The organism is Methylophaga sp. UBA2012 (genome assembly GCF_002335235.1).
GTDB lineage: Bacteria > Pseudomonadota > Gammaproteobacteria > Nitrosococcales > Methylophagaceae > Methylophaga > Methylophaga thalassica.
This window is the reverse complement of the sequence record NZ_DDCG01000005.1, coordinates 115740-173410: the sequence shown is the minus strand read 5'-3', so window position 1 is coordinate 173410 and position 57671 is coordinate 115740. Positions and strand designations below refer to the sequence as shown.

Below are 57671 nucleotides of genomic sequence, written 5' to 3'. Positions count from 1 at the left end.
TGGTCCCTGGTTACAAGTCAGTGCAGCAGCTAGTGCACTCTCTGCCTCTGTTTTAGTGCTGTGGTTAGAGAAACGTTATCCGCATATTGTCGAAGCCTTAATCGGCTTATTATTTATATTGGCCGCCAGCGGTGGGATTTTACTAGTCAGCCATGCCCCTCATAGTGATGAATTACTACATGATTTATTAGTGGGGCAGATTTTATGGGTGACACCTTCTCACCTGTTATGGGTAGGTTTACTCTACGCCGCATTGTTATTCATCTGGTTCACCATGCAATCACAGCGTAGCTGGCTTTTTTATATTGTGTTTTCACTCACTGTGACCGCTTCGGTGCAGTTAGTCGGTGTGTATTTAGTCTTTGCCAGTTTAATCTTGCCTGCTTTAGCCAGCCGTGGATTTGAGAAAACCCGTCATAAGCTTTTGCTTGGTTATGGTATAGGCTTTCTGGGTTACTTCTTTGGCCTGATGTTAGCGTTATTACTTGATGTTCCAATGGGCGCAATGACTGTTTGGACATTATTTGTGTTAGTTGTAATAAGCCGTTTTATGCTGCAATGGCTAAAGCAACGATAAATTTGGTAGATTATGTGAATACATATACCGGGAAAGATGCATGAGCGAATCAACACAGGCCAGCCAACAAACGGCCAAACTCGTTTATTTATTATTTATCGCAAATATTATTATTCAGTTTTTAGGTTTTGTTGCAGTAGTCATAGCTTATATTCATAAAGACGATGCAGTAGCTTGGTTACAGTCGCACTACCAGTTTCAGATCCGAACATTCTGGATGGGTCTTCTGTATTTATTTATCGGCGTGTTATTTGCGTTCTTTTTAGTTGGCTATTTGGTGTTAGTGTTTTGGGTTATCTGGGTAGTCGTGCGCTGTGTCAAAGGTATGAAATATTTGGATCAACAGCAGCCACATCCGAATCCAACAAGCTGGCTCTTTGGCTAAAAAAGAAAAGACCGGATAACCCGGTCTTTTATATTTTATTGGCGATAAAATGCCATCGGCCCATTTGCTTCCTGGGTGGGCATTACTTCAATCGTGGTCACATTCACATGTTCAGGGGTATTCACCAGCCACCAGACCGTATTGGCAATATCTTCGGCATCTAGTGCTCTCGTGCCTTCATAGACTTTATCTGCCCGCGCGCCATCGTCTTTAAAACGTACCTTAGAAAATTCGGTTTCGGCATTGCCAGGTTCCACATTAGTGACACGGACATTCGAGCCTAATAAATCAGCCCGTGTCGCCAGTGAGAACTGCCTGACAAATGCTTTGGTACCACAGTAGACATTACCCCCAGGATAAGGCCAGTTACCGGCAACAGAGCCGATATTAATCACATATCCTGACTTTCTCTCTGTCATCATCGGTAGTATAGTCCGAGTACAGTAAAGCAAGCCTTTGATATTGGTATCCACCATTTTTTCCCAATCATCTAAATTGGTTTCCTGAGCGGGTTCCAGCCCTAATGCCAATCCAGCATTATTCAGTAACACATCAATTTTTTTGAAAGGTTCGGCTAAACCATGAATAGCAGTTTCAACCGCTTTTCTGTCTGTCACGTCAAAACAGCAGGTAGCCACTTTATCTTTACCACCCAACTCTTGCTGTAAATCATCTAGTCGTTGCTGGCGTCGTCCCGTCAGAATTAATTGCCAGCCATTGTTTGCAAATACTCTGGCACAAGCTTCCCCAAACCCTGAGGTAGCTCCCGTAATTATGATGGTTTTATTCGTCATGCACTCGACTCCTTATTTAGATTATTCAGGCACCTTCAGAAAACACAATGGTACGGCGACCATTGATAATAATTCGATGCTCAATGTGGGCTTTGACTGCTCTCGCCAGCACAATACGTTCAATATCTTTTCCCATCATCACCAGATCTTGCGGACTGTTATCGTGCTGAACATGTTGCACATCCTGAGCGACAATCGGTCCCTCATCTAACTCAGCTGTCGCATAGTGGGCTGTGGCACCAATAATTTTAACGCCACGCTCATAAGCCTGATGATAAGGTTTAGCGCCTTGGAAGGCAGGTAAGAATCCGTGATGAATATTAATAATCCGACCAGAAAATTCGGTCACAAATTCCTCTGACAAGATTTGCATGTAACGCGCCATCACGATCAGATCAATATCAAACTCGGCCAGCAGGCGCTTTATCTCCGCTTCTTGTGCCTGCTTGGTTTCTGCCGTGATGGGTAAGTGATAGAACGGCTTATCGAACTGACAGGCCATATCCTCTAAATCACGATGGTTACCTATGATAAGAGGAATATCGCATTTCAGTTCACCCTCTAACTCTCTGAGTAGTAAGTCGTATGGGCAGTGTGAAGCTCTTGTCACCAGTAAAGCTACTCGATAAGGCTGCTCACTGTAGCGAACAGACCAGTTTAAGTCGATAGTGGCGGCAAACTGGCTAAACTCAGCTTCAAGCTGTTGATGATTGAAGCTACCATCATCTTCAAGCTTAATTCGCATGAAATACTGGCCAACTTCAGTGTCAGTATATTGCTGGCAGTGCAGAATATTAAACTGTCTTTCAGCAAAAAAGCTAGTGATTCCTGCGACTAGACCTTTTTGGTCTTTACACTGAATCAGGAAAACAATGGCGCTCATGAGGGTTTCCTAAGAAATAAAATAAAAAAGCTAAATCCTAGCACTGTAATTCGGCTTTATGAATATTCATCGTACTTATCATTACGACCTTTGACTTTATCTCGTGGATATTTAGCCGCATTCTTCTGCATTTTATTTTTGATGGCCTGATTTAAATCAATGTTTAAGTCATGACAAAGATAAGCAAGATAAACTGCGACATCAGCTATTTCATCTTCCAGCTCTTCACGTTTATCGGACGCGAGCCGTTGCTGCACTTGCTCAGCACTCTTCCATTGAAACCATTCCAGCAACTCTGAAGCTTCTATAGATAGAGAAATCGCCACATCTTTAGCATTGTGAAACTGTTCCCAGTCCCTCTCCCGGCGAAATTCAATAAGTTCTTTCAAGAGTTCTGTCTCAATCATCTTGTAAAAACTCCTCTACAACCTGCTTAAATTGTTGTGGACGTTCAGCCTGAACCCAGTGCCCTGCCTTTTCAATGCAATTAAATTCCGCATGCGTAAACTGTGCTGAAATTTGTTGTCGATCCTGCTCAGTAACATAGTCAGATAACTCACCATAAACAAATAAGCTCGGCATAGTTAACACCTCGCTATCAAAGATAGACGCCATTAATTCTTTAAAGTTGGCTTTAAGCGCTGTCAGGTTAATTCGCCATTTAAAGCGCTCATGCTCAGAAACTAAGTTCATCAATAAAAACTGACGAACAGCCTTATCAGGAATAGACTGAGCTAAAGCAGCATCGACCTCATTTCGGCTAGTAAACTCAGATAAATTCAGAGCCATCATCGCATCCATCAGCGGTGTGTGTGCACTGAAGTATTGGCGAGGAGCAATATCCACGATCACCAATTTTGAAACCATGACCGGATACATTGCAGCAAATTTCATCGCTACTTTGCCGCCAAGTGAATGGCCTAAGATATTCACCTGTTCCAATCGCAAGTATTCACATAACTCATGAATATCTTCAGCCATGACAGTAAAGTTCTGCTCATCACTATGTGGGGAACGGCCATGATTGCGTAAATCAACACTAATAACACGATAAAAACGTGAAAAATACTTCGCCATACTGCGCCAATTATCCGCTGAGCCAAATAAGCCGTGGATAATAATTAAAGGTATCCCTTCACCACTTTCTTGATAATGCAATTTCATTGATAGCTTGTTGAAACGTTATAATTGAACAATTTAAATAATCTGGAGCCCGATGTGGAAGACGAAACAATCCTAGTGATGCTGGTGAAACAATATGCCGATAAATTTGGTATTACGTTCAGCTCAAAATATCTTGATGATCCTGATAAAAAGCAATTACTGATCACACTGATTCAAGAAGCCAACGCAGGCAAACGCGGCCCAGTCACTGACGACGATCTACAATAAAAAAAGCCACCGAAAGGTGGCTTTTTTCTTTAATCATCGAGCTTTTCAAACACCAAACAGGCATTGGTTCCACCAAAGCCGAAACTGTTCGACATGACTGTTGTGAGTCCAGCGTTATCCACACGTTCCCGCAGAATAGGCATGCCTTCCGCTTCAGGATCTAAGGTTTCAATATTAGCCGAGGCGGCAAGAAAATCATTTTCCAGCATCAACAGACTATAAATCGCTTCTTGAACACCAGCAGCGCCCAAAGAATGACCTGATAATGATTTTGTTGATCCTACGGCAGGAATATCATCACCAAAAGTCTTTTTGATAGCACCTAATTCAGCCAAATCACCTACCGGTGTGCTGGTGCCATGAGCATTAATATATTGAACTTTGCCACGAATCGTTGACATGGCGAGTTGCATACAACGCATCGCACCTTCACCAGATGGCGCCACCATATCGTAACCATCGGATGTTGCACCATAGCCGGTTAATTCAGCATAGATTTTAGCGCCACGGGCTTTTGCATGTTCATACTCTTCAAGTACTAACACACCGCCGCCGCCTGCGATCACAAAACCATCACGGTCAGCATCATAAGCACGAGATGCTTTTTCCGGCGTATCGTTATATTTGGTTGATAGAGCACCCATCGCATCAAATAATGAGCTCATTGACCAGTGCTCTTCTTCACCCCCACCCGCAAACACAATATCTTGCTTGCCGAGTTGAATTTGTTCCATGGCAGTACCAATACAATGCGCACTAGTTGCACAAGCGGATGACATGGAATAGTTCACGCCTTTGATTTTAAACGGTGTGGCAAGGCAGGCTGAAGTAGTACTACCCATAACTTGAGTAACGCGATAAGGCCCAATACGTTTTAAGCCTTTCTCACGCAAGATATCAGCCGCTTCAACCTGATTCGAAGAAGAAGCGCCACCGGATCCCATAATAAGACCCGTTCGGATATTAGAAACCTGCTCTTCGGTTAAACCTGCGTCAGCAATCGCTTGCTCCATAGCAATATAGGCATAGGCAGCAGCATCGCCCATAAAACGTAATGTTTTGCGATCGATATATTCTTTGAAATCAATATCAATGGTGCCTGCAACATGGCTGCGAAACCCCATATCCGCATAGTCTTGTTTAAAGCGAATACCTGAGCGGCCATGACGAAGAGACTCTGTCACTGTTTGGGCATCAAGACCTAAGCAAGACGTGATACCTAACCCTGTAACGACAACACGTTTCATTATGACATCCTAAAAATCATCGGTTGATGTAAACAGACCAACGCGTAAATCTTTTGCAGTATAGATATCGCGCCCATCCACAGATACCGTGCCATCCGCAATAGCCAAAACCAGCTTGCGTGCAATAACACGTTTTAAATCAATACGGTAAGTAACTTTCTTCGCTGTTGGTAGTACTTGTCCGGTAAATTTGACTTCACCTGAGCCTAATGCTCGGCCACGGCCTGGATTACCATCCCAAGCTAGGAAAAATCCGACGAGTTGCCACATCGCATCCAAGCCTAAACAACCAGGCATAACGGGATCACCCGGGAAGTGGCAATCAAAAAACCAAAGATCCGGATGTATATCCAATTCTGCAATGATTTCGCCTTTACCGTAAGCACCACCTGTATTTGCAATATGAGTAATGCGATCCATCATCAGCATATTGGGAACAGGGAGTTGTGCATTGCCAGGACCAAACATTTCGCCGTGTCCACACTGCAATAATTCTTCGTATGTAAATGATGATTGCTTACTCATGAATTCTCTTAATTATCCCGCCAATTGGGCTCCGTATAATACCACGATCGTTTCTAAACCAGAAAAAAACGTCATTCCCATATATATAAAAAAGCCACGGGCTTTCCCGTGGCTGTGAAACTGTTGAAATAGTGATTTACTGTTTTATAGCAATAGTCTCTGCAGCCTCAGGTGCTTTAATATTTAAGCCTTGAAGCAATAGTCCCATACTATTCAAAATACGATACTGCGCATACAGCTCGTCATACTCAGTGTTTACCAGAGCCGTCTGTGCTCTGAAAACTTCATTCTCAGAATCCAATAAGTCTAATAAGGTGCGCTGTCCAAGACTGAATTGTTGTCTGTAGGCATCACGTGACTTTTGACTTGAGTCAACATGTTGTTCGCGATATGACATCTGGCTTTTGACCGTTTCCCATGCATTCCAGGAAAGCCTCGTTCCTTCTTCCACTTCACGATAAGTATTATTTCGAATCTCGGCTGCTTGATTAATTAAATAGGCAGTCTCTTCACGCCGGGCTGAATCACGTCCGCCATTCAATAGGTTATATCGTAAACGCAACATGGCTGTGATGTCTTTATCCGTTCCCACCTGACCATCAATATTATGATCAGCACGCGTACCTACTTCCAAATGTAGATCGGGATAAAATGGCGCTTTTGCGGTGGCGTGCTGTGCTCGGGCTGATTCCAGGTCAAAGTTCGCTAATCTTAAAGTTGGATGATTATCAACGGCTTTTGCTATTGCTGCATCCAAGGTATCAGGAATCAGATTCTCGGGGATTTCAGGCTCTTCTAATGATTCAGGTGGCTCGCCAACAACGCGGATAAAAGTCGTTTCTGCATCACGCAATTTACTTTCTTCTTCCATCAGGTTAGCTTCAGCTAAAGCAAGCCTACCCAGACTTTGGTCCATATCTGCACCACGACCAACACCACGCTCACTGCGAAGAACAATTTGATCATGTGTCCGTTGGTGCGCTTCAAGGTTGGTTTGAGCTAATTCAACAATTTTCTGCTGTCTCAGCACATTAAGATAAGCGTCAACAGCTTCCAATCCGGTATTTTCTGCAGCACTGTACACCGCTGAGGCACGCGAATTTGTTCTAAATTCTTGTCGTAGAACTTCGTTTTTAGTTTCCATGCCATCAAACAACATTTGACGCAACTGTAAGCTCGCCTCATCCCTGTTCAGTCTGACTTCGCCACGTCCCGCTGAACGTGTATTCGGGTTATCAGTCATTTCCCAGCCCGTACCCAAAGCTAAATCCAGAGTTGGATAATATCCGGCCTTTGCCTGATCAATTTCTTTAGAAACAGCTTGTCGTTCACTCACAGCAGCAAGGATATCGGGATTTGACTCAATAGTATGCATTACTGCACTTTCCAACGTTTGAGCAGAAACACTAGATGCCATTACCCATAAAGGTAAGCTTAAAACTAAACTTTTCTTCATCACTTCAAATCCCAATTCCCCCCCAGCCTGAACGTTTCACATTCAATGACTGAATATAAGCCTCATTCCATTGTGCTTAAAAATGGCACGATGTATTAAAACATAACATACTGTTGTTTGATATAACTAACGTAAATCCCTGAAAAATATAGCAAGTGACAGTCTATCCGGAATATTCATTTTCTGGAATATCGCTGTTAGATGTGCTTTTACAGTTCTTTCCGTAATATTCATTGTCCTGGCAATCATTTTATTTGTCGCACCATGACTTACCAACTCAGCGACTTCCAACTCCTTACGCGACAAACTGTCCAATTTTGCTTGCTGCTCATTTGAAAGTTGAGGTGCGTGATTTAATTCATCAATTAACCCAGCAATAACGTGCCGTTCTACCCAAACTTCCCCCCGCTGAATCAAATCAAGTGCAATCAGTAACTTATCATCAACAAGTTCTTCTTGAAAATATCCGCGTGCGCCCTGTTTAAGAATCGAAATCTGTTCAATAACAGAAAGTTTAGGTCCGATAATAAGCACACGAGCACGGGTGACAGCATTGTCCATAATGCTGAATAAAGAGCTTGCATTACCATTCAGACAAGATAGATGACACAGAATGAGATTTGGGTTTTTTCCATTAAGCGTAGATTGCGCGTCTTCGATACAGGAAAACTCACACAGATCATATCTGTCCGCCAAAAGGTGCTTGATATGCACAAGTTGTTGGGCATCCGTCCCGATGCAATAAAGCATTGACTTGTTTGCCATATCCGGCATATTTGGTATGGTTTGATTAATCAACGTTCTCTCATCGCCTCATTTTTAGCTTTGAGTATCGGTTTGAATAAATAATCCAGCACCGTTTTTTTGCCAGTCATAATATCAACCGTTACAGTCATACCTGGGATAATCTCTAATGGACCTTTACTACTATCAATATAGTTTTTATCTGTTCTTAAGTAGATAAGATAAAAACTCTCTCCCTCATCATTTGTAATTGTATCAGCACTTATTCTTTCTAATGTAGCAGGAAGTCCACCATAAATGGAAAAATCGTAAGCTGTTAGTTTCACCATGGCTTGTTGTCCAGGGCTCAAAAACGCAATATCAGACGGCCGAATATTGGCCTCAATTAACAGATTATCTTCAACAGGAACAATTTCAACTAAATCCATCCCAGGTTGAATAACGCCACCTACCGTATTTATTTTTAGCTGTTTTATTTTACCTTTAACGGGCGAGCGTACTAATGTACGCCTCACTCTATCTTCTTGAGAAGTGGTTGTCTCTTTAGTAATGGCTAACTCTGACTGTACCTCGCTCAGTTGTGAGGCAGCATCAGATTTAAAGCGCAACGTTGTATCTTTAATTTTTTGTTTCGCTTCATTGAGTGTCGAGCGAATTCGGGGAATGGCTAATCGCGTAGTTTCCATTTCTCCACGTAAATCATTGGTTGCACGTTTAAGTCTTAATAATTCGACTTCGGATATCACCCCCACTGAAACTAAGGGTTCAGACATTTCCAGCTCTTGACGACTTAAATCATAACTTGTGCTCAGTTTATTCAGTTTAGCCTGATTCTCCAGTAACTCTTGTTCACGCTGTTTTACTTGCTGCTCAAGCACATTGATACTGCTCTGTAACTCTAGCTGCCTGGATTGATATAGGGAACGTTCACTGGCTGCCAATGAAGGCTGTTGCTTAATGATTTCCTCAGGTAATTCCAATGGTTTACCCTCAACCTCAGCTGTTAAACGTGCTTTGCGTGCCAGCAATTCCCAATATTTCAGTTGTGTCTCACGGAAAGAAGATGAAAAACGTGTGTCATCAATTCGAAGCAGCACATCACCTTTGTCAACTAAGTCACCTTCATTAACCAAAACCTCAGAGAGAATCCCTCCCTCCAGGTTTTGAATAACTTGGACTTTACTCGAGGGAATCACCTTACCCTGCCCACGTGTCACTTCATCCAACTCGGTCACACTGGCCCACCAAAAGGCACAAATAAAAAATAAGGTAATTAGCAGTAACAATGAATGACCAAGTCGAGGCGAGCTTTCCAGCGAAGCGGCGCTGACTTCTGACATAAACTCAAGGTCATCTGAATTCGTTTTGTTAAACCATGCCATATTTAGCCCTTGTTCACTTTTATATGGCCATTTTTAAGTGCTGTCAGAATTTGTTCTCTTGGTCCATCAGCCACAATGTGACCCTGGTCCATCACAATCACTCTATCCACCAAGCTTAATAAAGAGGCTTTATGGGTAACCAGCAATAAAGTTTTATCCTTAATATTTTCAGCCAGTTTTGCTTTGAAGCGTTCTTCAGTACTGTTATCCATGGCATTGGTGGGTTCATCCAGCATGATGACGGGAGAATCTAACAATAACGCTCTGGCAACGGCCACACTTTGACGTTGTCCGCCCGACAAACCTTCACCACGCTCACCTACTGGCATATCAAAGCCTGAAGGATGGCGATTAACAAATTCGGTGACGCCTGCTATGTCGGCCGCTTTGAGTACTTCATGATCTTCAGCGAATGGTGCCACCATGGTGATGTTTTCACGAATACTGCCATAAAACAGCACAACGTCCTGAGGTGCATAACCAACATTCTTTCTTAAATCGACAGGATCAACCTGTCGAATATCGGTCCCATCAAGCAAAATAGAACCTTCATCTGGCTCATATAAGCCAAGCATGAGTTTTTCTAGGGTACTTTTGCCAGAGCCAATACGGCCGATAAAAGCCACTTTTTCACCAGCATTAATTTTAAAAGACACATCAGTTAAGGCATCTATAGGCTGCTCTGGATATCGGAAACTGACTTTTTTAAACTCAATTCCGCCTTTAAATTCAGGACGATGCAGAAACTCTCGTCCTGAGGGTCTCTCAACAGGTAGGGCCATAAGGCTGTTCAATGAGCTTAATGCCGCTTTGGACTGGTGGTAACGTGTTAGAAGGCCGGCCAAGGCAGCCATGGGCGCTAATGCTCGTCCGGTCAGAATAGTACTGGCAATTAAGGCCCCCATCGTAATTTCATTTTCAGTAATCAGGTAGACCCCAAAAACAACAACGGTAATGGATGCCATTTGCTGAAGAAAAGAGGAAAAATTAATCGCAGTAGCAGATAAAATTCGGGCGCGTTGACTGTATTTCGTCATAAATCCGATTGTCTGTTCCCATTTACGCTGTATTGGCGTCTCGGCACCAATACTTTTGATCGTTTCTAAGCCGGTTAAAGTCTCAATCAAAGTAGAACTTCTCTGGCCCGAATGCCTGAATAAATGTTGAATGGTTTTTGATAAAGGAAACTGAATAATCAGACTGACTAGTATTGTTAGTGGAATCACGGCCAGTGGAATGAAGGCAACAGGACCAGCCACTAACCAGATAACGGTTATAAATAATAATGAAAAGGGCAAATCCACTAACGTAGTTAACGTAGCTGAGGTAAAAAACTCTCTGAAAGACTCAAACTCCTGCATGCTATTGGCAAATGACCCTACTGAGTTGGACCGTGCAGACATTTTCACTGCCATGACCTTCTCAAAAATAGTGGCAGAAAGTATGACATCCGCTTTTTTACTAGCAATATCAATAAAATAAGCGCGCAGCGTTCGTAAAAGTAATTCAAAGAAAAATACTGTTGCGACCCCGATAGCCAGCACCCAAAGTGTTTCAGTGGCATTATTCGGCACGACCCGGTCATACACATTCATCACAAATAACGGTGAAGCTAGTGCAAAACTGTTTACTAATATAGATGCGATAAAAACCTGGCCATAAACTGGCCAAAAACGCAGAATCGTACCCCAGAACCAATGGTTCGCCCGTGGTATAACTGAAAATTCCGTACGCTTATCAAATTGGTGAACGGGTTTGATAAAAATACTGTATCCAGAGTATTGAGCATTTAGCTCCTCTAATGGAATTTCTGCTTCCCCTTCCCCTGTTTCTGGGAAAATGACTCGAGCCTGAGTGTTACTCAATTCCAGAACAATACAAGCATTGGCATCATTGAGTAATAAAACAGCTGGTAGAACAAGATTCGGAATTTTCGTTAACTTTCTCTTCACAATACGTGAAGATAAGCCAGCGCGTTCAGCGGCACGACTAAACAGGGATGGTGAGAGTTTATTGTTAACTAATGGGAGACCAGCAACCAGAGACTCCGGACTATGCGGCTTATTCAAAATTTTAGCCAGCAGTGTCAAACAGGACAATAAAGGATCATCATGAGTACGGTAGCTATCCTGAGCATCCCATTGCTCATTTTTACTCGTATTGATGACAGGCTCCGTACGCATCTTTATTACTTGTAGTTATTAATAAAACTTGATGAGTTTCACAGTTTTTTAGTTTACTGTAAAGCATTGCTTATCGTAATGTGTTGCTGGCATGAGTTTATGAGGTACTAATATAATGGTTTATGTGAAAAGAGACGAGTCAGCAAAAATAATTGCTGTCTATGACAGGCCTCAGGATGAGGCCACAGAAAAATTATCAATAAACTCTGCTGAATTAGTCGATTATTTAACACAATCGGAAAAAAAAGAAGATAGCCTTTCTGCGCTAAGTGCATCGGACTTATCATTAATCAGGGTATTGGAAGATTTGATCAACACCCTAATAGATAAACAAGTTATTTTATTTACAGATTTACCGCTAGCGGCAAGAGAAAAATTAGCCAACCGTGAAAAAGTCAGGGATCAACTCAATAGCCTTGAAAACCTGATGAGTGATGATCCCGGCCTTCTCTAACCTCTAACTTTTACGGCTCTTTCTTGGTGGGCGCTGTTTTTTTTGTGGCGCATTCTGACTAGCACTTTTTATTGCTTTATCACGATATGGGTTATCACTGGTTTTAAACTCAATCATCACCGGTGTTCCCTGTAATTTCAGCGCCTCTCTGAATGTATTCTCCAGATAACGCTTATAACTGTTCGGGGTCGACTCCGTCTGATTACCGTGAATAATAATTCTGGGTGGATTTTTCCCTCCCAGATGTGCATAGCGAAACTTAATACGACGACCTCTAACTAACGGTGGCGGATGATCAGCAATCGCATCTTCCAGCACACGTGTTAATCGTGACGTTGGTACTTTAGTCATGGCAGATTGGAATGCTTGTCTGACTGATTTAAATAACAAACCCACGCCACTACCATGCAGTGCCGAAATAAAGTGTGTCTTGGCAAAATTCAGGAAAGGTAAACGTCGTTCGATATTGGTTGTAACCCATTCTCGTTCACTTTTTTCCAGACCATCCCATTTATTCACAGCAATGACAACGGCACGTCCACTTTCAACAATCAGTCCGGCCAGATGCAAGTCCTGCTCAACAATACCTTCATGAGCATCAAGCACCAACATCACGACATTCGCATCTTCCAGAGCCTGTAAAGTTTTTAAAACACTAAACTTCTCAAGCTTTTCAGAGACTTTCGACCGACGTCTGACACCTGCCGTGTCGATTAATGTGTAATTAACACCGTCTTTCTCAAAAGGAATGTGAATACTATCGCGTGTTGTTCCTGGCTCATCAAAGGCTACCACACGCTCTTCACCAAGTAGTCGATTAATTAATGTTGATTTACCAACATTAGGCCTTCCCAATACAGCCAGCCGGATTTCATTCTCATCAAAGGCCTCGGCTTCATCTGCTTCAATTTTCTCAACCGCCGGTATACGTTGTTTAATTTCAGCTAATAAACTATCAATCCCTCTGCCCTGAGTGGCAGAAATGACCTGTGGCTCACCCAAACCTAATGCATAAAATTCGGCAGATATAATTTCACGACGTTCCCCCTCTGTTTTGTTGATAACAAGACAAACAGGTTTTCCATCATTGCGTAGTTGTTGGGCCACATCTGAATCTGTTGGCATCAGACCTGCTCGACCATCAACAATAAACAAAATAAGATCCGCTTCATCAATCGCTAGCTTAGCTTGTTTACGCATCAAATCTGACATATTGTCAGTTTGATCGGTGAGTCCACCGGTATCAATTAATATAAAATCAAAGCCGGGTTCTTTCACCTTGCCATAAATACGATCACGCGTCAGACCGGCATAATCAGCGACTAGTGCATCACGACTTCGTGTTAGCCGATTAAATATTGTTGACTTGCCAACATTAGGGCGGCCAACCAGCGCGATTACAGGTTTCAATTTTCGGGTACTCTCAGAGCGGTAATACTGCCATCAGCGGCAGTAATATAAACAACACCATTAATAACTAATGGTTTACAGTAGATTGGTCCGTCACTCACTTGTTGACGTGAAACAAAACGTCCATCGTCGCGGGCGATCCAGTGGATATATCCTTCAAAATCACCAACAACAATATAGTTACCAGCAATCGCGGGCGCTGTCGCTTGGCGACGTAATAATCTTGTCTGACGCCATAATGCGTCACCACTACCATCCTGTACAGCCCAGACATAGCCTTCATCATCCGTCACATAAACCGCATCATGGTAAGCGGCGTCTAGTCCTATTTGTGAAGACATATCACGTGACCATAAAACACGGCCAGAATTAATATCAACGGCAGCAAGCTGTCCCTGATAAGTCACTACATAAACCGTATCGTCGATCACAACAGGATCTGCATCGATATCAACCAAACGTTCCAACTCGGTACGTCCACGTGGGACAGCGATACTATTTTCCCACAAAACTTTACCGTCATTTAACGATAATGCCACCAACTTACCATTGTCATAACCTGCGATAACTTCATTACCAGCAATAACGGGTCGGCCAGCACCACGCAAACTTAACAACGGTACAGCACGTTGGTATGACCAGAGTACTTTGCCATCTTGAGCTGAAATACCGCTGACCCGCCCATCAGATGTCCGGCTGACAACAACATCATTTGCTGATGTCACTGGTGCTAAGACTTCACTGGTCAATTGGGTACGCCATAACTCTTTGCCATCGGCCTCGTTCAGAGCAACGACGACACCCTTGTCTGAACCAACGTAAACCATATTCATGCCGCCACCAATACCGGTGACTACATTCAGATCAAGGTCAGCATCCCAAATTTCACGACCCGTTTCAGCATTTAATGCCGTCACCTCACCTTCATGATCAACGGCAAAGAGTTTATTATTCTGCCACCAAGATGACAGCTCCACCTTTTTTTCACCGGCGCCATCACCAACGCCTTTATCCCACAGAATTTTGGGGCTAATTTCACTGGTAAACTCTGTTAATGGTTCTGGTGGTTCTTCATAGGACTCATCAGCAAACCAATCACCCACGGTGCTACATGCTGATAAAAACATGCTTAGTGATAAACCTATCGTCAGTAAACGCAAATTAACTTTCATGTGCAGCTGCCACGTCATCTAATTTCATTTCAATCAAGGTATGTCTTGGCTCACCTGAATTGAGCCCAACTAAAGCTTTTTGATAAGCGGCATGGGCTCCTTCTGCTTGTCCTTGTGCTGTTTTGATGTCGCCTTCCAACTCAGCGAATAGTGAATCAAACGCTGCAGCATCGTTAGATGTCACTTGCTTCAATGCTTCATCTAACTGACCGTTATCGAATTCGACCTTTGCCAGTCTAAGTTTTGCTAATGCTCTGTGTCCGGATAACTCCGCGTTAGCAATTACCCATGAAAGGTAATCTTTTGCTTTATCAACCTCGCCCGCTTCACTGGCTTTCTCAGCCATTTGTAAGGCTGCAAATACTGAATATGCACTCTTTTTATTATCCTGCATTAACTTTTCAGTACTTATTTCCGCAGCTTCGCTGTCTTGGTTGCTTACCGAGACGATGGCTTGCTGATAAGTTAAAGCGGCTTGTTGATCCTGAACCTGTTGATAGTTTATCCAATAACGGACACCAAAAATACACGCGATCCCCAACACCACGCCTACAAATACAGAGCGACCATTTTCACGCCACCACTGCTTTATTGCTTCTGCTTTTTCTTCATCAGATGCATAGATATCCATGCGGTCTCCTCAACATCAGTTTTATCATCAATATAAAGCGCTTGATTATACGTTTTTATCAGCAGCTTGTGGATCAACAATTCAATGAATGCTAACCATACACTTCTTTAACTGCACTAATTTAGTGCCCAACATGATAGATTCGCACCAAAACAAATCATCATATAGTCCAATATTGCACATCTGCATCCATATACTATTGATTTAACTTAATTTTCATTTTTGGTGCGAGTCTTGCTATTTTGGTGCTTTATATCTAAACCAACGAGGGGATAAGATAGTGCATAATGCAAATGATGTTTTATTTATATTACTAGGCGCCATAATGGTGCTTGCCATGCACGCCGGCTTTGCGTTTCTCGAAGTCGGAACAGTTCGCAAAAAAAATCAGGTCAATGCGCTTGTTAAAATTATTGTTGATTTTGCAATATCGACAATCGCTTATTTCTTTATTGGTTATGGCATCGCCTACAATTTACATTTTTTTGATGCTGCTCCCACACTCAACGAAAACTATGGCTACGGCCTGGTAAAATTCTTTTTCTTGCTGACGTTTGCTGCCGCGATACCTGCTATTGTTTCAGGAGGCATCGCAGAAAGATCAAAATTTTATCCTCAATTAATTGCCACATTTTTTATTGCCGGCTTTATTTATCCTCTTTTTGAAGGAATCAGCTGGAACGGTGCCTATGGTATTCAGGACTGGTTAAATTCTTCCTTTGGTGCCAGCTTTCACGATTTTGCGGGTTCAATCGTCGTACATGCTGTGGGTGGCTGGATTGCGCTAGCAGCTGTTTTACATTTAGGTCCGCGGCATGGTCGTTACGGAAAAAAAGGAGAGATTTTTGCTCACCCTCCTTCCAATATACCTTTTCTAGCTCTAGGTGCGTGGATTTTAACCGTTGGTTGGTTTGGCTTTAATGTTATGTCAGCACAAGCCATTGACGGTATAAGTGGTTTAGTGGCTATTAATTCATTGATGGCAATGGTGGGCGGTATATTAGCATCATGCCTGGTCGGTAAAAATGATCCAGGCTTCGTCCACAATGGACCATTAGCCGGTCTTGTCGCTGTCTGTGCTGGTTCTGACATTATGCATCCATTAGGCGCACTCATGACAGGGCTAGTTGCAGGGGCATTGTTTGTCTTTACATTCACCCTGACACAAAATAAATGGAAAATAGACGATGTATTAGGTGTCTGGCCACTTCATGGATTGTGTGGTGTTTGGGGAGGTATCGCAGCGGGGATATTCGGTCAGGTTGCGCTAGGCGGCATGGGCGGAGTCAGCTTAATATCTCAGCTTATCGGCACTGGACTTGGCATTTTGATTGCTTTTGTCGGCGGGTTTGCAGTTTACGGTATGCTTAAACTATTACTGGGACTAAGGTTAACCCAAGAACAAGAATATGAGGGTGCAGACTTAAGCATTCACAAAATTACAGCAACACCCAATAATGATTAGATATAACGAGAAAGCGCATAATCCGATATTATCGGATTATGCCGCCTTCCTGCTTCTTGAGAAAATCAGCTAATAAAGAAATCTCATCTGATTCTTGTTCTATGGCATCAATACGCAGCTCTGCTTCTTCAAGTTTTAGCCCTGAGCGGTATAAAACTTTATAAGCTTGGCGAATATTTTTAATTTGAATATCGCTGAAATTACGTCTGCGCAGACCTTCAACATTAATACCAAAAGGTTTTGCCATATGCCCAGAAACAAGAATATAAGGTGGGACATTTCTCGAAATCACACTGCCCATCGCACTAAAAGAGTGTGATCCCATATAATTAAATTGGCTAATTAGAGTAAAGCCACCCAAAATAACAAAATCGTCAATGATGACATGTCCCGCCAATGAAGCATTGTTAGCAAAAATATTATCGTTACCGATAATACAATCATGTGCGATATGCACATACGCCATAATCCAGTTATTACTGCCAAGACGGGTTATCCCCCCTCCCTGAACAGTTCCTCGATTAATCGTCACTGACTCGCGGATAAGATTGTTATCACCAATTTCAAGTAGTGTATCTTCACCGTGAAATTTTTTATCCTGAGGCTCCTCACCTATTGAGGCGAACTGGAATATGCGGTTATTTTTACCAATTTTTGTTGGTCCATTAATCACCACGTGTGAAGCAATTTCAGTCCCTTCACCAATCTCGACCTTTGGGCCAATGACAGAAAAGGGACCAATCTTGACGTTATCTGCAATAACCGCTGTTGGATCAATAATAGCTGTCTGATGAATCACTTTGGCATTTCTTGGTTAACACACATGATATCTGCGCTGACAACGACTTCGCCATCAACACTCGCTTCACCTGTAAATTTCCATAAATTACGTTTATTTTTGACCAGCTTCACTTCGAGTCTTAGCTGATCGCCTGGCTCAACTGGCTTTTTGAAACGGGCATTATCAATACCTGCTAAATAATATAGCGCTTCATCAGACCGAATCTCATCAGCTGTTTTAAACGCTAACAAACCTGTTGCTTGAGCAAGGGATTCAAGGATTAACACACCTGGCATGATAACACGCTGAGGAAAATGGCCTGTAAAGTGTGGTTCATTGAATGTAACGTTTTTGATGCCGACTAAATGCTCGCCAGGTGTAAATTCAATGACTCTATCGATTAGTAAAAAAGGGTATCGATGAGGTAACAGGCGTTGAATTTCATGTATGTCAATCGTGTTCAAGCTAATATCCCTTGACTATTATTATATTAATAAAGACCGACAATGTTACTTTGAGTCGCCATTTTGGTAAAGCGAAACAATACTCGAATCAATCTTTTGTTTTTTCTTCAAGCTGTTTAACACGATCATATAATTTATCCATTTGGCGGTATCTAATCACGTTTTTGTGCCACTGTTTAGCAGGTTCAACAGGAATACCTGAAGAATAAATACCTGCTTCATTAATAGACTTAGTGACCATACTCATCCCGGTTAATTGCACACCGCTGGCAATATTAATATGTCCTGCCATGCCAGTACCACCACCAATGGCACAATATTCACCAATAGAAGTACTTCCTGCAATACCCGTACAACCAGCTATAACAGAATGTTTACCAATTGTGACATTGTGTCCGATCTGTATTTGATTATCGAGTTTCACGCCATCAGCAATAACCGTGTCATCAATGGCACCTCTATCAATTGTAGTATTGGCACCAATCTCAACATCATTGCCAATATTGACAGATCCAACTTGAGGCACTTTTATCCAGTGGCCATTATCGTTAGCGATACCAAAACCATCCGCACCAATGACTACACCAGGATGAATAATTGTCCTTTCACCAATGCTAACACCAAAGCATAATGTTACATTAGGTCTGAGATTTGTCGCTTTGCGAATAATCACATCATGCTCGATAACACATCCCGGTCCAATCACCACTTCATCTTCTATGATGACTGATTGCTCAATGACAACATTCGCACCAATACAGACATTAGTACCAATCTTTGCTGATGGGTCAATAGATGCTGACGGATGGATGCCTGGAAGTTTTTTTTCAGTAGGGTGAAGTAGACTTGCCGCTTTTGCATAGGCAACGTATGGATCATCAACTTCAATGGCATTTGTTGTGACGTACTGAGCCATACCTTTTAAAACGATTATGGCACCGGCATGGGACTGATTTAAGAATTTTTTGTATTTGGGGTTGGATAAGAAACTAAGCTGACTTGAATCAGCATTTGATAATGTACCGACGCTGCTAACTGAGTAATTAGCATCGCCGATAACATTACCATTGATATATTCCGCTATTTGAGCAAGAGTCAAACTCACAGGCGCACTCTATTTCTTAGCTTTTAACATTTCCAGAACTTTATCAGTCAGATCTACTTTATCACTGGCAAAGATAACGCCTTGGTATAAAACAAGGTCATAAGACTCTTTTTTGGCTAAATCAACAATTGTTTCAGCGATGTCTTTTTCAAGCTTTCTCAACTCTTCGTTACGACGAATAGACAAATCTTCACTATATTCATCCTGAAGACGTTGTAACTCACGCTGATCACTCAATAAGTCACGTTCTTTATCACGACGTTGTTCAGCACTTAGAATAGCGCCATCTTTATTCAGTTTTTCTTGAGCGGCTCTTAGTGCTTTATGTTTTGCTTCTAAAGACTTACTTCTTGCTGAAAATTCTTTTTCTAACCTTGCGAGTGCTGCTGCTTTTTGTGGTGATTTATCGAGCACCACGCCTGCATTTACAACACCGATTTTTAAATCTGCTGCATAACTAGCAGGTGCGGCGATGAACAATGCAAATAATAGCCAAATAAACTTCAAATTCTTCACACTCAACTCCAAATAATTAATTAAAACGTCGAACCTAATGAGAACTGGAATGCTTCAGTCTCATCGCCGTCTTCTTTCTTCAACGGTGCAGCTATACTAAACGACATTGCACCGAATGGTGAAATCCATATAGCTGACAGACCGGCTGAATATCTCAATAAACCCGCATCAAAATCTTGATTCACATCGTAAACGTTACCAAAGTCAGTAAATGCACTCAGGCGGAAAGATTTTAACGTTTTTTTCATAAATGGTACTGGGAAAATAACTTCAGCGCCGCCACTGACCAGTAAATTACCACCTAATGGTTCATCATCTTCTTTAACACCAAGCGTATTAGCCTGGAAGCCTCTGACACTTCTGATACCACCCGCATAGAAATTCTGGAAGAAAGGATATTCTTCTGTATCCCCATACGAATCACCATAACCAAACTCACCTCTTAAAGAGAAGGTAAATGTCTCATTGATCGGATGGTACGCATTAGCCTTATATTTCAGTTTGTAGTACTGCAGTGACGGCCCTGGCACTGCAAACTCACCTGTCAGTGTTTGCGAGATACCACTTGTAGGTAACAATGCATTGTCACGGTCATCACTCGACCAGCCAAGGTTTAATGTGACAGTATCAAAAGAGTCACCCTCACGCTTAATAAAGTCAGAATAACGTGAAATGGTATTGTCGGATGGTAAATCGATTTCAGTATGCTCATAACCGACACCTAGGTTAATACGATTTTCCTCTGAAATTGGAATACCAAAGGTAATATCGCCGCCAAAGGCATCTAGTGTATAAGTAGCGATATTGGCTTCATCAGCATCAGTTTTACGATAGAAAGCATTAAAGCCTTGACTGATACCATCAACCGTCACAAAGGGGTTGGTGTAACCAAAACTATAAATAGTATTGATACTGCTATTGTTAAAACCAAAACGAATATGTTTACCACTTCCCAAGAAGTTCTTCTGTGTCACATTCGCATTAAAAATAAGGCCATCAGATTGCGAGAAGCCGATACCGGCTGAAAGACTACCAGACGGTGTTTCTGTGACGCCAAAGTCCAAATCAACCTGATCCTGAACGCCAGCAACCGGGATAGTTTCAACGTTTACATTCTCAAAATAACCCAGCCGTGATACACGTGCTTTTGATTGCTCGACTTTTTCAGTCGAAATCCAGGCAGATTCCTGCTGACGGAATTCGCGGCGTAATACTTCATCACGTGTTTTGCTATTACCTGAAATATTAATACGTCTAACATACGCTCTGCGACCAGGGTCAACAAAGAACGTTAAATCCACTTCACGTTTCTCGCGGTCGATTTCTGGTACCGCATTTACATTGGCGAAAGCGTAACCGTCGTTACCCAGACGGTTAGTTAAGTTCTCAGTACTCTTTGTGATCGCCTTACGTGAAAATACAGAATTTTCTCGAATCGTCACTAACTTGAATAATTCATCTTCCGGAACAATCAAGTTACCTGCCAGACGTACCTGATTGATTTTATATTTCTCACCTTCACTGATATTAATAGTGATAAACATGTGTTTTTTGTCATCACTGATAGATACCTGAGTCGACTCCACAGTAAAGTCAACATAACCACGATCCAGATAAAATGAACGCAGTGTTTCTAAATCAGCAGATAATTTTTGGCGAGAGTATTGGTTGTCTTTTGTCAGGAATGATAACAGTGAACCGGTTGTCGTCTGAAAGTCCGTCATCAGCTCTTCATCATCGAAAGCATGGTTACCGACAATATTGATTTCACTGATTGTGGCAACAACACCTTCTGCCATGGTGATACGAATAGCGACACGGTTTCGTGATAGTGGTGTCACTTCTGAACTAATAGCAACGCCATATTTACCGCGGCTGAAATATTGGCGTTCCAGTTCCAGCTCTACCCGTTCAAGCATGGCTTGCTCAAACACCTGACCTTCACCAAAACCAATTTCGCGAAGCGATTTCAGTAATTCGGCAGAATCCATGTCTTTATTACCGACAAGTTCAATGCTAGATATCGCCGGACGTTCTTTTACTTTAATAACCAGTACATTGTCTTGTCTTTCCACTTCAACATCGTTGAAATACTTTGACTTGAACAATGAACGAATAATGCCTTTTGCATCGTTATCCGTCATCGTATCTCCGACTTTTACAGGGAGATAATTAAAGACGGTACCAGCAGAAATACGTTGCAATCCCTCTATACGGATATCTTCGATGGTAAAGGACTCAGCTTTTGCGACTGAGATAAAGGACAAAAACAGGAGTATAGGCAGTAATTTATTCATTGTTATCAGCAATAACTATCCGTCGACGAAAGAGTAAGTGTACCTGCAATTAATCTGATTATCCAAACACTCTTGATAGATCATTAAAAAAGGCAATAAACATCACCATTATCAAAACAAGGAAGCCCACTTTTTGCACTTGAACTTGTACTGTTTCAGAAAGAGGTTTTCCTCTGACAGCTTCAAATACAAACATAGCCAGATGCCCACCATCCAACATAGGAATAGGTAATAAGTTCAGGATACCCAGGGTAATACTTATCATCGCAAGAAAACTGATAAAGGACATAACCCCTTGCTCAGCAGAGCTGCCTGCGATTTGTGCAATACTAATCGGACCACCTAAGTTATCGGTTGATACTTTTCCGGTAACCATTCCCCACAAACTTTTTAAGGTCGAGGAAGAAAAATCCCATGTTTGAATCACAGCGTATTTAATTGCATCTATAGGTCCATAGCGCAACTCAGCTTGCAACTCTTGTGGTATGGCAGTCTGACTTGTATCCACAGCAGCACCAATGCGGCCTTTACCATCCTCACCTGTTTCAGGTATCAAAGTCAGTCCTAAGCGATCACCATCTCGAAGCAGTTCAATATCTAACGTTTTACCTGCACTGGCCTGAATCAACTCAACCCATTGATTCCAACTTGGAATAATTTCTTGTTGTGCACTGACCAGCATATCACCTGATTTTAAACCGGCTTTTTCTGCCGGAGAGCCGGGCACCACTTCACCGAGAATCGGTTTTATTGAAGGACGGAGTGGCTCAATCCCAATTTGCTCAAGAATATTGCCAACTTGCTCCAGACCAACTTGAGGCAAGGTGAGCGAGTGTTCTTGTTTAATATTCGCTGAGCTGACGGTAATATCAATTTTTTCGCCGTACTCTGCTTTTTGAATTAATGCCTTATAAACACTATTCCATGTCGGCGTATCATTACCATCGATTTGCAGAATTTCATCGCCGGCATGCAATCCAGCTTCCGCGGCGATTGATGATGGACGTACATCATCAACAACCGGTTTAATACCTGAAACACCTACCACTAACAAAATCCAGTAGGCCAAAATAGCAAAAAGTAAATTGGCTATGGGTCCAGCTGATACGATGGCTACGCGTTTTGTAAGAGACTGGCGATTAAATGCAAACTGAGCTTGATCTTCGCTCACCGGCACTTCACGTTCATCCAGCATTTTGACATAACCGCCCATGGGAATCGGAGCTAATACATACTCAGTGCCATCTTTACCGACTTTTTGCCAGATAGGTTTGCCAAAGCCCACAGAAAAACGCAGTACTTTAACACCACAACGTCTGGCCACCCAAAAATGACCATATTCATGAATGATAATCAGGATAGCTAAGGCAATTAAAAAGAAAATTAATGAATGCATAAACCAATCTTGCTTTTAGCTAAGGTTCTCGCTGCGGCATCATCCGCCAAGATCTGTTCAAGTGTCGTCGCGTCATTGACAGGCAGTTCAGTCAACACTTCATCAATGATTCTGGCAATATCGGTAAAGCGAATTTGTTCATCTAAAAAGGCCTGTACAGCAATTTCATTGGCAGCATTCAAAATCGCCGTCGCGGTGCCACCCTCATTTAATGCTTTATATGCTAGGCGTAGGCAAGGGAATCGCGCGAAGTCAGCCGCACTAAAATCTAATCTGCCAACTTTGACCAGATCTAAAGGTTCCACACCCGATGCAATCCTATCTGGCCAGGACAACGTATTAGTAATGGGTGTGCGCATATCTGGATTACCCATCTGTGCTAACACTGATCCATCCTCATAGTCCACCATCGAATGAATAACACTTTGTCTGTGCAAAACCACTTCAATTTGTTGACTCTGGAGACCAAACAGCCAGTGCGCTTCAATCACTTCAAGACCTTTGTTCATCATGGTCGCAGAATCAACCGAAATTTTTTGTCCCATTGACCAGTTAGGATGGGCAACCGCTTGTTCAGGAGTGACATCGTCTAACTGTTCAAGATCATAGTCTCTGAATGGGCCGCCTGAGGCCGTAAGGATAATTTTTCTTATACCTTTACCATTAAAATCATGATGTTGAGTATTGGCTACGGGAAGACACTGCCAGATAGCATTATGTTCACTATCCACAGGCAGCAATGTTGCACCATTCTCGGCTACGGTTCTCATAAACAAAGCACCGCTCATCACGAGTGCCTCTTTATTCGCAAGCAAAATTCGCTTACCTGCCTTTGCTGCTGCCAAGGTTGGTAATAAGCCTGCCGCACCAACAATCGCTGCTACAACAATATCCGTATTGGCAGAAGAAGAGACCTCTTCAAGCGCTTTTTTGCCAATTTTAACAATGGTTTTACTATGATTTCTTTTAAGCGCTTCAGCCAGTTTATCTGCTGCGGCAGCATCTAACATCACAGCAATTTTTGGTTCGAACTGAAGGCATTGCTGTAGCATGGATTCTACAGAACGATTAGCCGTTAAAGCGTAGACTTTGAATTTTTCAGGATGAAGACTTAATACATCAAGCGTACTCAGTCCTATTGAACCAGTTGACCCAAGAATCGTCACTGATTTCATTTATAGCCACCCATGATTAACATAAGGAAAGTGAAAACAGGCACTGCCGCAATTAAACTGTCAATTCTGTCTAATATGCCACCATGTCCAGGCAGCAGATTACCACTGTCTTTGACTGAGAATGCGCGTTTATACAAACTCTCAAACAAGTCACCAACAATCGATACAGTAACGGTAACAACAGCAAGTAAAAGCCATTCAAACAAGGTGATAGTTGTCGGTGTTTTTACCCAATAAAAACCGATCGCCCAAATCGACGCAAACAGCACGCCTCCCGCCACACCTTCCCATGTTTTATTAGGGCTGACGGCTGGTGCTAAGGCATGTTTTCCGAAGCGTTTACCGGCAAAATAACCACCTGTGTCAGCCAGCCAAACGGTGACCATCACAAAGAAGAATAAAAATGCCCCTATTTCACTAAATGCCTTGAGTGTAATGGATGAGACCACAAATACGGTGAGTATCAAAATACTGCTAATGGCCCCAAAAACTTTATTTTTAAATACATGTGACAGCCGCTCAGCTAGTGATTTATTCGAAAATCCGAGGATAACGACCAGTGCAATAAGCCAGATGAGGATGCCAATACTGATAATGAAATAAGGATTAAGTTGAGTGATAGCCAGATATAAAACGATAATCAGATCAACAGCCAACATAACCCGCATGCCAGGGCTCTGAATACCTATCATCTGATGCCATTCCCATGCAGCCAATAAAGCAACGGCAACGATCAACGTAGTGAAGGTGGTTAATGAACTGGCAAAAACAGCCCAGACAGCAAGAGGAATTAGAATAGCGGCAGTAATTAAACGTTGTTTAAGCATCAGATTGACCTTGCAATTGCTCAGATGTACGGCCAAACCGTCTTTCACGTTTGGAAAATGAGCTGATAGCCGCATCTAATTGTTTACTATCAAATTCGGGCCATAATACGTCTGTGAAGAAAAATTCTGTATATGCCATTTGCCATAACAAGAAGTTACTGACACGTTGCTCGCCACCAGTACGGATAAATAAATCGGGCTCTGGTAGCGCCGATGTTGTTAATAAAGCACTAATATCGTCTTCATTAATATCTTCAGGCTTAAGCTCACCGGTAGCTACTTTTTGTGCAATTTGCCGAACTGACTGGGTAATATCCCAACGTCCACCATAATTGGCAGCAATATTCACTATTAGTCCTGTATTATTCCGAGTTAATGCCTGCGCCTGAGCAATTTTTTGCTGTAATGTCGGTGAAAACTTATCTATATCACCAATAATGCACAACCTAATATTATTGTCGTGCAGCTTTTTGACTTGATTATCCAGTGCGTGACTAAATAATTCCATCAACAGGGATACTTCTTTGCCCGGTCTGCGCCAGTTTTCACTACTAAAGGCAAATAAACTTAAAACCTCGACACCCAGCTCAGCGCAGCGTTTTACGATATCAGCCACGGTTTTCACACCGGCACGATGCCCCATAAATCGTGGCTGTAATCGACGTTTTGCCCAGCGACCATTACCATCCATAATGATGGCAATGTGTTTAGGAATATTCTCTTTTGGGGGGGTATTCATTTAAGAATGGTCAATGAGAGTGTAACCGTAGGGTTACACTTCCATTAAATCCGTTTCTTTTTCTGCAAGCACGTCATCAATTTGCTTGATGGTAGCATCGGTCAGTTTCTGAATATCTTCTTCAGCACCGCGTTGCTCGTCTTCAGAGATTTCTTTTTCTTTCAATAGATCTTTAAGCGTACTGTTAGCATCACGACGGATATTACGTACCGCAATACGTGCATTTTCTGCTTCGTTTTTTGCGACTTTAACCAGATCACGACGACGTTCTTCGGTCAGAGGTGGAATAGGAATACGAATAGTCATACCAGCACTATTAGGATTCACACCAAGATCGGAAGTCATTATCGCCTTTTCAACCACAGAGACCATGTCTTTTTCCCATGGTGTCACTGTCAACGTTCTTGAATCTTCAACACCAACGTTAGCGACTTGACTTAATGGAACATCAGAACCGTAATACGGCACTTGCAGATGATCCAGTAAGCTGGTGTGAGCACGTCCTGCACGAATTTTTGCCATTGCTGTTCCAAGTGCAGCAACACTTTTTTTCATACGATCAGCAGCATCTTTCTTGATATCTTCAATCATATTTAATCCTATTTCACTAATGTTCCAACTTGTTCGCCATAGATAATTTTTGTCAGATTACCTTTTGTATGCACGTCAAACACACGTAAAGGGATCTTTTGTTCCTGACACATGACGACAGCTGTAGTATCCATTACAGCAAGGCGGTTATTGATGACTTCATCGTAGCTAAGCTCATCATAACGAACAGCATTCGGATCTTTGCGGGGATCAGCATTATAAACCCCGTCTACCTGCGTCGCTTTTAACATCAGTTCTGCGCCGATTTCTACAGCCCGTAAACTTGCCGCTGAGTCTGTGGTGAAAAAGGGGTTGCCTGTGCCGGCAGCGAAAATAACCACGCGTCCTTTTTCCAGATGTCTGATAGCACGACGACGTAAATAATCTTCGCAAACCTCGTGAATTCTTATTGCAGACATGACGCGACAGAAGGTACCGTTACGTTCCAGCGCATCTTGTAAAGCCAGGGCATTCATGACTGTCGCTAACATACCCATATGGTCAGCACTGACACGATCCATACCGCTCGCGGCTAGACCTGCACCACGGAAGATATTTCCGCCACCAATGACGACACCGAGCTGAACGCCTTGCGCGTTCAGCTCAGATATCTCTTTGGCAAAACGGGAAATCACTTCTGGCTGGATGCCATACTCCGCATCCCCCATCAGTGCCTCGCCACTCAGTTTGAGCAGGACACGCTTATAAACTGGCTGACTTCCCGTTTGTGTCATAAATTACTTCCCTCTGGCTTGTGCCATTACTTCTTCAGCAAAATTGTCTTCTGCTTTTTCAATACCTTCACCGACTTCAAAGAACTCAAAAGCTTCAATTGAAGCGCCGGCTTGTTTGATCAGTTTTTCAACTGTTACATCTGGATCTTTTACGAATGGTTGGCCAACCAGGCTGATTTCGTTAACGAATTTCGCCATGCGACCTTCAATCATTTTTTCGATGATGTTTTCAGGCTTGCCGCTATCACGTGCTTGAGTCGCCACGATATCACGTTCTTTGTCTAACAACTCTTGTGATAATTCATCTGGAGAAATCGCTTGTGGACGATTAGCTGCAACATGCATGGCTAAATCTTTAGCCAATTCTTCGTTACCGCCTTTCAACTGTACCATTGTACCGATACGGTCACCGTGGCGATAAAAACCGATAATGCCATCATCAGTATTTAATGAGGTGAAACGGCGAACTTGAATGTTTTCACCAATTTTTGCAACCAGTGCCTGACGAACAGTTTCAACCGTATCACCAGAATCTAGTGTTAATTGTTTTAAAGCGTCTAAGTCAGCTGGCTGAGCTTCCAGTGCTTTTTTCGCTACAGCAGAAACAAAGTTCACAAAATCATCTGCTTTTGCCACGAAGTCAGTTTCAGAGTTCACTTCAACCATAACAGCGTGTTTATTATCAGCACTAACTTCAATTCCGATAATGCCTTCAGCAGTAATGCGGTCTGCTTTTTTATCGGCTTTTGCTAAACCTGATTTACGCATTTCTTCGATAGCGACTTCAATGTCACCATTTGCTTCAACAAGTGCTTTTTTGCACTCCATCATGCCTGAGCCTGTACGCTCACGTAATTCTTTTACTAAAGCTGCAGTAATTGCCATTGCTCTAACCCTTTTAATCTGATTGTTTTATGAATGCTCATCACTGAGCTCATATACAACACAGGCCCACCCTCGGGCGAGCCTGCTGAATTAAACTAGTAGAAATTATTCGCTGGCTGGTTCAGCACTTTCTTCAGCAACTTCTACGAATTCTTCTTTTGCATCTGCAGTTGTGACAGAAGCACGGCCTTCCAGAATGGCATCAGCAATGTTTGCAGTGTAAAGACGGATTGCACGCATTGAGTCATCATTACCTGGAATGACGTAATCAACGCCATCTGGGTTGCTGTTGCTATCGACAACAGCGATAACAGGAATACCTAACTTTCTCGCTTCTTGGATTGCAATACGTTCATGTTCAACGTCAATGACAAACATCGCATCTGGCAAGCCAGTCATTTTACGAATACCGCCAATGCTTTTTTCTAATTTTTCTTGTTCACGAGCAAGATCTAACACTTCTTTTTTCTTCAGACCTTCAGTTTTACCTGACTCGATCATGTCTTGAATAGCATCTAGACGCTTGATTGATTGACGCACTGTTTGGAAGTTAGTCAACATACCACCTAACCAGCGGCGGTTAACGTATGGCATTCCAGCGCGTTCAGCATCTTCACGAATCGCATCTTGTGCTGCACGTTTGGTACCAACGAACATGATACGGCCTTTTTTAGAAGCCAGTTTGCTGACAAAATTCAACGCATCGTTGAACATTGGCAAGCTATGTTCTAAGTTGATGATGTGGATATTGTTACGTTTACCAAAGATGAATGGACCCATTTTTGGGTTCCAGTAACGGGTTTGGTGCCCGAAATGAACGCCTGCTTCAAGCATTTGGCGCATTGTTGTTTTAGCCATGTGTATACCTTTAATAGTATGGGGTTGAACCTCCACGTACCCCAGTTGTCGACTAATTAGGCCAGACCTAATAGCACCCCGACACCTGTGACGGCACATGTGTGATTTTGCCTTCTTTCGGCGCGCATATTATTCCATACTTAAGCAACAAAACAAAGCTAAAAGAACAATTAACAGCATCGCCAGGAATGATCACTGGTGACTAAAGCTGATTTACGGCAAACTATGCCTGATATCAGAAACTTCATTTCAAAATTAGCAGGGAATTTAAATGGCTGTCAGTATAAAAACTGCCGAAGAAATTGAAAAAATGCGTATTGCGGGAAAACTCGCCGCTGACGTTTTGACGATGATTGAACCACATGTCCAGGCCGGTATTACAACTGAAGAGCTCAATCAAATCTGTCATGACTATATCGTCAATCAACAACAAGCTATTCCTGCCCCATTAAATTATCACGGCTTCCCCCGCTCCATATGTACCTCGGTTAACCATGTTATCTGTCATGGCATTCCCAGTGAGAAAAAACTGAAAGATGGCGATATTATCAATATCGATATCACCGTCATTAAAGATGGTTACCATGGCGATACCAGCAAAATGTTTCAGATTGGTAAAACATCTATCTTGGCTCAGCGTCTTTGTCGAGTTGCCCGTGAATCTATGTTTGTGGGTATTGAAATGGTTAAACCTGGTATTCGCCTGGGTGATATTGGTCATGCTATTCAGACTTATGCCGAGAAAGAAAACTTCTCGGTTGTTCGTGAATACTGTGGTCATGGCATTGGACAGGTCTTCCATGAAGATCCTCAAGTCCTTCACTATGGCACACCAGGTACTGGACTTGAACTCAAACCAGGTATGACCTTCACAATCGAACCTATGATTAATGCCGGTAAACGCCACGTTCGTCAATTACCCGATGGCTGGACCGTGGTAACCAAAGACCGTTCCTTATCAGCACAATGGGAACACACAATTCTAGTGACTGATAACGGTTATGAGATTCTGACCTTACGTGAAGAAGAAACCGTTTAATCTATAAGGTGTTGTATGCCTCAGCAGACTCTATCTATCTGGGAAGTTGGTAACTTAGTTATACCTTCTGATGCAGAGGTAACCAATGAAATTTGTCGACAAGCCTTAAAACAAGGTCAGTTATACCTGCAACAACAATTTGATTCGGGTAGCCCGATTGAAGAATTAGTCTATCAACGTGCCTCTTTTGTTGATGAAATTCTTAATCAGATCTGGCAACAACACATTTCCGATGATACGCCTGTCAGTTTAATTGCTGTAGGTGGCTATGGTCGTGGCGAGCTTCACCCCTACTCTGATATTGATGTTTTAATCTTACTCGATGAGTCAATCTCTGACTCTCCGCCGGATTCTCTATCGAGCTTCCTGACTCAACTTTGGGATGTGGGTCTGGAAATTGGTCACAGCGTCAGAACGATACAGGAATGCCGCCAGCAGGCTGAAGAAGACATCACCATTGCCACCAATTTGCTTGAAGCACGCCTTTTATGTGGTGCCAGCAATCTGTTTGAATCTCTGCAACAATTGACTGTCACCAATAAAACGTGGGATACACGGCGTTTTTTTGAATTAAAAAGACAAGAGCAATTAGAACGTCATCAGCGTTATAACGATACAGCCAACAATCTTGAACCTAATATTAAAGAATCACCGGGCGGACTCCGAGATATTCAGGTCGTCAACTGGGTGGCGCAGCAACACTTTGATGTCAAAAATCTGGAAGGACTTCGTCAAAAAGGCTTTCTGGCAAATAGTGAATATGAAACCTTACAAAAAGCGCAAAACTTTTTGTGGACAATCCGCTTTGCTCTCCATCACCTTGCTGGTCGTAAACAAGAAAAATTAATGATCGACTTTCAGCGAGAACTCGCCAAAAAGTTGGGATACAAAGACGATGAGTCCCGGCTAGCCGTCGAAAAATTCATGAAAGATTACTATCGTTGTGCTCGTGCTGTACGGCAAATGAATAGTCTTCTACTGCAGCTATTTGAAGAAACTATTATCCTAGCCGATGAACCGCGTGAAGTGAAAGTCATTAATCGTCGCTTTCAGTCTCATAATGGCTATCTGGAAACAATCAATCCTGGCATTTTTGCTTACTATCCTTATGCCTTACTGGAAGTTTTTCTTATTCTTCAACAAAACCCTGACCTCAAAGGAGTCAGAGCCTCCACCATCCGTCAGATTCATGCCCATTTACATCTGATAGATGATAATTTCCGCCGGGACATAAAAAATCGCACCTTGTTTATGGAAATTATTCGTCAACCTAAAGGTGTGACACATGAATTTCGGCGTATGAATGAGTTAGGGGTGCTGGGTGCTTACCTACCTGAGTTCGGTCGCGTCGTCGGTCAGATGCAACACGATTTATTTCATGCCTATACAGTCGATGAACATACGCTGTTTCTGGTCGGCAATTTAAGACGTTTCTCCTGTGAAGAAAATCGAGAAGAGTTTCCTTTATGTTCGGAAGTGTTCAATCAACTTCCTAAACCGGAAATACTCTATATCGCTGGCATTTATCATGATATTGCCAAAGGTAGAGGTGGCGACCACAGTGTATTAGGTGTGGTTGATGCGAAAGCATTTTGCGAACGGCATAATTTAAGTGATTATGATACGAGTATTGTGGCTTTTCTGATTCGTCATCACCTTGCGATGTCGACTACCGCTCAGAAAAGTGATTTAGAAGATCCCACCGTCATCAAGAAATTTGCTGACCTGGTAGAAACAACTGAACGACTCAATTATCTCTATCTGTTAACTGTTGCTGATATCAGGGCCACCAATAATAATTTATGGAATGGCTGGCGAGACTCTTTATTGAAACAGCTTTACCATAGCACCCATCAGTGGATTGAACACACCGAGGCTCAAGCAAAAAGCACACGTGAAAAGAGTTATAAAAAATATCAGGAAGCGATGCAGAAACTGCTCGCTAAAGGCCGTAGCCAAGAAGATATCAGTAAGCTCTGGCACGCTTATGATCTGGATTATTTTTTAAGACACTCCGTTGATGAACTAGTCTGGCAATCAGAACAACGCTTAGACCATCTCGGTGAAGATCCGTTAATTGCACTGAGGAAACACAACGATCAACAGACGCTGGAGATATTTATCGTCACCCATGATCGGGCGGGTATTTTTGCCGCTATCACCGCAGCCCTTGAGCAATGCCAACTCAATGTTCTCGACGCAAAAATCAATGTCACTAAGGAACATGATGCGTTAAACACGTTTATCGTTAATGGTGACAGACTAGATACCAGACAAATTACCCGTTCGCTTGAAAAACAATTAGCGAACACGTCCCACGTCAAACCCTATAGTCCCACCATCACGCCAAGGACTATGAAGCTGTTTCAGACACAACCAAATATTGATTTTGAAACAAATCTGCAGCAAAACCATACTGTTATGTCTTTGCATACACATGACAGACCAGGACTGGTATCGGCTATCGCACAAGTGTTTCTGGCATGTAAAGTTCAGCTTATCAACGCCAAAATTAATACATTAGGTGATCAGGTGGAAGACGTATTTTTTATCACCACTGCCGATGACAATGCGCTTGATGAATTGGAAGAAAATGCACTCAAAGAACAACTTTTGAGTGGTTTATCTCAATAAAAAAAACGGCATGTGCGACATGCCGTTTTCTATATCAAGTACGATTATTTTTTGGAGACAATCAGCTCTTCAGAGAGCTGTTGTAGTTTTTTATCTCCAATGCCTTTGACATTGGTAAGCTCATCAACTGTTTTAAACTCACCATGAGCATCACGATATTGAATAATGGCATATGCTGTTGCAGGTCCAACACCACTTAACATCTGTAACTCTTCTGAGGTCGCTGTATTCAGATCAATCTTGTCGGCAGCAAAAGCAAAAGAGGTGCTCAGAAAAAAAGATAATACTAAGGCAAAAATTGATTTTCGTAACATAATCCATACTCCGTGTTAAAACTAAGTCCATAAACAGTTTCTCCTGAAACTGAACGTTTAGATTAGATGAACAAACCAACGGAAATCAAACAGACTTTTTATAGAATGTGATCTGGCTCACAAGTCACTTTCTGATACGATCCCCTGCTCCCTTGCCGACCAAGGTGAGGAAAATTAAATAAAAATACTGTTTGACTGAAAACGAGGCAATCATTCTGGCATCTGTTTCAGCAAGTAATTCCGGTGTCGACATATCAATATCATTAACCTGGGCTAGACCCGTAATACCCGGACGAACCGAAAATACATTGAGTTTATTTCTCGCTTCAATCAACTCATGCTGACTTTCCAGACAAGGCCTTGGCCCAACCAGGCTCATATCCCCTTTCAGCACATTCCATAGCTGAGGCAGCTCGTCCAGCTTTGTTCTTCTGAGAAAACGCCCGAAAGGCGTGACTGAAGACTCCGCAGCCAAATGCGTTGCCACATGAGCAGTGTCTTTTTGCATAGTGCGAAATTTCACCAAGGTAAAGCTTTTTTGATTTTGCCCTACTCGGCGTTGCCGGAATACCGGCGATCGCGTATAGAACCAACCTATAATCAAAAGCACACAAAGAACCGGAAAGCTAACAAGCAAACCTATAATGGAAAAGACAATATCCAGTAAGCGAATAAATAACTGACTCATTAAATTAATATCTCATTTTTTGTTTCTATCAAAATCAGCCATTTTCTCTAATTGTTGGTCCATTGCAATAATGGGCTGCCACCTTAAAACCTGTTTAGCTTTAGAACTATCTACCTGTAAATCTCTGATTAAAGGTGTGATTAAAGATGTTTTCCCTATTAACCTCAAAGAGTGCTCTATTATCCCGACAGGGATTGAAATCATTCTGGCTTTTTGCCCATATGATGCAGCTACTCGTTTTAACAAACAGCTCAAAGAGACCACCTCATCATCAGCAATTACAAATGTTTCATTTCCAGCATCAGGGTTTTTAATACATACAGCAATAAAATTGGTTAAATTATCTAAGGCTATCATTGACCTACGATTATGCACTGCCCCAAAAGGTAAGGGTATTCTCTTCTTACTCCACTTTACTAATGTCTTAAAATTACCTGGAGCATTTGGACCATAGACTAATGGAGGTCTAATAATTACGTATTCCATTTGCTCTTCTGATAATTGACTCTTAAGAAGCTCTTCGGCTTCCCACTTAGAAATAGCATATGGCTCTTTTGGTGATGGAGAATCATTCTCTGTAAAAGGCTGTACGTTTGTTTGATTTCCATTCACCCCTATTGAACTTAAAAAAATAAATCTTTTGACTTTATTTATTGAAGCCAATTTTGCCAATATCAGTGTTGCTTTAACATTCACATCTTTAAAAAGAAACTGTTCGTTACTCTGCCCGATATTTATATGTGCAAGTCCTGCTAGGTGAATAAACACATCACAAGCAGACAATATTGGACTTAAATACAAATCTAATTTTTCATCAGCTATGTTTAGCAAATCACCTATTTCAACCTGCTTAACAGCGGTAGGCAATTCTGATGAAATTTTTCTTACACCAGCAAAAACTTCATGACCTTCTCTTAGCAATAAACATACAAGAGCTTTACCGATAAACCCGGTCGCACCAGTAAGAAAAATTCTCATAAGATGAGAAACATTAATTTTTGTAATGTAACCACAACAGCCCTTATTTCAAATTATGGATAAATGAATATGCTAATCACTTAATTTTATTAATATAGAAATACTGTTCCATCAATCAGATTGAAACAATATTTGGAAATAAATAAATAAATCTGGCAATTGCATACATTAAAAATACAACAAGGAGACTAAGTTGAATCAATATATGTTTATGTGCCTTCGCTTTTAAATATACCCAGCTAAGTAAAAAAACGGTACTGATTAAAAGCAGCTCACCTAACCGTGCACCGATAGCAACATTATCATGAAATAAACACATAACAATTACGCCGAGCATAGCTAAAGAAGCCATTACATTCTTAAAGGGATTCTCAAAAATATCATCTCTAAGATAAAAATAAATCGATGCAACAAGTAAATAATAAAAACCAATAAAATAAAAATATAACCCTGTTGAATTTTGTTGTTCCAGAAGCTTCGTTTGAGCATAAAAAGCATACTTATCTGTGAAAATCGTCGAAAATTGAACTAGCCATTCAAAAACTGAAAAATTAATCCAAATAACAACTGGGGAAAGAACGAAAATACCAAAGACAACAAAGTTTAAATAACGAATGAAATATAATGGATAAATTATAATGAATAGAATAGTAGTTAAATGAACTTGGCTTGCTAAGCCGACAAGAATAATACTGAGTGTAACTTGCTTTTTTTGTAAGTAATAAAAACCTGGAATGGTAAATGCCAAGGCATAAGCCACACGCAGTGCCGTTGTATCTAAAAGAAGAAAGTAAGAACAAATATAAAAAAAACAAACTACATATGTGGGTTTAACTATCTTAGACAAATAATGTAATTTAGTGACTAAAGTTACTATAGTCAAAATGGCCATGAATAACGAAAAGCCAATTATTTCTCCCCCTAACTTTGTAATTAGGAAGTATATCGGCTCTTTGAATATTGATATCTCAGAGAATATTTGCCCCCAGCTCTTTTTGGTATCTAATGAAAATAACCACTGATAATTAATCCAATCTCTCGAAGCAGTCTGACATAAATAGACCGCAATTAAGCTCAAAGCAATAAAAACAGCATACTTGATAGTAATATCAATTTTATTATTCACTTGTTTTGCATCATCCTATAACTAGCAACATACAAGGCTGTCATTTCAATAAATAAACGGGCAGACCAAACTGAAGCAGCGGCATATATACCAAATTTTTTATATAAAAGCGGGGCAAAACAGAGGTATAAAATAGCTTCACTCAAAAAGATAAAACTTAAAAGCTTTGCTTTTCCTTGTGCATATAAAACCACTAATGGAAGTTGTGCAAGGGACGCAAAAACGACACCGCATAGTAAAATTAATGAAATACTATTAATAAGAAAATAAGAGTTTACTTGAATCCATAGCGGCAATAACCAAAAAATTATCATAATCACTGCTAATACAAATAGCGAAGTCAGAAGAAAAATTTTCTTTAAAGCACGTGCTTGAATATCTCTAAAGTCAGAATAATTAAACTGGTCCGATGCAAAATATGGCGTCAATACAATTGCTATAGACCAAGGAATAATCAGATATCGACTTAAAATATCTTGGCTGGCTACATATATTGATAACTCATAACTTGAGACGAAGCCTGCAACAAAAAAACGATCAGCATATATAAAAGCTGTAGAAAAGAATCCTGAGATGGCAGCCCAAAATACATAATGCTTGATTTTGGAAACTAACGAAAAATCTATTTTGATAAAACTATTAAAGTTGATATTTTGACTTAATTTTATGTATACAAAGAAAGCCAGAAAGCGTGATATTGTAATAGTCAATGCTAGCAGAATAAGCGAATCATTATATATAGCAGCTAACAAAGGCAGCAAAAATAAACTTGTACCAGAAAATATTTTAGCTACATTCGCCTGTTTAAAATCACCTGCCCCCTCAAAGCGTCCTCGAAGTACACTCATCATTATTGCAGGAAGCACCCCTCCTCCAGCAATTTGAAATGCTAATATCATTTCGCTTGAGTTATCACTTCCAACATTTAACCAGTACTCAACCAAAAAAGGACTCAAGAAAAAAATAAATAATGAAATAACACCGCCAATAAAAAAAGCCAAGGTAAGGCTAGCGCTAGTCAATCTCTTTTCTTGCTCATTGCACTTATATTTATCTTTTGGTAAAAAAAAATGCATTGCTCGAGCAAAGCCAAAATCATACACAAAGAAAAATAGGTTGATAGAAAATAACAACGATAATATTGCAAATCGCTCGGCTCCCACGATATAAATGAATACGGGAACGGAGCCTAGAGCAGCCAATGCAGGCACAATACCACCTGCAAGACTCCACATAGAGCTATGATTGAGACGACTCAACATATGAAGCTAAAAAGCAAATAAAATAAATGCACAATATAAAAACAACCTATCAATTCTTGCTCTTCGAGCTTGACTGGTTAACTTTATAAGTTTTAAACGGTTGATTATGTTATTAGTTCTAATAATACGACACACATCTAAGACTTCTTTATCAGATGTTTCTTTCTCAACTAACATACAGACTTTTATCACTTCCCGTCTGTACCATCCATCAATTATCTTAGTAGCTCTATTTAACTTTGCTTGCCACCCACGGTTTACTCCCATGACATTTTGATCATGCTGACGATATTCAAGTGTCACAGCAGGAGCGATTGTCCATTTTCTATGATTTGCTCTAACAACAGCGTAAATGAACCAATCATGAAGCTCCGGTCTATCTTTTTTGTGAGTGTGTTTGAGTGTATTTTGTATGAGCCTTGCTAAGCATGGAGTAAACAAATAGGTACATCCTGGGCCTGCCGACTCAAATAAGTAATCAAACTTTTTCATTCTTCCAGATTTGACTACACGTTTTCTTTCGCCATCTGGCCAGAAGGCGATAACATCAGACGAAACACCATCAGAACATGATGTTTCTAAAAGAGAAATTTGGTCTCGCAACTTGGTTTCGTACCAGATATCATCTTGGTCTGCGAGTGCAACATAGTCGGTACTGCTTATATCTAAACTCTCAATTAAGTAATAAAAATTTCCTGCAGCACCTAGTGAAAGACCTCTGCTAGATAACAGAGTAACATTCTCATGCGCACTCTCAAGCTTACTTAACCACTGATAAGTCCCGTCATTAGAACCATCATCAGAAATGATCAAGTGAACATGGACAGACTTTTGGAACAAAATGCTGTCAACTTGTTCTTTTATCCAGCGAATTCCATTAAATGTCGCCATTAAAACTGTAACTGTGGGTAATTCCATATCACCATGATCAATAATTAGTATTTTTAGGTCTTAATACAAACTGTTTTAAGCGTTCAATTATCTTACAAGTGAAAAACCTCAAATGACCGCTTTTGCCATAAAACTCATTTAACACAGATAAGATTTCTTTATTTTGAATATATATATTTTTAATATTTTTATTAGTCGCGCCACCTATACGCATCTTTATGAAAATTTCTGGCAAATAAACTGTTCTAATTTTATGTTCTTCAAGAAACCGAAAAAGTAACTGCATATCAGCAGCTAACTTGTAACGTGAATCGAACATGCCAAATTGCTCATATATTGAGCTTTTCACAAAAAATGTTGGGTGGGCAGGCATCCAGCCAGATCTAAATAATCCAGATACAAAAGGTTTAGACTTCCAATATCTGATAACTTTATCCGTATCTCTCATATCAACATAAACAAGATCAGCAAAACAGGCATCTATTTCACTATTGCGGAAAGTATTAGCTACTAGCCCAAGAACAGAGCTTGTAGCATAGAAATCATCTGCATTCAGAGTACCAATTATATCTCCCGTTGCTATTGATATTCCTTTATTCATAGCATCATAAATACCGTCATCAGGCTCGGAAATAAATTTAGTTACAGTTGGAGCATTAGCAATAATGTCATAAGTCCCATCCGTTGAGCCTCCATCCACAATAATATGTTCAATATTCGGGTAGTCTTGCAAAGCAACAGATTGAATTGTGTCATTAATAGTTTTAGCACTATTAAAACACACAGTGATGATGGAAATTTTCACTATTTATGTCTTCTTCCAAACGTTTCGTTGATGCTCAAACTCTAACACTGACTTGAAAAACATAGCTCTTAATTTAGGATGCAGTGCCCAGAAAATTATTTCAAAAGCCTCTTGAATCCAATGAAAAACATTCTTACGCTCAGCAAAATCAGAAATCTCGCGGTTATATTGAGATAAATTTTCAGAGAGTTGGCCCGAATGCTTTTTAAATACGCCGATAGGAGACGATATTACTTCCAGCTGATGCTCATTACTAAATGACCACCAAAGATAATAGTCCCCCGCAAGCTTTAATTGTCTCAAATACTCCAGGTCAACAGTGTCAAGTATACTCTTACGCCAAAAAGTTGATTCTTGTTGAATATATGGCAAAGTTTTGCCGTATGCTCCAACCCTGATTAATGAGGAAGTATATCTAAAAGGTAAATCTACATGTGTAATGATATTTTTTTCATTACAAACAGAGCGATATCCGGTTATCCAAGAAATATCATGTTCCGTAAATATATCAGCTACAGCCTCAAATGCATGAGGGTATAAGAAGTCTCCAGCATTTAAATAGCACATGATATCGCCTGTCGCTAACTTAAAACCTTTAACTAGCGCATCATACATCCCATTATCAGGCTCTGAGATAAGCGACTTTATATTGTTTTTATAACCTTCTAAAAGAGATAGCGTACTATCTGATGAACCACCGTCTATGATAATGATTTCAAAATTTTGATAGGTCTGATTGATAATAGAGTTGATGGTATGACAGATATAATTATCTGCATTAAAAATTGGGCAAATAATACTGACCTTGAGATTTTGATTATTTTTTTTCATTAATAATCTCTTGATAAAGCTCAATATATTTAAGAGCTACAAACTTACTATCGAAAAATTGGCAAACTTTATTTCTTGCATTACTTGATATAACTTTGGGCGAATCATGTTGCAAAACACAATCGATTCCTTTTGCATAGTCTTCTACGTTAAAGGGTTTTGCAAGATAACCATTTTCCATATGCTTAATCATATCGGCATTACCGCCAATATCAAAAGCTACGACGGGTGTACCACAAGAGAGAGACTCCATAATTGTGTTGGAAAGATTTTCTTGTAAACTCGGCACAATCATTACATCCGCAGCACTGTAAATAAGTCGTAAAGTGACATCATCATAGATTTGACCTAAGTAATGCGTTTTTTGTTTGAATAACGGACCCATTAAGGGTTTACTACTACCAAAGATAATCAATTCAGAATTATATTGATCAACATGCATCAGAGCTCTGCTTAATTCATTAAATCCTTTACGTGGATCACTCGTAGCCCCCATTGCCCCAAACAATATAAGCTTCTTATCTTGTGGAAGATTAAGTAAGTCGCGAGCGCTTTTTTTATCGAATGGTGAAAACACAGTTGTATCAATTGGATTCGGTAGTTGATAAACAGGCCTGCTTGAAAATAATTTACTCTTGCGAGCACATTCGGCCAACCAACGACTCATCCCAACAATATGTAGATTTTCAACTTGGGATATTGATTTTAATTTTCTTTTCAAGACTCTAGAGCTGAGATCATTTTTTGATTTAGAACCGAGAACTGGGCAAGAACCACAACTATTAGTGTATGAACCACAATTTTCATCATAATGGCAGCCACCAGTTAATGGCCACATATCATGGAGACTCCACACAATGGGAGCTTTAATTTTTGCAATCTCTTCAATTTGAATAAAACCACTTGCAATCCAATGGAGATGGACAATGTCTGGTTGAAGTGCATTAATTTTTTGAATTACATTGCTTAACGATAACCATGCTGGACTAAATAGGGCTTTGCTTCTATTTTTGTATAATCGCACGGGCATAGAATCAATGTAGGGGTTCAACTTATATTGAAATTTCTGTTTTTTTGTATCAGGACCAATAACAGTAAAATCGTCAGAGCTTTTCGCCTGAACAATCATTAGAGAGTTTATTTCTGATGCTAGTAGCGATTTATGTAGTCTATATGCAGCACGAGCTGCCCCACCTATAATGTCACTCGTATTAACGATAACAACTTTCAAACTTTAATTGCCTCGATATACATCGACTCACTCCCTTTTCGAGGCATACCATTTTTATACATATCTAATGGATCAAAGGGAAAATCAGGAATATTTGAAGAGTTGGCAGTCATGCGCTGGACATTTTTATAACCAGCATTTAGAAGTATTTGTTTAACCGTATAATAATCATACATCCAGGCATGCTTTTCACCAACTTCGGTCAAACTCACATTCTGTGTGCGAAATGCTGAAGGTAACAAAGTCAAAATTAGACGAACATAATACGCTTCTAACTTGCTGAGTATTCTTTTAGGGTTGGCAATTAGTCTTTCCCAAAAATTATGCTCTAAATCATTTTCTTGGGAAGTATTTAAATTATGTCCTGTACGAGAATATACAAAGTCAATCATCTCAATGTGTACTGAATCATCTTGTAAACTTTTGTAATAAGCACCTAATTCACCACCCGGAAACCTACGTACACACTGGTCAAGCATTTCCATTAATAAAAAATCAGCTTGTTCATGATTTTCACCTTCTCTCAGAGTCAAGTATGTCGTACACAACTCTTGCCAATCCGGTAACACAATCCTGAGATGACCGCCCGACTTAGTAATTCGATGACACTCACTCACAAAGTCAGAAACCATATCACGAGGAATGTGTTCAATAAAATGTGACGAATAAACCACATCAGCAACTTCATTATCAAGAGGTAAACGGTCTAGTAAATTAGCTTTTCTTACAGAACTTGAGTGAGGTGAAAAATCAAAATTCAACCAGTTAACAAGATAGGAATCCCCACAAGCAATGTTAACGCAGATTTTCATGAATATAATTCCAATACAGAGATTTTAATAATTTCAGCAACATTTACGTTTATTCTTTCCATGCGAAAATATTCAATTGCTGTTCAAAATCGAGAAAATTAGAAGTAGAAATGAAGGGGTGTTTTTTATTTATTACGCTTTGAATGTCATATCTAAAACCATTTCTTGTCATCATATCCAGCATCTGCGCAAGCTTTTGTGGTTTATTTACTATTGAATGGTATTCAAGAAAAATAAATTTAAATTTTACAAGATGATTTTCTAAAGCCAGAAAAACCTCATCTTCGGCCCCTTCAATATCCATTTTTAAAAAATCATAATGATGTTGTTCGAGATGTTCACGTACATCAACAGCTTCAATTTCAATCATTTTTTCAGTTGATATATCTGAGATTCTCCCACCATCTGCGCCTTCTGCATGAAACCTCAAAATACTATTTTGATTCCAAATAGCTTTATTAATTAATTCCACGTCTCTAAATCCATTAGTCAGAATATTGTATTCTAAATATGAAAATATTTTCGGATCGGCTTCAAATGCAGTAATTTTTGCCTGAGGGAAAATGGTTTTAAAATATAAAACACTTAAGCCAATATTAGCCCCCAAATCAAGAATGGCTGGTTGATCATTTTCGAATTCAAACTGATAGATTTTGCTGACAAATATTTCTTTATATGCAGATAAAAACGATGCTGCATCAGGTATATTTATATTCCACTTCCTTACTTTGCCATGACAGTCAGTAAATCGACGTAATCGTCCTAATTTTGTAGATTGAATACACCATTCACGATAGTCAACGTCTGTTAATAATTTATATACATGCTTAGCTGGTTCATAAAAAAATGCTTTTACTAACATTAAATATTTAGCCTTTTAACAGTATTTTTTGCTATTTTCAGAATCTTCCTAACAAAACGCCGATAAAAATGTGGTAATTTGCTTTTGTTAAAGTTCTTTATTTTTTGAAGCGCAATTTGGTTCTCTTCTAAATTCAGTTTGGCATTGATACTGGAATCCTCTTTCAGGTCCAAAATTTCATAAGAATTACTTGTTCCACAGTGAGTCCCTGAACCGTCCATACCAATATTATTAGTAAAGGATTTGTTCGGATGAAGGCATAATCCATTATTCAAAAAAACACTTGCATACCAACGTATTGCCCACGAATTTAATTTTCCAGAAGCTTGCATTTGAAGCATTTCACTGTAAGCATAACTATTCTCAATATCAAAATCATAATTTTTCTTGGACGTATTGATCCGATCAAGCAGATTTGTTGCATCAGGTTCAAAATGCTCCCAGGCACGTTTCCATGTAGCCCATCCCCAACAAGAAGGAACACGATAAAAAAAAGTTTCTGGCAGCTCATCAGGTTCCTTGACATGAAACATATAGCCAGAAATATGCATAACTCGTTGATCCTTGGCATAAAGGCTTAAAGCAGTATTCATAAAGCTTAAAAAACCTTTTGATGTGATAATGTCATCCTCTAAAACAATTACTTTTTCATGTGAATTGCACAATTGTGTAACACCATCTACTATCGAATCAGCTAAGCCTAAGTTGCAATTTCGATTAATAATTGTAACTGACTTGAAACCATTAATACTTGCAATATACTCTCTCACTGCCTGAACTTGGACAGTCGCTTCTTGATTCTTTGCAGCATCGGAAAATATGTATAAATTGCTTTCAGTAGCTAAATCATTTTTCTGTAGAGCTTCTATAGTTTTTTTTGTATGTTCGGGGCGATTGTAAACAAATAAAGCTATAGGCGCTGTCATCTTAAAAAATCTTTATGTCTGAAAAACGTTGTATTTAATGCTTTAGCAAAATAAACATATCCATTTTGTTCAAGATAAGAAACAATTTCATTTTTATTATTGTTATCTGATGTATACAGAATTTCCAATAATAAAACTCTGGGTTTGTACTTAATTAAATTCAAGGAACGTAAGACTTCGTAATCAAGCCCTTCAACATCAATTGACATGAAATCAATTATTTTATTAATTGGTAAATATTCATCCAGAATGATTTCAAGACTTTTTGTTTTTAACTGAGTTTTAAATTGAATGTTATAACCATTTGGTTCAGAGTCGCGGTTCTCAGATAGTTCGACATCAAACCCATTTAAAGCAGGATCATTAAACTGATAATAGGTCAGCGTCTTTTCTTTTTCTGAAATAGCTTGTTCAAGATTAATGTCTTTAGGTCTGATCTTATTGAATAGCTTCATTGCTCCTGGCATTGCATCAATATTAATACCTGTCCAGCCCTGTTTATAAAATAAATAAGTATTTGAAAATCGGACAGGGTGATGTGCGCCTACATCAACATAAAAACCATCCGCTTTATGCTCAAATATTCGGCGTAAAATCATATCCTCTCCTTCTTGAGAATAAGATTTTGTCGCATAACTACTCAGAATTTTTATACGAATATATTCTAACCATTGTTTTGGTAAGATTTTTTTAATCATACTTTTCATTCGGCAAGCTCTTTTAAAGCGCCAACAGAATAAACAGGCAATCTATTGGTTTTAGGTAGGCACTGGAAACCTCTTGAAAAGAAAAGCGATGTTGTCCATGTATAGTCATTGATCGGACCAAAACCATGCATATCTACTTGCAAAAGATTGTATGTTTCTCTCAAAAGTTTTGCAGTTGTTGGATGCCTATCAGCATTGTCCAAAATAATTAATCCTTCACCTTTTATAATGTTTTTAAGATTTTTTGCACAAGCATGTCGGTACTGACCATCAATCACTACGACGTCGTATTTTTCAAAATTACCAGCTGAAATATATTTTTCCTCTGTTTCTGCAAAAATTATTTTTAAATTATTAGTTTGTCTTTGCTTAACGATTTCATACCACTCTTTGTTATGTTCAATTGAGGTAACACTTTTGGCTCTTTCAGCCCACCAAGTTGAGCTGGCTCCTGATCCAAACTCAAGTATGTCCAGGTCTTTGAAGTCAAGGCTATTAAGATATTCGTAAGCAGGATAAGTGTACCAAGGTATTTCTTGGCCCTTTTTATCTAAACACTTGTCATATTTAATTGATCTTCTTTGGCCATATTTATCAGCCAAAATCCAAAAGTTTCTTAAACTTTTTTTGGCTTTACGGGGAATAATCTTTGCCAATACGGTTTTAAGCGGCATATAAACTCCTGAAAATTAATGCTTTTATTTTCATAACAAAAGCTTTTCTTGTCTTTTTTGCAAAAGCATCAAACCATAATGCCGCGAATGAATAACTGATTAGAGTAGCGATTAAACACCCCTTTATACCAAACGACGGGATTAGAACTAGATTTAATAAAACGTTTAAGAGTGCACCATAAAGTGTTCTATAAAAAATTAATTTACTTAGATTTTCAAGTAAAAACCATTTACTACTTGCAACACCTAATGAAACAAATAAACCTATCCAAATATGAACAGCTAGAACAAATCCAGATTCACTATAAGCATCTCCGAAAAGTGAAATAACAATCCAGTCAGCTGAAAATGTCACAATTAATGCTACAAAAACAGAGATATAAACCATTAAGTCATAGAGATTTTGCATTCTTTGCTGATATAACGATTCACTTTTTTCTTTAGAGCTAATAATCGCTGGATATACTGAAGCAACTATTGCTATTGGTACGAAGTACCACATTTCACTTATTTTCACTGCAGCAGAATAAATACCTACAGCCTCATTATTGAGCATTTGTCCAAGCATGACTTGATCTATTCTCATATAAACCATTACCGACAAGCCTGACAATATAAGAGGCCAACTCTCTCGAAGTAATGTTTTAGCCTGACAAAGCTGGGGTTGCCATATTTTGCTTGTTTTTGATTGAATCGAATATAAAATGATTAATGCAATTGCCAAAACCACTGTCTCTGCGAATATTGCCCATGCAAAACTGATGAGCGGTGCTTGTTGTAATATCAAAAGAATCTTGATTGCTGCAAACAGGACTAGAACAGCACTTTCAGCCCAAACAACAAACTTAGATTGCACTTGTGATTCATACCAATACTTAATCGTTTCTGAAAACTTAACGACCATACTCAGTCCAAGGATAATAGCTATTGCTCGTGCCAAAGCATCTTCTGGTTTTAAAAAATGGATAGCCAGCACGATTAAACTGAACGTTATTAACCCACCCAATATCTGCAATGAGATAGAAGTACTCAGTATCGATGAAGTTTTTTCGGGAAATTTTACTAAATCGCGCACAACAACACTGTTCAAACCAACGGTGGCAATAGCACCAAATAATGCTACAAATGCCATGGCAAAATTGAGTAACCCAAATTGTTCCGGCCCTAAATAACGTGCAAGCCAGATGGTAACGACAAACGCTAAGCCCATCCGCAAAACCTTATCGGCAAACAACCAACCAGTGTTTTGTAGGATTTTATTAAGTCCTGGCCTGTCAGTGATTTTTTTGAGCTGGGTTTGAAACTGATTTTTTAGTGAGGGCATTACAAACTTTAAGTCGCGTTCAAGCTAATATTTTTAATGTAATTCCAATCCAAAGCTATAATCAGGCTATGCATTTTTATAGGCCGTATAAACAGTTTCAATACCATTTTTTAAACTGGTCTGAGCTTTACTGCCCATTTTTTTTAGTCTTTCAATATCCATTAACTTTCGCATTGTTCCGTCTGGTTTAGTCTCATCAAATACGATTTGACCATTATTTCCAACAACTTCTTGTATCATTTCTGCCAGTTGCTTGATTGTCAGATCGTCCCCAACGCCTACATTAACAACCGGTGGCAAGCCGTCATTACGGGACGCTCCCAATAATGGCTTATACTGCTTATCATCAAGATTCATTAAATGCACACAAGCATCTGCCATGTCTTCGCTATACATAAACTCCCGTTTTGGTTTACCTGTACCCCAAACAACAACTGCGGGAATTTGGCCTTTTTCACACGCTTTTAATACTACACTCCTGTATGGCTCAGGTAGTTTTCCATGTTTTTCTTCATCATCAAGGATTGATGCTCTATTTCCTTCTCCAGCCAATTTAGCCAAATGAAATTTACGGATAAGCGCCGGTAAAACATGTGAATTATTTAAATCATAATTATCGCCAGGCCCATAAAGATTGGTTGGCATAGCTGCAAGATATTGTGTTCCATACTGCCGGTTATAGCTCCAGCACATCTCAATGCCGGCAATTTTAGCCAAAGCATAAGGACGGTTGGTTTCTTCAAGCGGCCCTGTTAATAGGTATTCTTCTTTTAGAGGTTGAGGCGCATTTTTAGGGTAAATACAACTAGAGCCAAGAAAAAGTAGACGTTTTACATCATTTAGATACGCGTGGTGGATAACATTAGTTTGAATTGCCAAATTATCACGCATAAATTCAGCCGGATAAGTATTATTCGCATGAATACCACCGACTTTAGCTGCAGCTAAGAATACATAGTCAGGTTTTTCTTTTTGGAAAAATTTTGCAACGTCTGATTCAACTGTCAAATCCAAATCACAATGAGTTCTCACAATCAAATTTTTATAGCCTTGCTGTTCAAGGCTTCTCATTAATGCCGAACCAACTAAGCCACGATGACCTGCTACATAAATTTTATCTTTTTTATTCATTTTCTAAACTCAATCAGACCTGACTTCTACGCCATATTCTTTATCAAATAACAAACATTTGTTGATTTATTTACTCAATACTGACGGGTATATCATGCCCATGCAATTTTAGTAAGGCATGACGTTTTGCTATGTTGAGATCTTCAGCTACCATTTCAGCACACATTTCTTGCACGGTAATTTCTGGTTCCCACCCTAATTCATGTTTAGCCTTAGCCGGGTCACCTAGTAAAGTTTCTACTTCCGCAGGTCGGAAATAACGTTCATCGACCTCAATAATGACGTCACCAATACTAAGAGCAGGAGCATTATCACCTTCTATTGAGACAACAATCCCTTTTTCAGCGAGACCTTCGCCTTCAAATTTTAGCGTGATACCTAATTCTTTGGCTGTCCACTCTATGAATTGACGGACAGAATATTGAACCCCTGTCGCTATTACATAATCTTCCGGCTTTTCTTGTTGCAACATCATCCATTGCATACGCACATAGTCTTTTGCATGCCCCCAGTCACGTAATGCATCCATATTGCCCATATACAGTTTCTTCTCAAGGCCTTGGGCAATATTAGCTAAACCACGGGTAATTTTACGGGTAACAAAGGTTTCACCACGGCGGGGAGATTCGTGATTAAACAAAATGCCATTGCAGGCATACATACCATAAGACTCACGGTAATTGACCGTAATCCAGTAAGCATACAGTTTAGCAACAGCATAAGGGGATCTAGGATAGAAAGGCGTTGTTTCTTTCTGAGGAATTTCTTGCACTAAACCATAAAGTTCAGAAGTAGAAGCTTGATAAAAGCGTGTTTTCTTTTCAAGACCTAACAATCGGATAGCTTCTAAGAGTCTAAGCGTCCCCATAGCATCGACATCAGCAGTATACTCAGGCGATTCGAACGAGACAGCGACATGAGACTGAGCCCCTAAGTTATAGACTTCGTCTGGTTTGACTTGTTGAAGGATACGAGTCAAGTTAGATGAGTCGGTTAAATCACCGTAATGCAATATAAAGTTTTTATTATCGACATGAGGATCTTGATAGATATGATCTACGCGTTGTGTGTTAAAACTTGATGCACGTCGTTTAATTCCGTGAACGATATAGCCTTTTTCTAGTAAGAATTCAGCTAAATATGATCCATCTTGCCCTGTTATGCCAGTGATTAATGCAACTTTACTCATTAATTATCCTGATTGTTCTTCTGGAGACTTGTTAAAAATAACGACTAAGTATAAACGGAAACATTCTATCATTCAGAACTAGTACTAATAACGCCTCTGACGAATCAGCTTTTTGTTTTATATTTTTATAGAAAATAAATAGTTATAAGCCGTTCAAAATTAAAATCGAACTAAACCAGTAATAACAATATGTGACCTTAATGCTCATTTGCGAAAACCTGATATAGATATCATCTATATGGATAAACTATAACCTCAGAAATGAAGTGATAGAAAATTTAATAAAAATTTCAAAAGAGAATGCAGAGACATCTGAATAGCTTCATAGTCAGTACGGCTAACTTGATGCTTGAAGGTGACACAGATACCAGAAATAAAATTTCCCCGCCATCCGTGGCAGTCTACTTTGATATTTCTTATTGGCATCCATGCCACATTGCTATCTTATAGTTAATAAAACGTTGACGCAGTGATCAATTGCTCATTCTAAGCGTCGCCGCCGAATAAATCTCGTGTATAGATTTTATCTTTCACATCAATGATATCTTCAGTGACGCGATTGGCGAGGATCACATCAGCCTGAGTTTTAAACTGCTGAAGATCATTAACGACTTTTGATCTGAAAAACTCAGCATCCTCAAGCACAGGCTCATACACGATAACCTCGATACCCTTGGCTTTAATCCGTTTCATCACACCTTGAATGGCCGAGGCTCTAAAATTATCAGAACCTGATTTCATCACTAAACGGTAAATACCAACGACTTTAGGGTTTCTGTTGATTATCGAATTGGCAATAAAGTCTTTCCTAGTAGTATTGGCATCAACAATCGCTTTAATGATGTTATTAGGTACATCTTCATAATTTGCCAATAATTGTTTAGTATCTTTAGGCAAGCAATAACCGCCATAGCCAAATGAAGGATTGTTATAGTGACTACCAATGCGTGGATCTAAACCGACACCTTCAATAATCTGACGAGAATCCAGACCATGTGCTTCAGCATAGCTGTCCAACTCATTAAAGTATGCAACCCGCATAGCAAGGTAAGTATTGGAAAATAATTTAATAGCTTCGGCTTCTGTGCTGTCAGTCACCAAAACGGAGACATCTGGTTTAAGCGAACCTTCAACCAGTAACTTAGCAAAGACTTCAGCCCGCTCACTTTTTTCCCCCACCACGATACGTGACGGATATAAATTATCGTAAAGCGCCTTACCTTCTCTTAAAAACTCTGGCGAGAAGAAAATATTATCAACACCCAAACGCTGCTTAACTTCAGCGGTATACCCAACTGGCACTGTAGACTTAATAATCATGACAGCATCAGGATTGATACTTTTTACATCCTGAATAACAGCTTCTACAGACTTTGTATTGAAATAGTTGGTATCCGGATCGTAGTCGGTTGGTGTGGCAATGACGACATAATCTGCACCGTTATAGGCATCCGCTTTATCCAGTGTTGCCCGAAAATCTAGTGTTTTATTTTGTAAAAAATCTTCAATTTCAGCATCAACGATTGGCGATTTTTTGTTATTGAGCAGGTTTACCTTTTCCTCAATAATATCCAAGGCCACGACTTGATGCTTTTGAGCTAATAAAACGGCCAATGAAAGCCCAACATACCCTGTCCCTGCGATTGCTATTTTCATATTTTCACTCAACTGTAACGGATTTGGCTAAATTTCTCGGTTGATCCACATCAGTACCTTTTATCAAGGCAACGTGGTAACACAATAACTGCAATAAGATATTGTAAGTAATAGGCGCAGTAATCCGACCGACATTAGTCGTTGCTTTAACTACTTTGAAACTGGTTTCTGAGCTGATATCACTGCGTTCATCTTCGAACACAATCATCTGTCCACCGCGAGCTTTGACTTCTTGTAAATTGGATTTTAACTTTTCCAATAAATCATCAAGTGGCGCAATCGCTATAACCGGCATTGTTTCATCAATTAACGCTAAAGGTCCATGCTTCAGTTCACCGGCAGGATAAGCTTCTGCATGAATATAACTGATTTCTTTTAATTTTAAAGCCCCTTCCAGAGCAATCGGGAACATGGTTCCTCGACCTAAAAATAAAGCATGTTGTTTATCCGCAAATAATTGGGAGATTTCACGAATCTCGTCTTCGTGCTCAAGCGCCATTCGAATCAAGTTCGGTAGCTTCTGTAAACCACCTGCGATCATGGATTCACGTTCTTTATTTAAACGCTTTTGCACTTTGCCAATACTCGTTAATAATAAGGCTAGTACAACGAGTTGTGTGGTGAATGATTTGGTTGATGCCACTCCTATTTCAGGCCCGGCATGCGTCAGATAAGTCATATCAGCATCACGAGTCAGACTGCTCTCCGCGACATTACAGATACTTAAGGTAGTAATACCATTTAACTGATGGACCTTTCTGTGATGATTAATTTGATGCAGTGCCGCCAGAGTATCAGCGGTTTCGCCTGATTGGCTTATCATCACAAACAATGTGTTATCAAGAATCACTGGATTGCGATAACGGAACTCACTGGCGACTTCTACCTGGCACGGCAAACGGATAATGTCTTCCATCCAGTATTTAGTCACCATACCAGCGTGATAACTGGTACCACAGGCAATAATATGAATACGCTCTACTGTCTTGAATATTTGCTCGGCCTTGGGACCAAAACTGGAAACCAAAACCTGATCTTGGGTAATACGTCCTTCCAGAGTATCAATAACCGCTTGCGGCTGTTCAAAGATCTCTTTGTGCATATAGTGACGATGTTCGCCCAGCTCAACCGAAGTAATGTTGAGGCTTGACTGTTTGATCGGGCGTTCAACTAATTCACCTGTTTCAGCACTATAAATTTCGACCTTATCGCGCGTTAATTTGGCAACATCACCATCTTCTAGAAAGATAAAATTCTGTGTAACAGGAAGCAATGCTGAGACGTCAGACGCAATAAAGTGTTCACCTATACCAATACCAATAACCAAAGGGCTTCCTTTTCTGGCAGCCACTAACATATCAGGATGAGACTTATCCATTACGCCTAGAGCGTATGCCCCATCAAAGACTTTCAGAGAACGCAAAACCGCCTGTAAAAGATCATTATCCTGTTGCAGTTCAGCATGAATTTCATGGGCGACCACTTCTGTATCCGTTTCAGAAGTAAAGCGATAGCCTTGTGTGAGCTGCTTTTGCTTTAAAGATTGGTAGTTTTCAATAATACCATTATGCACAACGGCTACCTGGTTATTGCAAATGTGGGGATGTGCATTATTTTCAGAAGGAATGCCATGAGTCGCCCAGCGCGTATGAGCAATACCAATACGGCCAGTAAAAGGCTCATTTAGATGATCCACCTTATCCTGTAGTTGCTGTATTTTACCTAGAGAACGAACACGATGAAGTTCATTGGTATCATCAAGTAATGCCATCCCAGAGGAATCATAACCGCGATATTCTAGTCTTCGTAACCCTTCCATCAAGATAGGATTAACATTCCTTTCAGCAATTCCGCCTACAATTCCACACACTTAATTAAATCCTCTTGAATATTGCAATATTTCTACTCTGCCCCAAGCCAGTCGCTTAACTCACATTGGGGTATAAACCCATCGATGGTGTCTAACAATATAGCCCGTGCTTTCTGACTGTCATCATGTTTGTTAGCCAGTTCCAGTTCTCTAATAATAGAAACTAGTGTTGACCACTCAATGACACTTTCTTCTGCTCGCATAATTTTTTCATGTTCTGTTGCAGAAACATTATCACCGATAAGTAGCTCTTCATAAAGCTTTTCACCTGGTCTAAGACCAGTGTAGGCAATTTCAATATCGCCATTTGGATTGTCATTATCACGTATGGTAAACCCACTTAAATGGATCATGCGCCTGGCTAAATCAACAATCTTAACCGGCTCCCCCATATCAAGCACAAACACATCGCCACCTTTGCCCATGGCGCCGGCCTGAATAACTAAGGCGGCCGCTTCAGGGATCGTCATAAAATAACGAATGATCTCCGGGTCAGTCACCGTGACAGGTCCACCTTTGGCAATCTGGTCTCGGAATAATGGCACAACCGATCCAGAGGAACCCAAAACATTACCAAACCTGACCATAGTAAAGCGCGTTTTGTTATAGAGTGTTTTTGATTCAGCAAAAGCCTGAAGCACTAACTCTGCAAACCGTTTAGTAGCCCCCATGGTATTGGTTGGTCGTACAGCTTTATCGGTTGAGATAAGTACAAAGGTTTCAACTTCAGCATCAATCGCGGCCTGAGCGCAATGCAGTGTTCCAAACACATTGTTACGAATACCTTCATTGGTATTTCTTTCTACAATAGGAACGTGTTTATACGCCGCTGCATGATAAATCGTATTGACGGCAAACCGTCGGCAGACCATCTCAACACGTTGCTGATTAAGCACCGATCCGAGCATTGAGTAAACAGGAATATCTAAAGCCAGTGCGGCCAATTCGCGTTCGATTTGATAAAGATTAATTTCACTGGCTTCATACAGAACCAGACAGGATGGTGATAGATGAATAATTTGCCGACAGAGCTCAGACCCAATAGAACCACCAGCCCCTGTCACCATAACCGCTTTCTCAGCAATATTCTTGCTTAATAATTCATTAATCGGCGCGACAGGTTCACGCCCCAGTAAATCAGCAATATCGACTTCCTGAATATCTGAAACTTCCAAACGCCCTTCAGCAATATCCATTAAATCCGGTAGTGTTCTGACGTGAACCGGATAATGCTCCAGCAGCTTTAATATTTCACTTCTGCGACGACGACCTGCAGAAGGCATGGCCAGCAAAATATCTCTGACCTTGAAACGCTCAATCAATTTGGCAAGTTGCTCAACACCATAGACCGTCATGCCATTAATTTGTTGTCGCCATAACGTTGAGTTATCGTCGATAAACGCCACCGGACGCATTTGATTGCTCAACTTCATCATCGCCGCGACTTGAGCGCCCGCCCGCCCCGCCCCATAAATCAAGACAGGAGGAATATACCGAACAGCATTAAGCTCTTTCCAAAGATGATGATCACTTTTAACAATCAACCACCTTGCCATCATGCGGCTACCACCAACAAACAGCATCAGGATAATGGCCTGAATGGCATAAACTGTTCTCGGAACCAGACCAGCCAGATCATTCGCCGTTAACACGATGACAGAAAAGATCAAAGTAAACAGTAGCACCGCTCTGGCAATTGTCCAGATAGCATCCATACCGATGTAGCGAATAATCGCCCTGTATAGACCTGATTTTATAAAAATAGGAATGGCTATAACTGGGGCAAGAAAAAATATCCACAGCTGCTGACTGGGCGGAATATAAAACTCACCTAAGCGTAAAGAGAAAGCCAACCACAATGATATGGGAATGGCTAAAAAATCCAGTATGACACTGATCGTTCTTTTTACAGGCCGCGGTCTGTTCAAAAACCACAGACCCAGTTTTTTTACAATTGAGGGGTAATTCAACGTAATACACTCAAATATGTTTTTACTAATACGCTTCGAAACAACAGAATATTATCAGTCCTGTCCGCTCATCACCCACTCCAGACTTGTTTTCCAATCTGGTAATGCAAGGCCAAAATGCTGTTTTAACTTTCTGTTATCTAATAAAGAATTAGCAGGACGATTGGCCGGAGTTGGATAATCACGAGTCGTAATCGGATGAAGCTTAGGAACTGAATGCCCCTGTTCCGCCATTAAATGAAATATCTGCTCAGCAAAATCGAACCAACTGGCACTTCCAGCACCGGATAAGTGATATATACCACTATGCTTTTGCCAAAAATCTGCTTGCTTATAACTTTGTGACACCACTTGTGCCGTCACATCAGCAATATGTCGAGACCATGTTGGTGCACCTATCTGGTCATGAACGATGGATAACTGTACTTTATCAATGGCTAATCTTTTCATCGTATTAAGAAAGTTAGCGCCTCTCGCACCATAGACCCAGCTGGTTCTGAATATCAGGTATTTATCTATCGCACTGCTGATAGCTAGCTCACCCGCTAACTTTGTTCTGCCGTAGACATTGAGTGGCTGAGTTTCAGCCTCTTCGGTCCAGGCTTTATCACCACTGCCATTAAACACATAGTCAGTTGAATAATGAATAAGTGGAATATCACGCTTTTTCGCTACCTCAGCAAGTATCTGTGGCGCAAGTGCGTTGACCTTATAGGCAAGCTCTTGTTCGGTTTCAGCTCGGTCAACAGCTGTATAAGCTGCGGCATTGACGATTAGGTCAGGTGCCAATACTTCTACTTTTTCAGCCAATTCTTCTGTCTTGCTTAAATCGAGTGTTTGACTATCTGTGGCAATAACATCGCCAAGACACGACAGGCTTTTTATTAATTCATGCCCGACCTGACCACGCTTTCCAGTTATTAAAATGCGCATTAATCGTAGAATTCCGCTTCGTTAAAATGTGCTCCCTGCTGATCTTTTGCAGACAGGGAAGGTAATTGTCCTAATAAAGGCCAATCAATATCCAAAGCAGGATCATTCCATAACAAACAGCGTTCGTGTTCCGGCGCATAGTAATCTGTCGTTTTATACAAGAAATCTGCAGATTCACTTAACACAAAAAAGCCATGAGCAAATCCTGGCGGCACCCACAGCATATCGTGGTTTTCCGCCTTTAGATGCACGCCAACCCACTGACCAAATGTCGACGATGACTGCCGTAGATCGACAGCAACGTCATAGACCTCGCCTGCTATCACTCGCACTAATTTACCTTGTGCATGTTGGATTTGATAATGCAGACCACGTAATACATTTTGTGAAGACCTTGAGTGATTGTCCTGGACAAATTCGGTCTCAACACCAGTGAGTGCTTCAAATTGTTTTTTATTGAAGCTTTCCATAAAGAACCCTCGTTCATCGCCAAAGACTCTGGGTTTAAGAATTTTTACATCCGGCAGTGTCGTTTCAATAACTTGCATTTAATAAATCTTTTCGTGAATTAAGTTCATTAGATAATCGCCATAACCACTTTTTATCAGTGGTTTTGCTAATGCCAATAACTGATCAGCATCAATATAGCCTTGACGATATGCAATTTCTTCCGGACACATCACTTTCAGACCTTGGCGTTTTTCTATGGTTTGAATAAATTGAGAGGCTTCAAGTAGCGAATCATGTGTACCAGTATCCAGCCAGGCCATCCCCCGGCCCATCACTTCTACATGTAATTTACCCATATCAAGATAGCGCTGATTGACATCCGTTATTTCATATTCTCCACGTGCTGACGGTTTGAGACTTTCTGCGATATCAACAACCTGATTATCATAAAAATAAAGTCCGGTAATGGCATAACGAGATTTAGGTTTGGCTGGCTTTTCTTCAATACTTAAGGCTTTACCGGCATCATCAAACTCAACAACACCATAACGCTCAGGATCAAACACAGGGTAGGCAAACACAGTTGCCCCGTTACTCCTGTCGTCGGCTTCAGACATCAAGTCAGCCAAGTCATGTCCATAATAGACATTATCGCCCAAAACCAAGGCTGTGCTGCTATCGCCTATAAAGCCTTTTGCTAAAGTAAACGCCTGAGCAATCCCCTCCGGTTTTTCCTGTACAACGTAACTTAACTCAAGCCCCCACTGCCTACCGTCACCTAACAGTTGTTGCAGCCGCGGCGTATCTTGGGGGGTTGAAATAATGCAAATTTCTCTCATCCCTGCCAGCATTAATGTCGACAGAGGATAGTAAATCATGGGTTTGTCATAAACAGGGAGTAACTGTTTACTTATGGACTGTGTGACTGGATGTAAACGCGTACCACTGCCACCGGCGAGAATAATGCCTTTACGCTGACTCATGATGCCTGTTCTCCCAGACCAAGACGTTCTTGCTGATAACTACCGTCCATAACACGTTCATTCCATTCACGGTTATTGATATACCATTCAACCGTTTTCCGTAAACCACTCGCAAATGTTTCTTTTGGTTTCCAGCCTAGTTCACGCTCAATTTTGCTGGCATCAATAGCATAGCGTTGATCATGGCCCGGGCGGTCAGTAACGAAGGTAATCAAATTACGATGAGGTTTATGTTCAGACTCTGGTAATAACTCATCCATAATGTCACAAACTCGGTGTACCACATCCAGATTGGTGTGTTCGTTAAAACCACCAATATTGTAGCTTTCACCTAATTTACCATTTTCCAGTACGATTTGTAGGGCTTCAGCGTGATCATCAACAAATAGCCAGTCGCGAATGTTATCGCCTTTACCATAGACCGGTAAGGGTTTCCCCACTAATGCATTATTAATGATGAGTGGAATTAATTTTTCAGGAAACTGATAAGGTCCATAATTATTGGAACAATTGGTCATTACTACTGGCAAACCGTAGGTGTGATGCCATGCACGAACCAAATGATCACTGCCAGCTTTAGTAGCTGAATATGGAGAATTAGGTTGGTAAGGCGTAGTCTCTTCGAACAATCCCGTTTCACCTAATGTGCCATACACCTCATCGGTGGAAATATGATGGAAACGAAATTTTGTCGCCGCTTCTTTATCAAGCGTTTTCCAATATTGTCTTGCGGCTTCTAATAAAACGTAGGTACCCACTAAATTAGTTTGCACAAAATCAGCCGGACCATCAATCGAGCGATCGACATGGGATTCAGCGGCTAAGTGCATTATCGCTATGGGTTGATACTGTGTGAATAATGCGGCCATTTTTTCGGCATCGCATATATCAGCCTGTTCAAAGTGGTAACGAGCGTTGTCTGCAACAGAAAGAAGTGATTCCAGATTACCTGCGTAAGTCAGTTTGTCGATATTAACAATATGATAATCACTGACTTCAATAAGACGACGAATTAAAGCTGAACCAATGAATCCAGCCCCCCCAGTAACAAAAAGTGTTTTCCTTGACACAGATAGCTCTTCTATTTGAGTGAATTGAATATTTGCCAGCTAAAAGTAGCATTAGTCGGACTTGGAAGCAACGCAGAAGCCGTCTTTTTAGAGAACTTGACGCATTATTCTAGACAATAAAAAAATAGCATTAAAAATAATCATGTTTGATTGCTTTTTTAAAATGTCAGTAATGTGGAAGGATAAGAGTATGGTACGCCCGGCAGGACTCGAACCTGCTACCCTCGGCTTAGAAGGCCGATGCTCT

The 57671-nt window shown here is 40.5% G+C and carries 57 protein-coding genes (1 of these 57 only partly in view); 7 read left to right on the top strand and 50 right to left on the bottom strand.

Translation table 11 applies throughout. From position 1 onward, the window contains the following. Both B2248_RS05615 and B2248_RS05610 read left to right on the top strand, forming a co-directional pair. Nucleotides 1–577, top strand: partial view of a metal ABC transporter permease gene (locus B2248_RS05615; RefSeq protein WP_273182477.1) — the 3' portion only. Its footprint begins 188 nt before the window's first position; only the last 577 of its 765 coding nucleotides appear in the window; the start codon falls outside the window, past its left edge; its stop codon occupies nt 575–577. Between the two features lie 40 nt (nt 578–617). Beyond that, complete coding sequence (locus B2248_RS05610) at nt 618–962, top strand: DUF4870 family protein (RefSeq protein ID WP_273182478.1); 345 nt, start codon at nt 618–620, stop codon at nt 960–962. Nucleotides 963–997: 35 nt separating this feature from the next. Here B2248_RS05610 and B2248_RS05605 read toward each other — a convergent pair whose 3' ends face one another. Genes B2248_RS05605 through B2248_RS05590 form a run of 4 tightly spaced genes read right to left on the bottom strand, consistent with a single transcriptional unit; the run spans nt 998 to nt 3803 of the window. After that, on the bottom strand, nt 998–1756 hold the full coding sequence (locus tag B2248_RS05605) for an SDR family oxidoreductase (RefSeq protein WP_273182479.1): 759 nt from the start codon (nt 1754–1756) through the stop codon (nt 998–1000). A 25-nt stretch (nt 1757–1781) separates the two neighbouring features. Further along, entirely contained in the window at nt 1782–2639 is an 858-nt protein-coding gene (gene purU / locus B2248_RS05600) for a formyltetrahydrofolate deformylase (RefSeq protein ID WP_273182481.1), read from the bottom strand. Nucleotides 2640–2695: 56 nt separating this feature from the next. Beyond that, entirely contained in the window at nt 2696–3046 is a 351-nt protein-coding gene (locus tag B2248_RS05595) for a nucleotide pyrophosphohydrolase (RefSeq protein ID WP_273182483.1), read from the bottom strand. Next, entirely contained in the window at nt 3039–3803 is a 765-nt protein-coding gene (locus tag B2248_RS05590) for an alpha/beta fold hydrolase (protein WP_273182484.1), read from the bottom strand. The genes B2248_RS05595 and B2248_RS05590 overlap by 8 nt, the downstream gene beginning before the upstream one ends. A 54-nt stretch (nt 3804–3857) precedes the next feature. Here B2248_RS05590 and B2248_RS05585 point away from each other — a divergent pair, with 54 nt between their 5' ends. Continuing rightward, complete coding sequence (locus B2248_RS05585) at nt 3858–4031, top strand: hypothetical protein (protein ID WP_007145891.1); 174 nt, start codon at nt 3858–3860, stop codon at nt 4029–4031. Nucleotides 4032–4060: 29 nt separating this feature from the next. On the opposite strand, the gene fabB is transcribed toward B2248_RS05585, so the two are convergent. From fabB to B2248_RS05555, 6 genes are all read right to left on the bottom strand, one after another. Then, complete coding sequence (fabB, locus tag B2248_RS05580) at nt 4061–5278, bottom strand: beta-ketoacyl-ACP synthase I (RefSeq protein WP_273182486.1); 1218 nt, start codon at nt 5276–5278, stop codon at nt 4061–4063. A gap of 9 nt (nt 5279–5287) precedes the next feature. Next, entirely contained in the window at nt 5288–5803 is a 516-nt protein-coding gene (gene fabA, locus B2248_RS05575; protein WP_040576271.1) for a 3-hydroxyacyl-[acyl-carrier-protein] dehydratase FabA, read from the bottom strand. A gap of 136 nt (nt 5804–5939) precedes the next feature. Further along, on the bottom strand, nt 5940–7259 hold the full coding sequence (locus tag B2248_RS05570) for a TolC family outer membrane protein (RefSeq protein WP_273182489.1): 1320 nt from the start codon (nt 7257–7259) through the stop codon (nt 5940–5942). Nucleotides 7260–7385: 126 nt separating this feature from the next. Then, nucleotides 7386–8057, bottom strand: coding sequence for a LuxR family transcriptional regulator (locus tag B2248_RS05565; protein WP_273182491.1), 672 nt, complete (start codon nt 8055–8057; stop codon nt 7386–7388). Continuing rightward, complete coding sequence (locus B2248_RS05560) at nt 8054–9385, bottom strand: HlyD family type I secretion periplasmic adaptor subunit (RefSeq protein WP_273182492.1); 1332 nt, start codon at nt 9383–9385, stop codon at nt 8054–8056. The genes B2248_RS05565 and B2248_RS05560 overlap by 4 nt, the downstream gene beginning before the upstream one ends. Nucleotides 9386–9387: 2 nt before the next feature. Beyond that, entirely contained in the window at nt 9388–11568 is a 2181-nt protein-coding gene (locus B2248_RS05555) for a type I secretion system permease/ATPase (protein ID WP_273182495.1), read from the bottom strand. Nucleotides 11569–11683: 115 nt separating this feature from the next. Here B2248_RS05555 and B2248_RS05550 point away from each other — a divergent pair, with 115 nt between their 5' ends. Further along, complete coding sequence (locus tag B2248_RS05550) at nt 11684–12022, top strand: hypothetical protein (protein WP_273182498.1); 339 nt, start codon at nt 11684–11686, stop codon at nt 12020–12022. A 3-nt stretch (nt 12023–12025) separates the two neighbouring features. Here B2248_RS05550 and der read toward each other — a convergent pair whose 3' ends face one another. Genes der through B2248_RS05535 form a run of 3 tightly spaced genes read right to left on the bottom strand, consistent with a single transcriptional unit; the run spans nt 12026 to nt 15235 of the window. Beyond that, entirely contained in the window at nt 12026–13432 is a 1407-nt protein-coding gene (gene der / locus B2248_RS05545) for a ribosome biogenesis GTPase Der (protein ID WP_273182500.1), read from the bottom strand. Continuing rightward, nucleotides 13429–14604, bottom strand: a complete 1176-nt coding sequence (bamB, locus tag B2248_RS05540; protein WP_273182503.1) for an outer membrane protein assembly factor BamB — start codon at nt 14602–14604, stop codon at nt 13429–13431. Before bamB ends, der begins: the two co-directional genes overlap by 4 nt. Then, nucleotides 14594–15235: a YfgM family protein gene (locus B2248_RS05535; protein WP_273182505.1), complete on the bottom strand. Its 642-nt coding sequence runs from the start codon at nt 15233–15235 to the stop codon at nt 14594–14596. Before B2248_RS05535 ends, bamB begins: the two co-directional genes overlap by 11 nt. 280 nt (nt 15236–15515) lie before the next feature. On the opposite strand from B2248_RS05535, the gene B2248_RS05530 reads away from it, so the two are divergent. Continuing rightward, nucleotides 15516–16700, top strand: a complete 1185-nt coding sequence (locus B2248_RS05530; protein WP_273182508.1) for an ammonium transporter — start codon at nt 15516–15518, stop codon at nt 16698–16700. Between the two features lie 28 nt (nt 16701–16728). On the opposite strand, the gene lpxA is transcribed toward B2248_RS05530, so the two are convergent. The 13 genes from lpxA to rpsB all read right to left on the bottom strand — a co-directional run bounded on the left by lpxA (nt 16729) and on the right by rpsB (nt 29068). Further along, complete coding sequence (gene lpxA / locus B2248_RS05525) at nt 16729–17499, bottom strand: acyl-ACP--UDP-N-acetylglucosamine O-acyltransferase (RefSeq protein WP_273182510.1); 771 nt, start codon at nt 17497–17499, stop codon at nt 16729–16731. Next, nucleotides 17496–17945, bottom strand: a complete 450-nt coding sequence (fabZ, locus tag B2248_RS05520) for a 3-hydroxyacyl-ACP dehydratase FabZ (RefSeq protein ID WP_007145904.1) — start codon at nt 17943–17945, stop codon at nt 17496–17498. Before fabZ ends, lpxA begins: the two co-directional genes overlap by 4 nt. 88 nt (nt 17946–18033) lie before the next feature. Next, nucleotides 18034–19050 (bottom strand): UDP-3-O-(3-hydroxymyristoyl)glucosamine N-acyltransferase, encoded by a 1017-nt coding sequence (gene lpxD / locus B2248_RS05515; RefSeq protein ID WP_273182513.1) that lies wholly within the window; start codon nt 19048–19050, stop codon nt 18034–18036. Between the two features lie 9 nt (nt 19051–19059). Then, a complete protein-coding gene (locus B2248_RS05510) occupies nt 19060–19566 on the bottom strand; it encodes an OmpH family outer membrane protein (RefSeq protein ID WP_007145906.1) in 507 nt (168 codons plus the stop codon). 20 nt (nt 19567–19586) lie between these two features. Further along, complete coding sequence (bamA, locus tag B2248_RS05505; RefSeq protein WP_273182515.1) at nt 19587–21863, bottom strand: outer membrane protein assembly factor BamA; 2277 nt, start codon at nt 21861–21863, stop codon at nt 19587–19589. A gap of 58 nt (nt 21864–21921) precedes the next feature. Continuing rightward, a complete protein-coding gene (gene rseP, locus B2248_RS05500; RefSeq protein WP_273182516.1) occupies nt 21922–23259 on the bottom strand; it encodes an RIP metalloprotease RseP in 1338 nt (445 codons plus the stop codon). Next, nucleotides 23247–24434, bottom strand: coding sequence for a 1-deoxy-D-xylulose-5-phosphate reductoisomerase (ispC, locus tag B2248_RS05495; RefSeq protein ID WP_273182517.1), 1188 nt, complete (start codon nt 24432–24434; stop codon nt 23247–23249). Before ispC ends, rseP begins: the two co-directional genes overlap by 13 nt. Continuing rightward, on the bottom strand, nt 24431–25261 hold the full coding sequence (locus B2248_RS05490) for a phosphatidate cytidylyltransferase (protein WP_273182518.1): 831 nt from the start codon (nt 25259–25261) through the stop codon (nt 24431–24433). The genes ispC and B2248_RS05490 overlap by 4 nt, the downstream gene beginning before the upstream one ends. Further along, nucleotides 25254–26000, bottom strand: coding sequence for an isoprenyl transferase (locus tag B2248_RS05485; protein WP_273182520.1), 747 nt, complete (start codon nt 25998–26000; stop codon nt 25254–25256). Before B2248_RS05485 ends, B2248_RS05490 begins: the two co-directional genes overlap by 8 nt. A gap of 33 nt (nt 26001–26033) precedes the next feature. Next, nucleotides 26034–26591, bottom strand: coding sequence for a ribosome recycling factor (frr, locus tag B2248_RS05480; protein WP_273182523.1), 558 nt, complete (start codon nt 26589–26591; stop codon nt 26034–26036). Nucleotides 26592–26599: 8 nt separating this feature from the next. Then, nucleotides 26600–27325 (bottom strand): UMP kinase, encoded by a 726-nt coding sequence (gene pyrH / locus B2248_RS05475; protein WP_007145913.1) that lies wholly within the window; start codon nt 27323–27325, stop codon nt 26600–26602. 3 nt (nt 27326–27328) lie between these two features. After that, entirely contained in the window at nt 27329–28210 is an 882-nt protein-coding gene (gene tsf, locus B2248_RS05470) for a translation elongation factor Ts (protein ID WP_007145914.1), read from the bottom strand. Nucleotides 28211–28315: 105 nt separating this feature from the next. After that, nucleotides 28316–29068 carry a 30S ribosomal protein S2 gene (gene rpsB / locus B2248_RS05465; protein ID WP_273182527.1) on the bottom strand — a complete coding sequence of 251 codons (753 nt, stop codon included), beginning with the start codon at nt 29066–29068 and terminating at the stop codon, nt 28316–28318. A 271-nt stretch (nt 29069–29339) separates the two neighbouring features. Between rpsB and map the strand changes: the two genes are divergently transcribed. Beyond that, the gene (map, locus tag B2248_RS05460) at nt 29340–30107 is read left to right on the top strand and encodes a type I methionyl aminopeptidase (RefSeq protein WP_273182530.1); all 768 of its coding nucleotides are present in this window, start codon (nt 29340–29342) and stop codon (nt 30105–30107) included. Between the two features lie 15 nt (nt 30108–30122). Beyond that, the gene (gene glnD / locus B2248_RS05455; RefSeq protein WP_273182532.1) at nt 30123–32741 is read left to right on the top strand and encodes a [protein-PII] uridylyltransferase; all 2619 of its coding nucleotides are present in this window, start codon (nt 30123–30125) and stop codon (nt 32739–32741) included. A gap of 44 nt (nt 32742–32785) precedes the next feature. Here the strand turns inward: glnD and B2248_RS05450 are convergent, their stop codons facing one another. The 24 genes from B2248_RS05450 to rfbB form a co-directional block, all read right to left on the bottom strand. Next, on the bottom strand, nt 32786–33055 hold the full coding sequence (locus tag B2248_RS05450) for a ComEA family DNA-binding protein (protein WP_273182534.1): 270 nt from the start codon (nt 33053–33055) through the stop codon (nt 32786–32788). 124 nt (nt 33056–33179) lie between these two features. Further along, complete coding sequence (locus B2248_RS05445; protein WP_273182537.1) at nt 33180–33743, bottom strand: sugar transferase; 564 nt, start codon at nt 33741–33743, stop codon at nt 33180–33182. A 12-nt stretch (nt 33744–33755) separates the two neighbouring features. After that, nucleotides 33756–34721 carry an NAD-dependent epimerase/dehydratase family protein gene (locus B2248_RS05440; RefSeq protein WP_273182539.1) on the bottom strand — a complete coding sequence of 322 codons (966 nt, stop codon included), beginning with the start codon at nt 34719–34721 and terminating at the stop codon, nt 33756–33758. Nucleotides 34722–34836: 115 nt separating this feature from the next. After that, nucleotides 34837–35847, bottom strand: coding sequence for an EpsG family protein (locus tag B2248_RS05435; RefSeq protein ID WP_273182541.1), 1011 nt, complete (start codon nt 35845–35847; stop codon nt 34837–34839). Continuing rightward, nucleotides 35844–37082, bottom strand: coding sequence for an oligosaccharide flippase family protein (locus B2248_RS05430; RefSeq protein WP_349676130.1), 1239 nt, complete (start codon nt 37080–37082; stop codon nt 35844–35846). Before B2248_RS05430 ends, B2248_RS05435 begins: the two co-directional genes overlap by 4 nt. Before the next feature lie 33 nt (nt 37083–37115). Next, entirely contained in the window at nt 37116–38027 is a 912-nt protein-coding gene (locus tag B2248_RS05425) for a glycosyltransferase (RefSeq protein ID WP_273182545.1), read from the bottom strand. 10 nt (nt 38028–38037) lie between these two features. Beyond that, nucleotides 38038–38805 carry a glycosyltransferase family 2 protein gene (locus B2248_RS05420; RefSeq protein WP_273182548.1) on the bottom strand — a complete coding sequence of 256 codons (768 nt, stop codon included), beginning with the start codon at nt 38803–38805 and terminating at the stop codon, nt 38038–38040. A 3-nt stretch (nt 38806–38808) separates the two neighbouring features. Next, a complete protein-coding gene (locus B2248_RS05415) occupies nt 38809–39636 on the bottom strand; it encodes a glycosyltransferase (RefSeq protein WP_273182549.1) in 828 nt (275 codons plus the stop codon). After that, a complete protein-coding gene (locus tag B2248_RS05410) occupies nt 39623–40867 on the bottom strand; it encodes a glycosyltransferase family 4 protein (protein WP_273182551.1) in 1245 nt (414 codons plus the stop codon). The genes B2248_RS05415 and B2248_RS05410 overlap by 14 nt, the downstream gene beginning before the upstream one ends. Then, the gene (locus B2248_RS05405) at nt 40864–41679 is read right to left on the bottom strand and encodes a class I SAM-dependent methyltransferase (RefSeq protein ID WP_273182554.1); all 816 of its coding nucleotides are present in this window, start codon (nt 41677–41679) and stop codon (nt 40864–40866) included. The genes B2248_RS05410 and B2248_RS05405 overlap by 4 nt, the downstream gene beginning before the upstream one ends. Before the next feature lie 49 nt (nt 41680–41728). Further along, the gene (locus B2248_RS05400) at nt 41729–42541 is read right to left on the bottom strand and encodes an FkbM family methyltransferase (RefSeq protein WP_273182556.1); all 813 of its coding nucleotides are present in this window, start codon (nt 42539–42541) and stop codon (nt 41729–41731) included. After that, entirely contained in the window at nt 42541–43467 is a 927-nt protein-coding gene (locus B2248_RS05395) for a glycosyltransferase family 2 protein (protein ID WP_273182558.1), read from the bottom strand. Before B2248_RS05395 ends, B2248_RS05400 begins: the two co-directional genes overlap by 1 nt. Further along, on the bottom strand, nt 43464–44174 hold the full coding sequence (locus B2248_RS05390; RefSeq protein ID WP_273182561.1) for an FkbM family methyltransferase: 711 nt from the start codon (nt 44172–44174) through the stop codon (nt 43464–43466). The genes B2248_RS05395 and B2248_RS05390 overlap by 4 nt, the downstream gene beginning before the upstream one ends. Beyond that, entirely contained in the window at nt 44171–44848 is a 678-nt protein-coding gene (locus tag B2248_RS05385) for an SAM-dependent methyltransferase (RefSeq protein WP_273182563.1), read from the bottom strand. Before B2248_RS05385 ends, B2248_RS05390 begins: the two co-directional genes overlap by 4 nt. Next, the gene (locus B2248_RS05380; RefSeq protein ID WP_273182565.1) at nt 44838–46172 is read right to left on the bottom strand and encodes a flippase; all 1335 of its coding nucleotides are present in this window, start codon (nt 46170–46172) and stop codon (nt 44838–44840) included. Before B2248_RS05380 ends, B2248_RS05385 begins: the two co-directional genes overlap by 11 nt. A 66-nt stretch (nt 46173–46238) precedes the next feature. After that, nucleotides 46239–47303, bottom strand: a complete 1065-nt coding sequence (locus B2248_RS05375) for a GDP-L-fucose synthase family protein (RefSeq protein ID WP_273182567.1) — start codon at nt 47301–47303, stop codon at nt 46239–46241. Between the two features lie 70 nt (nt 47304–47373). Then, nucleotides 47374–48492, bottom strand: a complete 1119-nt coding sequence (gene gmd / locus B2248_RS05370) for a GDP-mannose 4,6-dehydratase (RefSeq protein ID WP_273182569.1) — start codon at nt 48490–48492, stop codon at nt 47374–47376. A gap of 486 nt (nt 48493–48978) precedes the next feature. Then, the gene (locus B2248_RS05365; protein WP_273182572.1) at nt 48979–50148 is read right to left on the bottom strand and encodes a nucleotide sugar dehydrogenase; all 1170 of its coding nucleotides are present in this window, start codon (nt 50146–50148) and stop codon (nt 48979–48981) included. Between the two features lie 4 nt (nt 50149–50152). Next, the gene (gene glmS / locus B2248_RS05360; RefSeq protein ID WP_273182575.1) at nt 50153–52018 is read right to left on the bottom strand and encodes a glutamine--fructose-6-phosphate transaminase (isomerizing); all 1866 of its coding nucleotides are present in this window, start codon (nt 52016–52018) and stop codon (nt 50153–50155) included. A 32-nt stretch (nt 52019–52050) separates the two neighbouring features. Continuing rightward, nucleotides 52051–53946, bottom strand: a complete 1896-nt coding sequence (locus B2248_RS05355; protein WP_273182578.1) for a polysaccharide biosynthesis protein — start codon at nt 53944–53946, stop codon at nt 52051–52053. Between the two features lie 96 nt (nt 53947–54042). Next, nucleotides 54043–54921 carry a dTDP-4-dehydrorhamnose reductase gene (gene rfbD / locus B2248_RS05350; protein ID WP_273182580.1) on the bottom strand — a complete coding sequence of 293 codons (879 nt, stop codon included), beginning with the start codon at nt 54919–54921 and terminating at the stop codon, nt 54043–54045. Further along, entirely contained in the window at nt 54921–55469 is a 549-nt protein-coding gene (gene rfbC, locus B2248_RS05345; RefSeq protein WP_273182581.1) for a dTDP-4-dehydrorhamnose 3,5-epimerase, read from the bottom strand. Before rfbC ends, rfbD begins: the two co-directional genes overlap by 1 nt. Next, nucleotides 55470–56354 (bottom strand): glucose-1-phosphate thymidylyltransferase RfbA, encoded by an 885-nt coding sequence (gene rfbA / locus B2248_RS05340; RefSeq protein WP_273182583.1) that lies wholly within the window; start codon nt 56352–56354, stop codon nt 55470–55472. Continuing rightward, nucleotides 56351–57424: a dTDP-glucose 4,6-dehydratase gene (gene rfbB / locus B2248_RS05335; RefSeq protein ID WP_273182585.1), complete on the bottom strand. Its 1074-nt coding sequence runs from the start codon at nt 57422–57424 to the stop codon at nt 56351–56353. Before rfbB ends, rfbA begins: the two co-directional genes overlap by 4 nt. Between the last annotated feature and the right edge of the window lie 247 nt (nt 57425–57671).

Bases quoted from the DNA above. Each gene is read 5' to 3' on its own strand.
- map (WP_273182530.1), top strand. From the start codon at position 29,340: ATGGCTGTCAGTATAAAAACTGCCGAAGAAATTGAAAAAATGCGTATT.
- frr (WP_273182523.1), bottom strand. From the start codon at position 26,591: ATGATTGAAGATATCAAGAAAGATGCTGCTGATCGTATGAAAAAAAGT.
- B2248_RS05605 (WP_273182479.1), bottom strand. From the start codon at position 1,756: ATGACGAATAAAACCATCATAATTACGGGAGCTACCTCAGGGTTTGGG.
- B2248_RS05490 (WP_273182518.1), bottom strand. From the start codon at position 25,261: ATGCTTAAACAACGTTTAATTACTGCCGCTATTCTAATTCCTCTTGCT.
- tsf (WP_007145914.1), bottom strand. From the start codon at position 28,210: ATGGCAATTACTGCAGCTTTAGTAAAAGAATTACGTGAGCGTACAGGC.
- B2248_RS05445 (WP_273182537.1), bottom strand. From the start codon at position 33,743: ATGAGTCAGTTATTTATTCGCTTACTGGATATTGTCTTTTCCATTATA.
- B2248_RS05550 (WP_273182498.1), top strand. From the start codon at position 11,684: ATGGTTTATGTGAAAAGAGACGAGTCAGCAAAAATAATTGCTGTCTAT.
- B2248_RS05450 (WP_273182534.1), bottom strand. From the start codon at position 33,055: ATGTTACGAAAATCAATTTTTGCCTTAGTATTATCTTTTTTTCTGAGC.
- bamA (WP_273182515.1), bottom strand. From the start codon at position 21,863: ATGAATAAATTACTGCCTATACTCCTGTTTTTGTCCTTTATCTCAGTC.
- rseP (WP_273182516.1), bottom strand. From the start codon at position 23,259: ATGCATTCATTAATTTTCTTTTTAATTGCCTTAGCTATCCTGATTATC.
- B2248_RS05425 (WP_273182545.1), bottom strand. From the start codon at position 38,027: ATGGAATTACCCACAGTTACAGTTTTAATGGCGACATTTAATGGAATT.
- B2248_RS05385 (WP_273182563.1), bottom strand. From the start codon at position 44,848: ATGCCGCTTAAAACCGTATTGGCAAAGATTATTCCCCGTAAAGCCAAA.
- rfbC (WP_273182581.1), bottom strand. From the start codon at position 55,469: ATGCAAGTTATTGAAACGACACTGCCGGATGTAAAAATTCTTAAACCC.
- B2248_RS05365 (WP_273182572.1), bottom strand. From the start codon at position 50,148: ATGAAAATAGCAATCGCAGGGACAGGGTATGTTGGGCTTTCATTGGCC.
- B2248_RS05555 (WP_273182495.1), bottom strand. From the start codon at position 11,568: ATGCGTACGGAGCCTGTCATCAATACGAGTAAAAATGAGCAATGGGAT.
- fabB (WP_273182486.1), bottom strand. From the start codon at position 5,278: ATGAAACGTGTTGTCGTTACAGGGTTAGGTATCACGTCTTGCTTAGGT.
- B2248_RS05590 (WP_273182484.1), bottom strand. From the start codon at position 3,803: ATGAAATTGCATTATCAAGAAAGTGGTGAAGGGATACCTTTAATTATT.
- B2248_RS05560 (WP_273182492.1), bottom strand. From the start codon at position 9,385: ATGGCATGGTTTAACAAAACGAATTCAGATGACCTTGAGTTTATGTCA.
- B2248_RS05440 (WP_273182539.1), bottom strand. From the start codon at position 34,721: ATGAGAATTTTTCTTACTGGTGCGACCGGGTTTATCGGTAAAGCTCTT.
- B2248_RS05535 (WP_273182505.1), bottom strand. From the start codon at position 15,235: ATGGATATCTATGCATCTGATGAAGAAAAAGCAGAAGCAATAAAGCAG.
- gmd (WP_273182569.1), bottom strand. From the start codon at position 48,492: ATGAGTAAAGTTGCATTAATCACTGGCATAACAGGGCAAGATGGATCA.
- B2248_RS05395 (WP_273182558.1), bottom strand. From the start codon at position 43,467: ATGACAGCGCCTATAGCTTTATTTGTTTACAATCGCCCCGAACATACA.
- fabA (WP_040576271.1), bottom strand. From the start codon at position 5,803: ATGAGTAAGCAATCATCATTTACATACGAAGAATTATTGCAGTGTGGA.
- rpsB (WP_273182527.1), bottom strand. From the start codon at position 29,068: ATGGCTAAAACAACAATGCGCCAAATGCTTGAAGCAGGCGTTCATTTC.
- B2248_RS05390 (WP_273182561.1), bottom strand. From the start codon at position 44,174: ATGAAAAGTATGATTAAAAAAATCTTACCAAAACAATGGTTAGAATAT.
- B2248_RS05380 (WP_273182565.1), bottom strand. From the start codon at position 46,172: ATGCCCTCACTAAAAAATCAGTTTCAAACCCAGCTCAAAAAAATCACT.
- rfbA (WP_273182583.1), bottom strand. From the start codon at position 56,354: ATGAGTCAGCGTAAAGGCATTATTCTCGCCGGTGGCAGTGGTACGCGT.
- B2248_RS05610 (WP_273182478.1), top strand. From the start codon at position 618: ATGAGCGAATCAACACAGGCCAGCCAACAAACGGCCAAACTCGTTTAT.
- B2248_RS05375 (WP_273182567.1), bottom strand. From the start codon at position 47,303: ATGAATAAAAAAGATAAAATTTATGTAGCAGGTCATCGTGGCTTAGTT.
- B2248_RS05595 (WP_273182483.1), bottom strand. From the start codon at position 3,046: ATGATTGAGACAGAACTCTTGAAAGAACTTATTGAATTTCGCCGGGAG.
- B2248_RS05570 (WP_273182489.1), bottom strand. From the start codon at position 7,259: ATGAAGAAAAGTTTAGTTTTAAGCTTACCTTTATGGGTAATGGCATCT.
- bamB (WP_273182503.1), bottom strand. From the start codon at position 14,604: ATGAAAGTTAATTTGCGTTTACTGACGATAGGTTTATCACTAAGCATG.
- purU (WP_273182481.1), bottom strand. From the start codon at position 2,639: ATGAGCGCCATTGTTTTCCTGATTCAGTGTAAAGACCAAAAAGGTCTA.
- B2248_RS05405 (WP_273182554.1), bottom strand. From the start codon at position 41,679: ATGAAAATCTGCGTTAACATTGCTTGTGGGGATTCCTATCTTGTTAAC.
- glnD (WP_273182532.1), top strand. From the start codon at position 30,123: ATGCCTCAGCAGACTCTATCTATCTGGGAAGTTGGTAACTTAGTTATA.
- B2248_RS05415 (WP_273182549.1), bottom strand. From the start codon at position 39,636: ATGAAAAAAAATAATCAAAATCTCAAGGTCAGTATTATTTGCCCAATT.
- B2248_RS05430 (WP_349676130.1), bottom strand. From the start codon at position 37,082: ATGTGGAGTCTTGCAGGTGGTATTGTGCCTGCATTGGCTGCTCTAGGC.
- pyrH (WP_007145913.1), bottom strand. From the start codon at position 27,325: ATGACACAAACGGGAAGTCAGCCAGTTTATAAGCGTGTCCTGCTCAAA.
- ispC (WP_273182517.1), bottom strand. From the start codon at position 24,434: ATGAAATCAGTGACGATTCTTGGGTCAACTGGTTCAATAGGACTGAGT.
- B2248_RS05400 (WP_273182556.1), bottom strand. From the start codon at position 42,541: ATGTTAGTAAAAGCATTTTTTTATGAACCAGCTAAGCATGTATATAAA.
- B2248_RS05485 (WP_273182520.1), bottom strand. From the start codon at position 26,000: ATGAATACCCCCCCAAAAGAGAATATTCCTAAACACATTGCCATCATT.
- rfbD (WP_273182580.1), bottom strand. From the start codon at position 54,921: ATGCGCATTTTAATAACTGGAAAGCGTGGTCAGGTCGGGCATGAATTA.